45 protein-coding genes and 1 pseudogene (1 of these 46 running past the window's edge) are annotated in these 57671 nt (G+C 71.8%); 20 read left to right on the forward strand and 26 right to left on the reverse strand.

The features are described 5' to 3' along the window. Window positions 1-85: 85 nt before the first annotated feature. The 3 genes from AB0435_RS17040 to AB0435_RS17050 all read right to left on the reverse strand — a co-directional run bounded on the left by AB0435_RS17040 (window position 86) and on the right by AB0435_RS17050 (window position 4058). Complete coding sequence (locus AB0435_RS17040; RefSeq protein WP_366004040.1) at window positions 86-802, reverse strand: GNAT family N-acetyltransferase; 717 nt, start codon at window positions 800-802, stop codon at window positions 86-88. Window positions 803-880: 78 nt separating this feature from the next. Further along, window positions 881-2791 carry an IucA/IucC family protein gene (locus tag AB0435_RS17045; protein WP_366004041.1) on the reverse strand — a complete coding sequence of 637 codons (1911 nt, stop codon included), beginning with the start codon at window positions 2789-2791 and terminating at the stop codon, window positions 881-883. Between the two features lie 25 nt (window positions 2792-2816). Then, a complete protein-coding gene (locus AB0435_RS17050; protein WP_366427319.1) occupies window positions 2817-4058 on the reverse strand; it encodes an aminotransferase class III-fold pyridoxal phosphate-dependent enzyme in 1242 nt (413 codons plus the stop codon). 257 nt (window positions 4059-4315) lie between these two features. Between AB0435_RS17050 and AB0435_RS17055 the strand changes: the two genes are divergently transcribed. Continuing rightward, the gene (locus AB0435_RS17055) at window positions 4316-5503 is read left to right on the forward strand and encodes a hypothetical protein (RefSeq protein WP_366427320.1); all 1188 of its coding nucleotides are present in this window, start codon (window positions 4316-4318) and stop codon (window positions 5501-5503) included. A gap of 67 nt (window positions 5504-5570) precedes the next feature. On the opposite strand, the gene hflX is transcribed toward AB0435_RS17055, so the two are convergent. The 6 genes from hflX to miaA form a co-directional block, all read right to left on the reverse strand. Continuing rightward, window positions 5571-7064 carry a GTPase HflX gene (gene hflX, locus AB0435_RS17060; RefSeq protein WP_366004044.1) on the reverse strand — a complete coding sequence of 498 codons (1494 nt, stop codon included), beginning with the start codon at window positions 7062-7064 and terminating at the stop codon, window positions 5571-5573. A 135-nt stretch (window positions 7065-7199) separates the two neighbouring features. Beyond that, a complete protein-coding gene (locus tag AB0435_RS17065; RefSeq protein ID WP_366004045.1) occupies window positions 7200-8678 on the reverse strand; it encodes a M1 family metallopeptidase in 1479 nt (492 codons plus the stop codon). 182 nt (window positions 8679-8860) lie between these two features. Beyond that, on the reverse strand, window positions 8861-10990 hold the full coding sequence (locus tag AB0435_RS17070) for an HD domain-containing protein (RefSeq protein ID WP_366004046.1): 2130 nt from the start codon (window positions 10988-10990) through the stop codon (window positions 8861-8863). A 181-nt stretch (window positions 10991-11171) separates the two neighbouring features. Next, window positions 11172-12053, reverse strand: coding sequence for a diaminopimelate epimerase (gene dapF, locus AB0435_RS17075; protein WP_366004047.1), 882 nt, complete (start codon window positions 12051-12053; stop codon window positions 11172-11174). A 185-nt stretch (window positions 12054-12238) separates the two neighbouring features. After that, window positions 12239-12694 (reverse strand): hypothetical protein, encoded by a 456-nt coding sequence (locus AB0435_RS17080; protein ID WP_366427333.1) that lies wholly within the window; start codon window positions 12692-12694, stop codon window positions 12239-12241. A 108-nt stretch (window positions 12695-12802) separates the two neighbouring features. After that, entirely contained in the window at window positions 12803-13741 is a 939-nt protein-coding gene (gene miaA, locus AB0435_RS17085; protein WP_366427321.1) for a tRNA (adenosine(37)-N6)-dimethylallyltransferase MiaA, read from the reverse strand. Window positions 13742-13936: 195 nt separating this feature from the next. Here miaA and AB0435_RS17090 point away from each other — a divergent pair, with 195 nt between their 5' ends. Beyond that, window positions 13937-14179: a gliding motility protein gene (locus AB0435_RS17090; protein ID WP_366004049.1), complete on the forward strand. Its 243-nt coding sequence runs from the start codon at window positions 13937-13939 to the stop codon at window positions 14177-14179. Window positions 14180-14210: 31 nt separating this feature from the next. Next, on the forward strand, window positions 14211-14456 hold the full coding sequence (locus AB0435_RS17095; protein WP_366004050.1) for an antitoxin: 246 nt from the start codon (window positions 14211-14213) through the stop codon (window positions 14454-14456). A gap of 176 nt (window positions 14457-14632) precedes the next feature. Here the strand turns inward: AB0435_RS17095 and AB0435_RS17100 are convergent, their stop codons facing one another. The 5 genes from AB0435_RS17100 to AB0435_RS17120 form a co-directional block, all read right to left on the reverse strand. Next, window positions 14633-15343 carry a class III extradiol dioxygenase subunit B-like domain-containing protein gene (locus AB0435_RS17100; protein WP_366004051.1) on the reverse strand — a complete coding sequence of 237 codons (711 nt, stop codon included), beginning with the start codon at window positions 15341-15343 and terminating at the stop codon, window positions 14633-14635. Window positions 15344-15372: 29 nt separating this feature from the next. Next, complete coding sequence (locus tag AB0435_RS17105; RefSeq protein ID WP_366427322.1) at window positions 15373-15807, reverse strand: hypothetical protein; 435 nt, start codon at window positions 15805-15807, stop codon at window positions 15373-15375. A 20-nt stretch (window positions 15808-15827) separates the two neighbouring features. Further along, on the reverse strand, window positions 15828-17363 hold the full coding sequence (gene miaB / locus AB0435_RS17110) for a tRNA (N6-isopentenyl adenosine(37)-C2)-methylthiotransferase MiaB (protein ID WP_366004053.1): 1536 nt from the start codon (window positions 17361-17363) through the stop codon (window positions 15828-15830). Between the two features lie 299 nt (window positions 17364-17662). Next, a complete protein-coding gene (locus AB0435_RS17115) occupies window positions 17663-18163 on the reverse strand; it encodes a hypothetical protein (RefSeq protein WP_366427323.1) in 501 nt (166 codons plus the stop codon). Between the two features lie 268 nt (window positions 18164-18431). Next, the gene (locus AB0435_RS17120; RefSeq protein WP_366004055.1) at window positions 18432-19145 is read right to left on the reverse strand and encodes a hypothetical protein; all 714 of its coding nucleotides are present in this window, start codon (window positions 19143-19145) and stop codon (window positions 18432-18434) included. 449 nt (window positions 19146-19594) lie between these two features. On the opposite strand from AB0435_RS17120, the gene AB0435_RS17125 reads away from it, so the two are divergent. Genes AB0435_RS17125 through AB0435_RS17140 form a run of 4 tightly spaced genes read left to right on the forward strand, consistent with a single transcriptional unit; the run spans window position 19595 to window position 31599 of the window. After that, window positions 19595-24292 carry a YncE family protein gene (locus tag AB0435_RS17125; protein ID WP_366427334.1) on the forward strand — a complete coding sequence of 1566 codons (4698 nt, stop codon included), beginning with the start codon at window positions 19595-19597 and terminating at the stop codon, window positions 24290-24292. Further along, complete coding sequence (locus AB0435_RS17130; RefSeq protein ID WP_366004056.1) at window positions 24289-26637, forward strand: hypothetical protein; 2349 nt, start codon at window positions 24289-24291, stop codon at window positions 26635-26637. The genes AB0435_RS17125 and AB0435_RS17130 overlap by 4 nt, the downstream gene beginning before the upstream one ends. Beyond that, on the forward strand, window positions 26630-30262 hold the full coding sequence (locus AB0435_RS17135) for a hypothetical protein (protein WP_366004057.1): 3633 nt from the start codon (window positions 26630-26632) through the stop codon (window positions 30260-30262). The genes AB0435_RS17130 and AB0435_RS17135 overlap by 8 nt, the downstream gene beginning before the upstream one ends. 29 nt (window positions 30263-30291) lie before the next feature. Further along, window positions 30292-31599 carry a hypothetical protein gene (locus tag AB0435_RS17140; RefSeq protein ID WP_366427324.1) on the forward strand — a complete coding sequence of 436 codons (1308 nt, stop codon included), beginning with the start codon at window positions 30292-30294 and terminating at the stop codon, window positions 31597-31599. Between the two features lie 31 nt (window positions 31600-31630). Here the strand turns inward: AB0435_RS17140 and AB0435_RS17145 are convergent, their stop codons facing one another. After that, window positions 31631-31921 (reverse strand): hypothetical protein, encoded by a 291-nt coding sequence (locus AB0435_RS17145; RefSeq protein ID WP_366004059.1) that lies wholly within the window; start codon window positions 31919-31921, stop codon window positions 31631-31633. 18 nt (window positions 31922-31939) lie between these two features. Here AB0435_RS17145 and AB0435_RS17150 point away from each other — a divergent pair, with 18 nt between their 5' ends. Then, the gene (locus tag AB0435_RS17150) at window positions 31940-32131 is read left to right on the forward strand and encodes a hypothetical protein (protein ID WP_366427325.1); all 192 of its coding nucleotides are present in this window, start codon (window positions 31940-31942) and stop codon (window positions 32129-32131) included. Between the two features lie 207 nt (window positions 32132-32338). On the opposite strand, the gene AB0435_RS17155 is transcribed toward AB0435_RS17150, so the two are convergent. From AB0435_RS17155 to AB0435_RS17175, 5 genes are all read right to left on the reverse strand, one after another. After that, complete coding sequence (locus AB0435_RS17155) at window positions 32339-33583, reverse strand: TIGR02679 family protein (RefSeq protein WP_366427326.1); 1245 nt, start codon at window positions 33581-33583, stop codon at window positions 32339-32341. After that, window positions 33574-37647, reverse strand: a complete 4074-nt coding sequence (locus AB0435_RS17160) for a TIGR02680 family protein (RefSeq protein ID WP_366427327.1) — start codon at window positions 37645-37647, stop codon at window positions 33574-33576. Before AB0435_RS17160 ends, AB0435_RS17155 begins: the two co-directional genes overlap by 10 nt. Further along, window positions 37644-38888, reverse strand: a complete 1245-nt coding sequence (locus AB0435_RS17165) for a TIGR02678 family protein (protein ID WP_366427328.1) — start codon at window positions 38886-38888, stop codon at window positions 37644-37646. Before AB0435_RS17165 ends, AB0435_RS17160 begins: the two co-directional genes overlap by 4 nt. Then, window positions 38885-40450 carry a TIGR02677 family protein gene (locus AB0435_RS17170; protein ID WP_366427329.1) on the reverse strand — a complete coding sequence of 522 codons (1566 nt, stop codon included), beginning with the start codon at window positions 40448-40450 and terminating at the stop codon, window positions 38885-38887. The genes AB0435_RS17165 and AB0435_RS17170 overlap by 4 nt, the downstream gene beginning before the upstream one ends. A 240-nt stretch (window positions 40451-40690) precedes the next feature. Beyond that, window positions 40691-41095 (reverse strand): DUF5997 family protein, encoded by a 405-nt coding sequence (locus tag AB0435_RS17175; protein ID WP_366004066.1) that lies wholly within the window; start codon window positions 41093-41095, stop codon window positions 40691-40693. 58 nt (window positions 41096-41153) lie between these two features. Here AB0435_RS17175 and AB0435_RS17180 point away from each other — a divergent pair, with 58 nt between their 5' ends. Both AB0435_RS17180 and AB0435_RS17185 read left to right on the forward strand, forming a co-directional pair. Next, window positions 41154-41945: a LysR substrate-binding domain-containing protein gene (locus AB0435_RS17180; RefSeq protein WP_366004067.1), complete on the forward strand. Its 792-nt coding sequence runs from the start codon at window positions 41154-41156 to the stop codon at window positions 41943-41945. Window positions 41946-42023: 78 nt separating this feature from the next. Next, complete coding sequence (locus AB0435_RS17185; protein WP_366004068.1) at window positions 42024-43022, forward strand: TAXI family TRAP transporter solute-binding subunit; 999 nt, start codon at window positions 42024-42026, stop codon at window positions 43020-43022. A gap of 298 nt (window positions 43023-43320) precedes the next feature. On the opposite strand, the pseudogene AB0435_RS17190 reads toward AB0435_RS17185, so the two are convergent. Both AB0435_RS17190 and AB0435_RS17195 read right to left on the reverse strand, forming a co-directional pair. After that, window positions 43321-44709 (reverse strand): annotated as a pseudogene (locus AB0435_RS17190) (HAMP domain-containing sensor histidine kinase); the annotation flags it as partial. Between the two features lie 15 nt (window positions 44710-44724). Beyond that, on the reverse strand, window positions 44725-45432 hold the full coding sequence (locus AB0435_RS17195) for a response regulator transcription factor (protein ID WP_366004070.1): 708 nt from the start codon (window positions 45430-45432) through the stop codon (window positions 44725-44727). Between the two features lie 270 nt (window positions 45433-45702). Here AB0435_RS17195 and AB0435_RS17200 point away from each other — a divergent pair, with 270 nt between their 5' ends. From AB0435_RS17200 to AB0435_RS17235, 8 genes are all read left to right on the forward strand, one after another. After that, complete coding sequence (locus tag AB0435_RS17200) at window positions 45703-46488, forward strand: amino acid ABC transporter ATP-binding protein (protein ID WP_366004071.1); 786 nt, start codon at window positions 45703-45705, stop codon at window positions 46486-46488. Between the two features lie 137 nt (window positions 46489-46625). Next, complete coding sequence (locus tag AB0435_RS17205; protein ID WP_366427330.1) at window positions 46626-47528, forward strand: glutamate ABC transporter substrate-binding protein; 903 nt, start codon at window positions 46626-46628, stop codon at window positions 47526-47528. A gap of 24 nt (window positions 47529-47552) precedes the next feature. Beyond that, complete coding sequence (locus AB0435_RS17210) at window positions 47553-48203, forward strand: amino acid ABC transporter permease (RefSeq protein ID WP_366427331.1); 651 nt, start codon at window positions 47553-47555, stop codon at window positions 48201-48203. After that, a complete protein-coding gene (locus AB0435_RS17215) occupies window positions 48200-49120 on the forward strand; it encodes an amino acid ABC transporter permease (protein ID WP_366004074.1) in 921 nt (306 codons plus the stop codon). Before AB0435_RS17210 ends, AB0435_RS17215 begins: the two co-directional genes overlap by 4 nt. A gap of 239 nt (window positions 49121-49359) precedes the next feature. Continuing rightward, a complete protein-coding gene (locus AB0435_RS17220) occupies window positions 49360-51111 on the forward strand; it encodes an FAD-dependent monooxygenase (RefSeq protein ID WP_366004075.1) in 1752 nt (583 codons plus the stop codon). 47 nt (window positions 51112-51158) lie between these two features. After that, window positions 51159-51230, forward strand: a complete 72-nt coding sequence (locus AB0435_RS17225; protein WP_311775615.1) for a putative leader peptide — start codon at window positions 51159-51161, stop codon at window positions 51228-51230. Window positions 51231-51326: 96 nt separating this feature from the next. Next, on the forward strand, window positions 51327-51872 hold the full coding sequence (locus tag AB0435_RS17230; RefSeq protein WP_366004097.1) for a cysteine dioxygenase: 546 nt from the start codon (window positions 51327-51329) through the stop codon (window positions 51870-51872). Beyond that, window positions 51869-52243, forward strand: coding sequence for a rhodanese-like domain-containing protein (locus AB0435_RS17235; protein ID WP_366004076.1), 375 nt, complete (start codon window positions 51869-51871; stop codon window positions 52241-52243). Before AB0435_RS17230 ends, AB0435_RS17235 begins: the two co-directional genes overlap by 4 nt. A gap of 309 nt (window positions 52244-52552) precedes the next feature. Here the strand turns inward: AB0435_RS17235 and recX are convergent, their stop codons facing one another. From recX to AB0435_RS17255, 4 genes are all read right to left on the reverse strand, one after another. Continuing rightward, on the reverse strand, window positions 52553-53134 hold the full coding sequence (recX, locus tag AB0435_RS17240; RefSeq protein WP_366004098.1) for a recombination regulator RecX: 582 nt from the start codon (window positions 53132-53134) through the stop codon (window positions 52553-52555). 46 nt (window positions 53135-53180) lie between these two features. Continuing rightward, window positions 53181-54299, reverse strand: a complete 1119-nt coding sequence (gene recA / locus AB0435_RS17245) for a recombinase RecA (protein WP_366004077.1) — start codon at window positions 54297-54299, stop codon at window positions 53181-53183. A gap of 176 nt (window positions 54300-54475) precedes the next feature. Then, window positions 54476-55654 (reverse strand): AI-2E family transporter, encoded by a 1179-nt coding sequence (locus tag AB0435_RS17250; RefSeq protein ID WP_366004078.1) that lies wholly within the window; start codon window positions 55652-55654, stop codon window positions 54476-54478. A 39-nt stretch (window positions 55655-55693) separates the two neighbouring features. Continuing rightward, complete coding sequence (locus tag AB0435_RS17255) at window positions 55694-55888, reverse strand: DUF3046 domain-containing protein (protein ID WP_095578978.1); 195 nt, start codon at window positions 55886-55888, stop codon at window positions 55694-55696. A gap of 79 nt (window positions 55889-55967) precedes the next feature. Between AB0435_RS17255 and AB0435_RS17260 the strand changes: the two genes are divergently transcribed. Further along, on the forward strand, window positions 55968-56888 hold the full coding sequence (locus AB0435_RS17260; protein WP_366004079.1) for a hypothetical protein: 921 nt from the start codon (window positions 55968-55970) through the stop codon (window positions 56886-56888). Window positions 56889-56973: 85 nt separating this feature from the next. Then, on the forward strand, window positions 56974-57671 hold the start of the coding sequence (locus AB0435_RS17265; RefSeq protein WP_366004080.1) for an ATP-dependent helicase. Its footprint extends 4051 nt past the window's final position; 698 of the gene's 4749 nt are visible here — the first part of the coding sequence; its start codon is at window positions 56974-56976; the stop codon falls past the right edge of the window.

Below are 57671 nucleotides of genomic sequence, written 5' to 3' on the forward strand. Positions count from 1 at the left end.
GACGGCTTGGCCGGCGAGACTCGGATCGCTGCGCAGGGCGGCGGACTGGTCAGGGCGATCGCCGAGTTGGGTCGCCGCGGGGCGTTCAGAGGACCCGGCGCAGCGTGCGGTCGCGGATCATCAGGGCCGCGTGCTTGTCCGGCAGGCGGATCTCCGCTGTCAGCCGGAAGCCCGCGCTGAGGAACGCCGAGACCGAGGGGATGTTACGGAGGTCGGGTTCGGCGACGACCCGGCCGCAGGAGGGACGGCGGTCCAGGACGAGGTCGGCGACGGAGCGCAGCAAGCGGGTGCCGATACCGCGGCCACGGTAGGAGACCTTTCCGATGAGGAGGTGGAGCCCGGTGTCGTGCGGCCGGGCCGGGTAGTGGCGGGCGACGGGGTCGAGGTCGGCGCGGTAGACCTCCCAGTAGCTCATCGGCACGCCGGCGAGGACTCCCAGGCAGGGCACGCTGCGGCCGTCGCCGTCGAGCTGGGCGCGGAGGTGGGCCTCGGCGACGGTCCCGGGTCCGTCGAGCTCCCAGAACGCGGCGACCGCCGGATCGTTCATCCAGCGGGTGACGGTCGGCAGGTCGCGCTCGACGCGGACGGGCACGAGCCGGAAGGGCCCCATCCCGGTCTCGACGGGCCCCCAGTCCGCGAGGGAGTCGAGGAGGTCCGGGCCCCGGCGCCAGGGCGTGCCGGCGCTCTCGGGGGCGGGCGGCTCCGGCTGGTCGTGGGCGATGAACTCGACGAGTTCCTCGGACAGCCGCAGGTCAAGGGTGTCGTCGGTGCTGGAACTCACACTGGGGTCGGTGGGCGACACGACGGCACTCTCCTCTCGGTGCGTCCCCCGGTGTTCGACAGCGCCCGGCCGGACGCCACTCGTCCGGGCTGCCACCGGTCATCCGGCCGGTGTGACAAGGGGGTTGGCGATGGTGACGTAGACGGACTGGGTGTCGACCGGGCCGACGAGCTCGTCGAGCCCGTGCAGCCTGGTCAGCAGATTCGCCTTGCAACGGAGCGTGGGCGACCCGAGGAGGCGTGCGGGCAGGGACGAGCCACCGGTGCCCGGCGCGGAGGCGGCGTCCTGCAGGAAGCGCCGGAAAGCGGCCAGCAGCAGCCTCTCGTCCGCCAGCCGCTGGGCACCGAACGCGCCGATCAGACCGAGCACGTTGTTGATGCCGAGGTAATAGGCGAAGCGCTCGTCGGCCACCTCGTCGGAGACGAACGTGTCGCTCTCCGCGCCGATTCCGGGGAGCCTGCTGTCGAGGGCCTCACGGTGGGACTCGCGGAAGTAGTAGCCCTGGTTGTCGCGGAAGCGGCCACCGGCGGGCCAGCCCTCCCGGTCCAGGAGGACCAGCGTGTTCTGCTGGTGGGCCTCCAGTGCGATGCCCGCCTCGCCGTCGAGCCACAGCACGGGCCGGACGACCGCTTCCAGGTATCGCAGGAACCACTCCGCCGAGACGGCACCCGCGGGTCGCCCGGTGCGGTGCGCCAGCCGGGCCACGAGGCAGGCGAGGCGGGAGGACATGCGGGGCCGTCCGGGGTGGCCGTCGGTGGCCGGCCAAGGGCGTGGCGAGACGATCCCGGCGAGGCACGCGGCGTCGTCCCCGGGGCCGAAGGGGTTGTGCCGGATGACGGCGTCCAGGCCTTTCAGCGGTGTGCCGTCCGGGTCGTCGACGGCGAGCCAGGCGGGATCGCGGACGATGTCGAAACCGAGGCCGCCGGAGCACGTCGCGCGCCACCTCTCGGCGAGGCCGCTGCGCAGCAACCGGTGCACCTCGACGCCGCGCCGCAGCTCCTTGCGGAGGTTCTCCCGGCGCGAGTTGGTGATGCGCAGCCCCAGGGAGAGCTTCAGCATCGCGGGCGCGCCGGGGCGGTGCAGGGTGCGTACGGACGAGGTGGGGTACCACGGCTCACCGTGCGCGCCGAGGTCGTGGAGCAGCCCGGCTTCGAGGAGGCGGGCGACGGCCGGGCGGCCGCGCAGCTCACGTGCCTGCCAGGGGTGCGCCGGCAGGGCCACGGTGTCCGGCGGCAGGTGCAGTCCGGGGCCGGCGAGCCGGGCGGCGAGCGTGACGGCGTCGATCGCCCGGCCACGCTCGGTCCACGCCGATTCGCCGGCGAGCAGGGAGCGGTGGACGGCCAGCCAGTGCAGCGGGAAGGAGCCGCGCGTCTCGGGTGAGTAGGCGCGGGATTCGGCTCCGGAGAGGCCCTCACGGCTCTTGGGCACGGGGTGGAGGGGGTGTCCGAGCAGCAGGGACTGTTCCGCGTAGAGGAAGAGGTTGTCGCCGTCCGGGTCGGCGGGCCGGGCGCGTCGGTCCGCGAGGAAATCGGCCGTACGGCGGGCCGAGTCCGCGACCCGGCCCACGAGTTCGGCTGCCGAGCGACCGGCCGGTGTCTCCTGGTGCGCGATCTCCCGGCCGAGGAGGGCGGCCAGGGTGACGGCGTCGACGGGCGGGGCGTCGACGGGACCGTCCATCAGACTGGGCGACCCGAAGCGGTGCCAGCCGGTGGCGGACCAGTAGTGCACAGGGACGCGCAGGGCGGCACCGCTCGCGGTGAGGGGCAGGTGCAGCGCGCTGCCGTCCGGGCGGGCGATGTCGTTCTCGCGGACCCAGCAGCGCAGCAGGCCCTCCACGGTGGCCGCGTCCGCGGCGGCCCCGGGGTCGGGGTGCTCCAGCGGGTCGGGAGCGGCCGGCGTCCGCGAGTCGGGGCCCGCGCCCTGACCCGGCACCACGGACGCCTTGGGCTGACCGGCGGGGCGGTGGTCCCGGTGGACGGCGGGTGCCTCGGTCCCGGTGGATGCGTTCATACGGTGCGGCACACGTGCCCCGGCGTCAGGCCGGGGTCGCGGGGCCTGCCTCCTTCAGCGTGCTCGGAGTGGCTGCGCGGCGGTGGGTCCGGTCGACTGCGGCGAGGGCGTCCGCCAGCCGGTCGAGGACGGCTTCCGTCTGCTCGTCGGTGATCGTGAGGGGAGGCAGGAGGCGCAGGACGGAGGAGTGCGGGCCGCCCAGTTCGACGATGAGCCCCCGGCGCAGGCACTCGCGCTGCACGGCGGCGGCCGGTCCGGGCGCGCACTCGATGCCGATCATGAGGCCGATCCCCCGCACCTCGCCGACGCACGCGTGGTCGAGTGTCCGGAGCCGCCGGAGGATGTGTGCGCCGAGTGCCGCCGCACGCCCGGCGAGGCCGTTCTCCCGTACGTACCGCAGGGTCGCCGCGCCCGCCGCCATGGCCAGTTGGTTGCCCCGGCAGGCGTCCGCGCGGGCGGCGGGCGGGCAGCCGCCGAGGTCGGCGTGGTGGACGACGGCGGCGAGGGGGAGGCTGCCGCCGATGGCGTGGGACAGCACCATCACATCGGGCACGATGCCGCTGTGCTCCACGGCCCAGAAGGCTCCGGTGCGCCCCACGCCGGTCGCCGACTCGTCCACGACGAGGGGGATCGCGCGGGCGGCGGTGATGTCACGTGCGCGCCGCAGCAGGCCGTCCGGTGCCGGGAGCACGGCGCCCTCGCCCGCCACGGGCTCGACGACCACCGCGGCCGGTGCGCGCCCGCCGCTCCCCAGGGCCGCGAGGAACATGTCGGACGGCCCGGACAGGGCGAGAGAGGTCTCGGCTGGCGCGCCGGAAAGGGTGAGCAGTTCCGTTCGGCCGGTCGCGCCCCGTACGAGTGCGGCGGCCTCCCGCAGCGCGTCGGCGGCCGTCGGGCCGCAGAACCGGATCCGCGCCCTGTCGGCCAGGCCGCGCGGCAACGTGGCCAACAGCTCGTTGGTGAACGCTTCCTGTACGGGTGTGGCGAGGTCCGGCGCATGCAGTGGGGCGCCCGAGTCAAGCACGGCGCGGATCGCTTCGAGCACGACCGGGTGATTGTGGCCGAGCGCCAACGCGCCCGCTCCCGAGAGGCAGTCGAGATAGCGGCGGCCGTCGGCACCCTCGACCGTCAGCCCCCGGGCACGCACCGGCACGACCGGCAGCGAGCGGGCGTACGTACGGGCCGCCGCTTCCCGGGCCGGCTGCCGCCGGAGGACACCGTCACGGATCCCCGGCGGTGAGGTCGGTTGCAGCCGGGTCAAGGTCACGACTCTGGGACCTCCTGGTGCTGAACTCCGATCGGTTCTCCCCTGTACGTACCAACGACGCCGCGAGCGGCGGAACACGGCCGACCGTCAAGAACCTTCGGCCCGGAACCGGGGACCCGGCCGCGCCCGTCTCCCACCGCACCGGCATAGTGGGGGTCCTGCCACCCCGCTGGGGCGGTACATGACAAATTTATAGGCGCCCGCGCACAGCGCGGGCGCCGCTGCGTCAAGAGATCGATTCAGGGGGAACCCACTCCATGCCATCCATCCGCCGGCCCGCGCTGGCAGCGGCCGCTCTGACCGCCGCGCTGGCCCTGACAGCCACCGCGTGCGGTCCTTCCGACGACAAGGCGTCCGGTAGCGACAAGCCCAGTGCCTCCGCCGCCCAGACGGGCGACGACGGCATCCAGCTGCCCAAGAACCTGCCCTCGTCGCTCAAGGACCTGGACAAGTGGAAGAACGGCGCCTGGAAGAACTGGGACAAGGACCAGTGGCTCCGTGAGGCCCGTGACTTCATCAACCCCATCATCAAGGGGCATTGGAAGCCCGACACCATGAAGGACGCCCGCTCCAGCGACAAGACGCTGTCGAGCAAGGGCGCCCCGGGCGCCGCTCCCGGCGCGTCCGGCGACCAGGGTGTCACCGACCCCGAGCCGAAGGCGGTGACGGCCAAGTCGGTCGACCTGCCGTACCACAACAACGCCGCCCCGGTCGGCAAGGTCTTCTTCGACAGCCCCGAGGGCCACATGGTCTGTTCGGCGACGGTCGTCAAGGACCCGGCACACCCCGGCAAGTCCAACATGGTGTGGACCGCAGGTCACTGTGTGCACTCGGGCAAGAGCGGCGGCTGGTACCGCAACATCGCCTTCGTGCCGTCCTACAACGACAAGGGCCTGCCCGGCTCGCAGGTCAACACCGCGCCGGTGCAGGACGTCGCCCCGTACGGCGTGTGGTGGGCGGACTGGGCGCAGACGTCCTCGCAGTGGATCACGCAGGGCGCCGAGACCGGTGGCGCCGGTGCTCCCTATGACTTCTCCGTGCTGCACGTGAAGCCGGAGACCGCTTCCGGCAAGTCCCTCGAGGAGACCGTCGGCAACGCCCTCACCGTGGACTTCGACGCCCCGCAGGTGAAGTCCATCCAGTCGATGGGCGCTTGGGGCTACCCGGCCGCACCGCCCTTCGACGGGCAGAAGATGTACGACTGCGTCGACAAGCCGGGCCGGCTGACGATCGACCCGTCGCAGCCGACGATGTACCGCATCGGCTGCACGATGACCGGCGGTTCATCCGGCGGCGGCTGGTTCGCCCAGCGCGACGGCAAGGTGGTGCTGGTCTCCAACACCTCCATCGGCCCGGCCAACAGCACCTGGCTCGCAGGCCCGCACCTGGGCCCGGAGGCCAAGGGCGTCTATGACGGCATCAGCCGGAAGTTCGCCAACCAGTAAGCGGTGAAGCCCGAAGGCCCGCCCCCGGACGGGGGCGGGCCTTCGTGTGCGTACGGACGGCAGGCGGTCAGCCGCGGGCTGCCGGGACGTAGCGCTGGAGCTCCGCGGCCAGTTCCTCGTGGACCCGTGCCTTGAGGAGCGTGCCCTCCGGGGTGTGCTCCTCGGAGATCACCTCACCGTCGGCGTGCGTCCGCGCGACGAGACCGCCCCGGGTGTAGGGCACGAGCGCCTCGATCTCGACGGAGGGCCGGGGCAGCTCGGTGTCGATCAGCTCGAGCAGCTCCGCGATGCCCTCACCGGTGCGCGCGGAGACGGCCAGCGAGTGCTTCTCGATGCGCAGCAGGCGCTGGAGCACGAGCGGGTCGGCCGCGTCCGCCTTGTTGATCACGACGATCTCCGGCACGTCGACCGCGCCGACCTCGCGGATCACCTCGCGCACGGCGGCCAGCTGCTCCTCCGGCGCCGGGTGCGAGCCGTCCACCACGTGCAGGATCAGGTCGGAGTCCCCGACCTCCTCCATGGTGGAGCGGAACGCCTCGACCAGGTGGTGCGGCAGGTGCCGTACGAAGCCGACGGTGTCGGCCAGGGTGTAGAGCCGTCCGCTGGGCGTCTCGGCCCGGCGCACGGTCGGGTCGAGGGTGGCGAACAGGGAGTTCTCCACCAGCACACCGGCTCCCGTGAGCCGGTTGAGCAGCGAGGACTTGCCCGCGTTGGTGTATCCGGCGATGGCGACCGAGGGCACCTTGTTGCGCCGGCGCTCCTGGCGCTTGATGTCGCGGCCGGTCTTCATCTCCGCGATCTCCCGGCGCATCTTCGCCATCTTCTCGCGGATCCGCCGACGGTCCGTCTCGATCTTGGTCTCACCGGGACCACGTGTGGCCATGCCGCCGCCGGACGAACCGGAGCCGCCGCCGCCCATCTGCCGGGAGAGCGACTGACCCCAGCCGCGCAGCCTCGGCAGCATGTACTGCATCTGGGCCAGGGAGACCTGGGCCTTGCCCTCTCGGGACTTGGCGTGCTGGGCGAAGATGTCGAGGATCAGGGCGGTCCGGTCGACCACCTTGACCTTGACGACGTCCTCGAGATGGATGAGCTGGCCGGGGCTGAGCTCACCGTCGCAGACCACGGTGTCGGCGCCGGACTCCAGGACGATGTCCCGCAGCTCCAGCGCCTTGCCCGAGCCGATGTACGTGGCCGGGTCCGGCTTGTCGCGGCGCTGCACGACGCCGTCGAGCACGAGGGCGCCCGCCGTCTCGGCGAGGGCGGCCAGCTCCGCGAGGGAGTTCTCCGCGTCCTGCACGGTGCCCGACGTCCACACACCCACCAGCACCACGCGCTCCAGGCGCAGCTGCCGGTACTCGACCTCGGTGACGTCCTCCAGCTCGGTGGAGAGTCCCGCCACACGGCGCAGTGCCGCACGCTCGGAGCGGTCGTACTGCTCGCCGTCGCGCTTCCCGTCGATCTCGTGGCTCCAGGCGACGTCCTCTTCCATCAGGGCGTCGGCCCGAAGGCTCTCCGGGAGGCTCTGCCGGTCCTGGGGAAGGGAAGAAGAGGAGGTCATTTGATCCTTACGTCGTTGGGAAGTGGCGGCCCCCGGCGGGGGACCACACCGTCGACAACGTGCTGTGGCCCCCGGAGATTCCCGGGGCCGGCCCGCGCGCCGACGTGTCGATGTTCCCACGCCGCCACCGGGCCGTCACGCGGGTTTCCGGGTGGGCTTCCAGTCGGGGTGGCCCGGCATGGGCGGAGTGGTGGGCCCGAAAAGCCAGCCCTGCAGGAACTGCGTCAGGTCCTGGTGCGAGATCCGCGAGGCGAGGGCGGCGAAGTCGGCCGTGGTGGCGGTCGAGTCGCGGTGGCGGGCGACCCACTGGCGCTCCAGGCTCTCGAAGGCCGCGGTCCCGATCTTCTCGCGCAGCGCGTAGAGCACCACCGCGCTGCCGTCGTAGACGACCGGCCGGAAGATGCTGATCTTCTTCCCGGGCGCGGGCCCCCTGGGGGCGGCGGGCGGGCCCCCGTCGGCGCGCATGGCGTCGGAGAACTCGTACGCCATGCGCATCCGGTCGGCGAACTTCGTGCCGCCCCGCTCCTCCGCGTACAGCGCCTCGTACCAGGTGGCGTGGCCTTCGTTGAGCCAGAGGTCCGACCACATCCGGGGGCTGACACTGTCGCCGAACCACTGGTGGGCGAGCTCGTGCACCATGATCGATTCGAGGTACCAGTCGGGGATGTCGGTCCGGGTGAACAGGGCGCGCTCGAAGAGGGACAGCGTCTGCGTCTCCAGCTCGAAGCCGGTGGACGCATCCGCCATCAGCACTCCGTAGGTCTCGAAGGGGAAGGCTCCGACCCGCTTCTCCATCCAGGCGAGCTGGTCGGGGGTCCTCGCTGTCCACTTCTCCAGCCGCTGCTGTTCGGCAGCCGGTACGACGTCACGGACGGGCAGCCCGTGGGGGCCGTTGCGGCGGGGGACGGCGGACCGGCCGATGGCGACCTGCGCGAGCTCGGTGGCCATGGGATGCGCGGTCCGGTACGTCCAGGTGGTCTCCGCGCCGTGGGTGACCCGGCCCAGGGGCAGGCCGTTGGCGACCACGGTCAGGTCCTTGGGCGCGGTGACGTGGAAGGTGAAGCGGGCCTTGTTCGAGGGATGGTCACTGCCCGGGAAGATCCGGTGGGCGGCGTCGGCCTGATTGGCCATGACCAGCCCGTCGGTCGTGCGGACCCAGCCGCCGTCCCCCGCGCCGCGCGGGTCGCTGGTGTGGTGCACCTTGACCGTGAAGCGGCCGTGGGGCGGCAGGGCCCTCGCGGGAGTGACGACAAGGTCCTCCTTGACGGGCGTGAACTCCGCGCGCGCTCCGTTGACCTCGATCGAGTGGACGGTGCCCTGGGTGAAGTCCAGATTGAAGTGGTCCAGCCGGGAGGTCGCCTCGGCCCTGATGGTGGTCACGGCGTCGAGCGGACGGTCGTTGCCGTGGTAGTCGAGGGCGATGTCGTAGTCGGCCACGTAGAAGCCCGGGTTGCCCAGGTACGGGAAGAGCCGGTCACCGATCCCCTCCGCGGTGGGGGCGGGCGGGGCGGCGGCGCCCACGAGAAGTGCCGTGGCTGCGGCCGTGGAGAAGGCGGCCCGGCGGCGTACGGACCGGCGGCGGTTCGGGGAGCGCGTCCCGGGAGAGTGCGGCATGCGTCCACCGCTATCAGCGCGGAAGGCACCGCCGTCGGCGGCACGACGCCGCCCCACCCGTATGAGCGTTTCGGAAGGCTGTACGAGCGTCACACCGGTGGACGTTTTCCGTGCGAAGCCCGCACACGGTCACACGCTCGGGAAGCTTCCCCGCGTCGTCCGCGGGTCACCTCTCCGAACGACTAGAGCCGCGCTCCGGCGAAGGCCCGTCCCGCCCTTTCGACGTCATAGACCCCCGGGACGCGCCGCATGGCCCGGATCAGCTCGGGCAGCTGGGCGGCGTCGGCCAGTTGGAGGGTGTAGGTGTGCCGCACGCGCTGCTCGTGCGGTGGTTCGACAGCAGCGGAGATGACCGCGGCCCCCTCCCCCGCGATGGCCTCGGTGAGGTCGGCCAGCAGATGCGGCCTGCTGAACGATTCGGCGAGGAGCGTGACCCTGTAGTCGAAAGCCCCCGCGCTCTCGGGGCTACTCCAACGCACTTCCACCGGATGGCGTCCCGAGGTGACCATCCGGCCCACCGCGGGACAGTGCGCGCGGTGCACGGTCACCGCGCCGCCCCGCACGGCGAAGCCGGTGACCTCGTCGGGCGGTACGGGCGTACAGCAGCCTGCGAGCCGCACGCTGGTGGCCGCCAGATCGGTGCCGTCGGCGGTGACCACCACGGGCCACCGGGGGGCCTGGGCGGTGGCGCGGGGCGGCGGACAGGGGCGGTCCGGTGCCAGGAGTGCGGGCGGGGCGACGGGGTCCGGCGCCGGATGGGTGGCCAGCCAGCGCTCGATGGCGATGCGCGCCGCGGGCGTACGGGCGTGCTCCAGCCAGTCCGGGGACGGCCCGGAGGCGGTGTCGCGGGACATCAGCAGCTGGAGGGTGTCGCCGTCGCGCAGGACCGTGCTGAGCGTCGCCAGACGGCCGTTGACCCGTGCGCCGATGCAGCTGTGCGCGCCGTCGCCGTACTGTGTGTACGCCGCGTCGACACAGCTCGATCCGGCCGGGAGGCCGATCGTGCCTCCGTCGGCACGGAAGACGGTGACCTCGCGGTCCTGGGCCAGCTCGTCCCGCAGGGAGGTCCAGAAGGTGTCGGGGTCGGGCGTGGCACGCTGCCACTCCAGGAGCCGGGAGAGCCAGCCGGGCCGGGTGGGGTCGACGCGCTCGCCGTCCGCCGCGTCGGGCGTCTCGGGGGTCGCGTACGGGTTCCCCAGGGCGACGACACCGGCCTCGGCGACGCGGTGCATCTGGTGCGTGCGGATGAGCACCTGCGCGGCCTCGCCGCTCGGGCCGGCCACGGCGGTGTGCAACGACTGGTAGAGGTTGAACTTCGGCACCGCGATGAAGTCCTTGAACTCCGAGACGAACGGCGTGAAGCACGTGTGGAGTTCACCGAGGACCGCGTAGCAGTCGGCGTCCTCCGCGACGAGCACCAGGAGCCGCCCCAGGTCCGACCCGGTCACCCTGCCGCGCTTGAGCCGCACCCGGTGGACGGAGACGAAGTGCCGGGAGCGGACGAGGACGTCGGCCGCGATGCCCGCTTCACGCATCACGGCGCGCACCCGCTCGGCCGTCTCCACCAGTGGATCGGGACGGTCCGCGTGGGCGAGGACGAGGTCGCGGGTGCGGGCGTACTCCTCGGGGTGGAGGATCGCGAAGACCAGGTCCTCCAGCTCGGTCTTGAGCGCCTGGACGCCCAGCCGTTCCGCGAGCGGGATCAGTACGTCGCGGGTGACCTTGGCGATGCGCGCCTGCTTCTCGGGGCGCATCACACCCAGCGTGCGCATGTTGTGCAGCCGGTCGGCGAGTTTGATGGACATCACGCGGACGTCGTTGCCGGTGGCGACCAGCATCTTGCGGAAGGTCTCGGGCTCGGCCGCCGCACCGTAGTCGACCTTCTCCAGCTTGGTGACACCGTCGACCAGGAAGCGGACCTCCTCGCCGAACTGGCAGCGCACCTGATCCAGCGTCACCTCGGTGTCCTCGACCGTGTCGTGCAGCAGGGAGGCGGTCAAGGTGGTGGTCTCGGCGCCCAGTTCGGCGAGGATCAGGGTCACCGCGAGCGGGTGGGTGATGTACGGTTCGCCGCTCTTGCGTGTCTGCCCGCGGTGGGAGGACTCGGCGAGGAGATAAGCCCTGCACAGGATGTCGAGGTCCGCGCCGGGGTGGTGGGCCCGGTGGACCTTGGCGACGTGGTCGATGGCGTCCGGGAGGCGGCCGCGCGACCCGGAGCCGCTGAGCGCCGCGCGCCCGAGCCGCCTCAGGTCGATACGGGCGCGGCCGCGCCTGCGGCCGAGAGCACCTTCGTTCGGGGCCTCTGCGCTCATGGGCACCTCCGGCAGCGTCGACCGGTGGCCGGCCCGTCGCCTCCAGACCCCGGTGCTTGATGTTACCGAGCCCATCACGCGCCGCTCACCCGCTCTCGCCCAGAGTGAAACGGATCACCCATTCGAGCGAGCCACGCAGCCAGGAGTTCGGCAGTCGCGCGGAATCGCGGTAGTGCGGGGGTCAGGCGAGCGCCGTGGCCAGCCAGGAGGTGTCGAACGCGCCCTCCGCGACGATCACCGCGGGGCCGGTCATCTCCACCGTCCCGTCCGGGAACTCACCAATCACCAGACGGCCGCCCGGGACGTCCACGGTGTAGCTGACCGGAACGCCGGTGCGCGTCGGGTCGGCGCCGTCCCGGCGGGCCGTCGCGACCATCACCGCACAGGCTCCGGTGCCGCAGGAACGGGTCTCGCCGGAACCGCGCTCGTGCACCCGCATGGCGACGTGGCGCGGGCCGCGGTCGACGACGAACTCGACGTTGGTGCCGTCCGGGTAGGCGGCGGCGGGCGTGACCACGGGCGCGTCGAAGAGGTTCCCCGCGTCCGCGAGGTCCTCGGTGAACAGGACGGCGTGCGGATTGCCCATGTTGACGTTGCGGGCGGGCCAGCTGCGGTCCCCGACCGTGACGGTGACGTCCCCGTCGATCAGCAGCGCCTTGCCCATCGAGACGGTGACGTCGCCGCCCTCGCTCTCCTTGGCGATGCGCGCCCGGCGGATGCCCGCGCGGGTCGCGATCGCGAGGTCACCGGCGCCCGCGAGGCCGGCGCGCTGGAGGTACCGGGCGAAGACGCGGACGCCATTGCCGCACATCTCGCCGATGGAGCCGTCGCTGTTGCGGTAGTCCATGAACCACTCGGCCTCGGCGGCCATGGCGCGCGCCTCGGGGTCGGCGGCGGACCGCACGACCCGCAGGACGCCGTCGGCCCCCAGGCCCGCCCGGCGGTCGCACAGCCGGGCGACGGCGGCCGGTGACAGCTCGATCCGGCCGTCGTGGTCGGGGATGATCACGAAGTCGTTCTCGGTGCCGTGACCCTTGAGGAAGGCGATCTGCGCGGTGCTCACGCTTCGATGGTACGGGGCACTCGGGAGACGGCCTCCTGGGCGGGCCCTCACGGTCGGCTGCGGGAGGCGTCGTCCGCAGCCGCAGCAGCGTCCTGGAGGCCGGACCGACGCAGGCGCGCATCCAGCCCCTCCGGTGACCGAGGACGCCTCCCGCCGGGCCCCGGGCAAGGATCCGCCGTCGGCGGCTAACGCAGGCGCGCCACGCGCCACACGGCCAGGATGACCACCACCGCAACGACGGCGACGTACGCCGCCACGTACCGCCAGTCCGGGCGGTCCCCGGAGCCTCTCGGCGGCAGCCCGGGCCAGGTGTAGCCGACGCGGCGGGCCGCCATGACGGCCCAGCCCGCGGCGCAGCAGCTGATGAGCAGCCCGAGCATCGCGACGACCGGCCCGCCGTCCCCGAACTCGAAGGCGAGCGGGAAGGCGAACATCAGCGAGCCGGTGGCGGCCAGCGCCACGATGGGAGCGATCTGCCAGACGCGCAGCCTGCGCTGGGGGCGCAGCTCGCGGAACGAGGCGGGCGCCGGAACGGTGACGCCGGTCACCGAACCTTCGGTCTCCTCGGGGCCATCCGGAGTGAGTGCTTCCGGTTCACCCTGCGGCGGTTGTTGCGGTCTGTCACGAGGGCCGGCCTCCATCGCCACGCGCCCTCCCCACTCGGACTTCACCGCTCGATCGACCGCTTGATGATGGCACGCTCACGCAGGCCGGAAGGGCTTGCATAGCGTCCCGATGCCATCACGTGATCAGGCTGTGACCGCCCGTTCGAGCAACGTCAGGGCCTGCCCGGGAAGTTCCGCCCTGCGGTCCGCGGCGGCGCTCAGCCAGTGCACGCGGCCGTCCCGGCGGAACCACGAGTCCTGCCGCCGGGCGAACCGCTTCGTGGCCCGTACGGTCTCCGTGCGCGCCTCCTCCTCGGTGCACTCCCCCGCGAGGAACGCGAGCACCTGCTGATAGCCGAGCGCGCGCGAGGCGGTGCGCCCCTCGCGCAGGCCCTCGCGCTCCAGGGCCCGCACCTCGTCGACGAGTCCGGCCTCCCACATGCGGTCGACGCGGACGGTGATCCGCTCGTCCAACTCTGGGCGTTCGACGTCGACGCCGATCTGCAACGCGTCGTACACGGGCTCTTCACCGGGCAGGTTGGCCGTGAACGGCTTGCCGGTGAGCTCGATGACCTCCAGGGCACGCACGATGCGCCGGCCGTTGCCCGGCAGGATCGCGCGGGCGGCGGCGGGGTCGGCGGCGGCGAGCCGCGCGTGCAGCGCGCCGGGGCCCTGCTCCTCCAGTTCGCCCTCCAGGCGGGCGCGTACGGCCGGATCCGTGCCGGGGAATTCGAGGGCGTCGATCGTGCCCTTGATGTAGAGCCCGGACCCCCCGACGAGCACGGGGGTTCGGCCCTCCGCGAGCAGCCGGTCGATCTCGGCGCGGGCGAGCCGCTGGTACTCGGCGACGCTGGCGGCCTCCGTGACGTCCCAGATGTCGAGCAGGTGGTGCGGTACGCCCTGCCGCTCCTCGAGCGTCAGTTTGGCGGTGCCGATGTCCATGCCCCGGTAGAGCTGCATGGAGTCCGCGTTGACCACCTCACCGCCCAGGTGCTGGGCGAGGGCGACGCCGAGATCGGACTTGCCGGCCGCCGTGGAGCCGACGACGGCGATGACCCGCGGGGCGGGACGTGCGTTTTTCACCGGGTTTTTCACCGCATCAGTCTCGCAAACCTTTGGCGCGCCCCTCGAACGAGCGACGTGACGCGACGCTGTCGGTTTCGTTGCCTGTTGCGAGGTTCCGAGAGTCGGTTCACGGACCGCTGTCCGGAAGCGGCGCAATGGAACGCTCCGGGCGACGCGGGGCTTCTCTCACACCAGTAAGGTAATGGAGTAGATATGGGCGTGTTTTCAAGGTTTCGCCGCAAGAAGGCCGAGGCGTCAACCGAAGAGGCGGCGGCAGCCACTCTGACGGCGGAATCGGCCGACGAGGCGGCGACTGCCGAGACCGCCGAGGCGGAGCCGGAGAAGTCCGGCGAGGCCGAGGCGGAGGCCGCACCGGCCGAGGGAGTCGAGATTCCCAAGCAGCAGTCCGCGGAGAAGGCGGCGGACAGCGAGGCCGGTGAGGGCGCCCGTAAGTAGCTTCCGACCAGGAAAGACGAGGGAAGGCGCCATGGGTCTGTTGGATAATCTCAAGGCCAAGCTCGGTCCCGTGAAGGACAAGGTCGGCGACCTCGCGCAGCAGCACGGGGACAAGATCGAGCAGGGGTTGGAGAAGGCGGCCAAGGTCGTCGACGAGAAGACCAAGGGCAAGTACAGCAGCCAGATCGAGACAGGCACCGGCAAGGCCAAGGACGCCCTCGACCACCTCGCCAAGAAGGATGGCAAGGAGGACGGGCCGGGCTCCACCGCCTCCTGAGACCTCGTCGACGACGGGCCGCGGAGCATCCGCTCCGCGGCCCGTCGTCGTTGCTTCTCCTATGGGGGCGCAGCCGCTCTGTGTGCCGCTCTCCCGGCCTTACGGGCATCGGGAGGCAGCGGAACCCGTCCGGACGGTTCCACGCCGTCTGGGCGCCGCTCAGGGCGGAGCCGTCGCTAGGACCAGGTGGCGACGAAGTAACCCACTCCGTAGGGGGCGTCGTCGTGGAGCAGTTCACCCTTCAGACCCGCGCCCTCGCCCGCGCCCGCCAGGACCTGCCAAGGCGCCCGTCCGGCGGCCTTCAGCTCGTGGGCCAGCTCCGCGTCGAGCGCGGCCAGCGCGGTGATGTCGGCCGAGCCCAGCGCCCGCGCGGCGCCGGAGTCGAAGCCTTCGGCCCGGTCGTCGAGATAGCCGGGGGCCTTGAGCGTCCGGCAGGCACTGCCGTCGCCCATGACCAGCAGCGCGACCCTCTCGTCCCCCGCGGCCAGTTCACGGCCGGCCTCCAGGCAGCGCGCGGCCTCCAGCGTCGCGCCGACACCCAGCCCCTCGACGGGTGCGGCGGCCCAGCCCGTACGCCCGAGCAGCCAGCCCGCGACGGCCAGGGACTGCGGCAGTTCCCGGTCTCCCGCGGGGCCGCCCTGTCCGAGCCTGACGTCGGCCTCCACGCCGAAGGCCCGGAATGATCCGGCCGCGCCCTCGGGGTACGCGCCCTGTCCCGCGGAACCGGCCGGGCCGAGGACCACGAGCCGGTCGGGGCGCGCCGCGGCCAGCACCGCCACGGCGTCCAGGCACGCGGCCCGCAGGCCGTCGAGCTCGGGCGAGGCCCCGGAGGCGACCTCGGGCACCAGCAGTGGCGGGCAGGGGCAGACAGCGGCGGCGACGAGCATGTCGGCACCCTAACAAGCGCTGTACGGCGTCAGGGGAGGTCGGCGCGGCCCAGCCAGGACGGCTTGACGGGCACGCCGTCCGCGTCGTACCTCGGAGCCTCCGCCACGGAAGACCGTGGCTCAACGGGCTCAACGGGCACCTCAGGGGTTTCCTCAGGCGCCTCCTCAGGGAGCGGGGGAGGCGGGGGCGCGTCGCTGTCGCGCAGCAGCTCGGCCACGGTGAAGCGGGTGAGGAAGGTGTCCCAGACCCCGTCCACGACCAGGTCGAATCCGTCCGTCGTGCGGAACAGCCGACTGCGCCGGGCGCTCATCGGGTGCTGCGGCGTGAAGTGCCGGGCGCGCGCCTCCAGCTCCCGCAAGGCATCGTCACGGGAGCCCTCGAAGTGGGCCATGACCGAACCAGAGGTGTGCTTGCGGTCGCCGGTCCCCACGGTCGTCTCGACGATCAGACCCCAGGTCGTCAACGGATCCCCCCCTTCGTCCGTCAGTCGCAGCCGCAGCCGGCGGCGGCCGGGGCCGGCGTCGGGGCGGGGGCGCCGATGGCCGGGATGCCCAGCATCACGCCGGCCGGCTTCTCGGCGGGCGCGGCGTTGCGCTTCTCCCAGGCGTCACCGGCGCGCGTGCGGCGGACGGCGATCGCGGGGCCCTCGGCGAGCAGGTGGTGCGGGGCGGCGTAGGTGATCTCGACGGTCACCACGTCGCCGGGGCGCACCGGCTCCTCGGGCTTGCTGAAGTGGACCAGGCGGTTGTCGGGGGCGCGGCCGGACAGGCGGCGGGTCGCGTCGTCCTTGCGGCCCTCGCCCTCGGCCACGAGGATCTCGAGGGTCCGGCCGACCTGCTTCTTGTTCTCCTCCCAGGAGATCTCCTCCTGGAGGGCGACCAGGCGCTCGTAGCGGGCCTGCACGACCGCCTTGGGGATCTGCCCCTCCATATCGGCGGCCGGGGTGCCCGGGCGCTTGGAGTACTGGAAGGTGAACGCCTGCGCGAAGCGCGCCTCGCGCACGACGTGCATGGTCTGCTCGAAGTCCTCCTCGGTCTCGCCGGGGAAGCCCACGATGATGTCGGTCGAGATCGCCGCGTCGGGCATGGCGGCACGGACCTTGTCGATGATCCCCAGGAAGCGCTCCTGGCGGTACGAGCGGCGCATCGCCTTGAGCACCGTGTCCGAACCGGACTGGAGCGGCATGTGCAGCTGCGGCATCACGTTGGGCGTCTCGGCCATCGCGGCGATGACGTCGTCGGTGAAGTCCCGGGGGTGCGGGGAGGTGAAGCGGACGCGCTCCAGGCCCTCGATCGCGCCGCACGCGCGCAGCAGCTTGGAGAACGCCTCACGGTCGCCCATGTCGGAGCCGTAGGCGTTGACGTTCTGTCCGAGGAGGGTGATCTCGGTGACGCCCTCGGCGACGAGCGCCTCGACCTCGGCGAGGATGTCGCCGGGGCGACGGTCCTTCTCCTTGCCGCGCAGCGCCGGGACGATGCAGAAGGTGCAGGTGTTGTTGCACCCGACGGAGATGGAGACCCAGGCCGCGTACGCGCTCTCGCGCCGCGTGGGCAGCGTCGAGGGGAACGCCTCCAGGGACTCGGCGATCTCGACCTGAGCCTCTTCCTGGACGCGTGCGCGCTCCAGCAGCACCGGGAGGGAGCCGATGTTGTGCGTGCCGAAGACCACGTCCACCCAGGGGGCCCGCTTGACGATGGTGTCGCGGTCCTTCTGGGCGAGGCAGCCGCCGACGGCGATCCGCATCCCGGGCCGCTTCGTCTTCATGGGAGCCAGCCGGCCGAGGTTGCCGTACAGCTTGTTGTCGGCGTTCTCCCGCACCGCGCAGGTGTTGAAGACGACGACGTCGGCGTCGCCCTCGTCGGTGCCCTCGGGCGAACGGACGTAGCCCGCGTCCTCCAGCAGACCGGAGAGCCGCTCGGAGTCGTGGACGTTCATCTGGCACCCGTAGGTGCGGATCTCGTAGCTTCGAGTAACGCCCACTTCGTCCACTGCTCCGGTCCGGTCACTGCTGCTGGTCATTGCTCCAGGGTAAGGGGAGGCCGGAGGAGGCTCCCTCCCGAGGGCCGTCACAGCCGGCCTGGAGCGGGCATCCCGTGCACCACACATCCTTGCGTGAGCATGACGAAGCCTCCGCCACCTCACGGAGGTGGCGGAGGCTCGAACCCATCCCCGCTATGCGGCTTCGGCCGGGGACTCCGTTGTCGCCGCCGCCGACGAAGGCGCTCACACCGATGCGGCTGACCGGGCGTGACCAATGGGCACTGCTACCCAACCCGTTGGCCAATGCGCTGAGATGACGGGGCTTTCCGGCGGCTTTTTCAGCCGGCCGGTTCCAGTGGGGCCGGGGTCGGGCGTTCCGCTCCGAAGACCTCGTCGAAGGGCGTGGAGCATGCCACGGGGATCAAGTAGTAGGCAGCCCCGGATCCGAGGGGGGAGTGGGGGCCGCGCCGGCCGCGCAGCAGGATGTCCATGGGGGTGAGCACCCCGAGGTCGTCGAAGACGTAGATCACGGGAAGCCGCGTCCAGGCCGTCAGCTGGAGGTGGGCCATGACGGCATTCCGTTCGACGGAGTGCCAGCCCGTGGAGCGGCTTGTCGTCCCGCCCTTGCAGTCGACCAGGGCGATGCGCTCGCCCCGGGCCGCGATCAGGTCCGGTGTCCAGCGCGACAAGCTGTCCGTGCCGCGCAGGGCACGGCCCACCGCGTCGGTCCGTACCGCCTGGCCCCACGAGGCAACGTCCCACCCCCGTGCGGTCAGCTCCTGCGCGACCCGGAGCTCGTGGGCGTCTCCTACGGCTTTCCTGTCGTGAAAGCTCGGCATACGGGCAAGTGTCGCGGACCCGTTGCGGGTCGAAACGATCAGCGACTCCGTACCGGCCGGCGGCGAGCGGGACTGCCGGAGACACGTGGTGTCAGCTGATGTCCGGGACGTCTCCCCGTGTCCCACGGTGTCTCACCGCACTCGCGGGGAAATGTCCGGATCCTGAGGGCGACCCCACGGCCCTGTACCGGCCTCCGGCAACACGCTTACGCGGACCGTGTCCGGTCCTTTGGCCACGGTGCCGTCGGCGATCCACGGCACCCGGTCGTCATCCGGTCCGGTCGACGATGAGGTTGGCCGGGACGTCGCAGATCAGGTACGGGATGCGGGCTTCGCAGGGGTCGCAGGAGTGGGCGGTCCAGGAGTTCGTGGCGCCGTGCCCGTGCCAGGCCCGCATGACGTCGGCGTCCGTGGCGTCGGCGCCGACGTAGACCATCTCGCTCATGCGCAGGTAGTCGACGCTCTTCCAGTCGAGGTGCTTCTTGCCCAGACCGAGCAGGAGTTTGACGGCGGAGCACCCCTTGGTGACGTGCGCGATGCCGGTGCCCAGGTCCACCTCCTCGCCGCGGACGGTCAGCCATCCCTTGTTGTTCTTGGGAAGGTCCGGGTTCACCTGTGCCCACTTCCCCGGGTGGTAGGTGATGCCGTCGAGGTGTTTGGCGGTGATCCACGGTTCCGCAGTGCGCCCACTGGAGGCGACGAGGAAGTATTCGTGCCCGCTGATCTTCGCCTCGAGCACGCCCATCATGAAGAAGGCCTTCTGATCACCGACGAGGCTCTTGTCCTTCCGCAGATTGTCGCCGATCTGTCCGACGACGCTGCGCAACTTCTCGCTGTCGGTCACTTCCGGAATGCCGTGGAGCAGCTTTCCCTTGTCTTTCTTGTTCCTGGCGTGGTGGCACCTCGGGCAGGTGTCCGAGGCACGGCCGCCGTGCCGGAGATTGATGTCCCCATCCGTATCGCGGCGCTTGGTGTCCGGCATGCTCGGCCTTCCGTCAATTGTCCGTGGCGCGGGAAAAGTAGCACGTGAGAGCCCTGATACCGGCCTCTTACCGGGAGTCATCGGCGAGTTCTGGACGACATGGCGTCACATCGCGTCGGGGGTCGCCACTCTATGGAATCCGCTGTCCGGCCCGTTTTCGCCCCTCTCGGTCCCGGACTTACCGCAGTTCACGGACGGTTCGAGGGGGATGATTGCGGCGGAGTCTTCGGTGTTCCAGCAAAACGGTCAAAAGTCGGATTCTGGCACGGAAGCCGACGAAAGCGCCGCGCCCCCCCGCTCCATCACCTGGCTTGATCATCGTCGGGAGGGCCCCGCCGCTGATAGCGTGCGCCCGCATTTCATGTCCACATTTCCACATTCACGTCCACACACTTACGACGGACCGTGCCCGGCGCGGCCAATCGGTCAGAAGGGAATGCGCTGTGGCAATGACCGTCGGCGGACTCAAGGAATGGCTGACGAGCCTCTCCGGAACGAAGGAGCTGGCTCTTCCCGATGGGCTCCCCGGCGAACTGGCGGACCTCAAGAACGCGGTGAACCCGGGCGCCCTTTCGAAATGGTTCACCATGGGCGCCTCCCTCACCGCGATCGTTCCCGATCCGGGTGATCTTCGCGTCGCCGGAAGCATCGCCACCGAAACGCCGCAACTCTCCCTCCGGTTCTTCGGTGATGACGAGGAGAACCCCGATGACGCCACCATCACCGGCGTCGAGCTCGGCCTGTCGCTCAAGGACCACCCCGTGATGTCCGTCCTCAGCGCCATCGGGCTGCAGGACGTCCTCTTGGCGTACGAAATCCGGATGCTCGACGGCGCCGCTGTCCGTGAGCTGTCCGCTCAGGCCACGATCGCCTGCAACGGCGGCGATCCCCTCCTCATCACCTGCGCGCTCGACTTCGAGGCGGAGCAGACCAGTTATGAGTTCGTCGTGGAGCCCGAGGCCGGAAAGGGGTGGTACGTCGCCGAGGCATTCTTCGGGCTGTTCGGTGTCGCTCCTCCGCCCGTCCTGAAGGACATCGCCCTCGAGCGCCTCAGACTGGCGTACGACCGGGGCGCCGGCTCCACCGGTTTCCGCGTCGAGGTGGACGCCGAGTTCCCGCTGGGCGACGTCACCGCTGACCTCGGCGTCAAGGCCACGCTGTCCAAGTCCGGTGACAGCCAGACGTACGAGCAGGAGTACGAGGGCCGTCTGGTCCTGACCGTGCCCGCGCGGGGCGGCGGTGACGAGGGCGTCCGTACGCTGGCCTTCGACGTCAAGGACGCCCAGCACGCCGAGTTCAGCGCGACCTGCGAGGACTCCAAGGGCGTGTCGTTCGCGGAACTCGCCGGACTGCTGGGGCTGACGGACGCCTCGGCCGCCGAGGTGCTGGCCGAGCTGGGCACGATCATGGGGCTCACGGTCGGCTACGCGTCCGCACGCAAGTCCATCGTGTTCGCCGCGAAGGAGAAGGCCGGCGGCTCGCTCGTTGTCGTGTCGGACCAGCCGACGGGCGGCACGCGTGCATGGGCCGTGCGCGTGGGCGTCGGGCTGGACGCCAAGTTGTCCGACGTACCGCTACTGCAAGGGCAGATACCCGAGGAGCAGGACCTCGGCGTGAGCGGGTTGGGCATCCTGCTCACCTCCGAGGAGCTCAGGCCCGACCGCGTCACCGAGCTCAACAAGGCTCTCGCGGCGAGCGACGCAACGCTGCCACTGCTGCCCGCCGACGGCCTGGGCAAGGGCATGGCCTTCACCGTCGCCCTCCAGCTGCCCGGCCACTCGGAGACGACCTCGGTCGTCGTCCGGGGCGACAGCCGCAAGTCCAAGGCGTCCGTCCCCGCGCAGCAGCCACGCACGATCACGCAGGACGGCACACCCGTCCTCGGCGACGTCCCGGAGGCCCCCACCGCCACCCCCTCCGGCCTCCCGCTCGTCGCCTGGCTCAAGATCCAGCGCAAGGTCGGCCCGCTGAACCTCAGCCGCGTGGGCGTGGGCTTCGCCGACGGCACCGTCTGGGTGCTGTTCGACGCCTCCCTGGGCATGGCCGGGCTCACCGTCGGGGTCGACGGGCTGGGGCTGGGCATCGAGCTGTCCGACCCCACGAAGCCGAAGTTCCGACTGGACGGTCTGAGCGTCGGCTACTCCCGCCCTCCGCTGGCGATCAAGGGTGCCCTCGTCAACCGGCCTCCGGACGACACCTACAGCACTCTGATCGAAGGGGCTCTGGCCGTCACGGCCGAGGAGTTCGGCCTGACGGCGCTCGGCGCGTACGCACAAACCACCGCGCACCCCGACCAGCCGTCGCTGTTCCTCTTCGGCAAGGTGGAGGGCGAGTTCGGCGGTCCGCCGCCTGTGCAGGTCACCGGCATCATGGCCGGCTTCGGACTCAACACCGACCTGCGGCTGCCCGAGGGCGACCAGGTGCTGGACTTCCCGTTCCTGAAGAACATGTCTTCCCAGGAGACCGACCCTCTCACGGTCCTGGACACCCTGATGGGTGGCCGGAACGCCTGGGTGCGGCCCGCGTCCGGGCAACTGTGGTTCGCGGCGGGACTCGAGTTCAAGGTCTTCGAGTTCCTCGACGGCCAGGCATTGCTGGTACTGGAGGTCGGCGACGATTTCGCGGTCGCGGTGCTCGGCACGGCGGAGGCCCGGTTCCCGAAGGACCAGTCCCTGACCCCGTACGCCCGGGTGCGGCTGGGCCTGTCCGCCAAGTACCGGGCCAGCGAAGGCGTACTGAAGCTGACCGCGCAGCTCGCGCCCGGCTCGTTCCTCCTGTCGGAGGCGTGCGTCCTGACCGGCGGGTTCGCGCTCTACACCTGGTTCGAGGGCGAGAACGCCGGTGACTTCGTCCTCACACTGGGCGGCTACTACCCCGGCTATCCGGTACCGTCGCACTACCCGCAGGTGCCGCGACTGGGCTTCAACTGGCCGGTCACTTCCGAGCTGACCATCAGCGGTGGCTCGTACTTCGCCCTCACTCCCGGCGCAATCATGGCCGGTGGCGCGCTGGACGTGAACTTCCGCTCCGGCGACCTGCACGCGTGGCTGACCGCGCACGCCAACATCCTCATCGAGTGGGCCCCCTTCCACTTCGACGCCGAGATCGACGTGAGCATCGGCGTGAGCTTCGTCCTCGACCTGTGGCTGGTCCGCGAGACGATCAGCGTCGAGGTCGGCGCGTCCCTGCACCTGTGGGGCCCGCCGACGGGCGGCGAGGTCACCGTCCACCTCTGGTTCATCTCCTTCACCATCGGCTTCGGTGACGGCAGCGCGAGCGGGGACAAGGCCGCCCCCTGGTCGGATGTGGTCAAGCAGCTACCGGAGAAGAACCCCGTCCGGCTGGTGCCCATGGACGGGCTGATGCCGGTGCAGTCCACGGTCGAGCCCGGCCTGTGGACCGTCGGCACCGGCACCTTCTCCTTCGCCGTGCGCACGGCCGTCCCCGTCGGCGCGCTGTACCTCGGCGAGGGCAAGCAGCACAAGCTCGACGGCGCAGAAGTCGGCATCCGCCCGCTGCGCGACGGCGGCGAGAAACTGGAGTCGACGCTCACGGTCACGCTCACCAAGGAATCCGTCGCCCAGGACCTGAGCACCTGGACCGCCACGCGGAACCTGGAGAGCCTGCCCGCCGCTCTGTGGGGGCCGTACGACGGCAAGCTGACCACCGGCAGCAAGCAGCGCGTGGACGGACAACTGACGGGCGTCGACCTACGCGTTCCGGCACCCACGCAGGGAGCCACGCCCGGGCCGATCAAGGCCGGGACGATCGCGCACGACGACCGCAAGCCGGACGGTGTGCTGCCGCTGAAGCAGCCCACCACCGTACGGACGGCCGTCACGCGGGCCGAGTCCGCCAAGGCCGGAGCCGCCCCGTCTGCCCCGTCCGCCGCCATGGAGCCCGTCGTCGAAATCGCCCTCGAGCCCCGCCCGACCCTGGGTGCCCTCACTGCCGGCACGACCGGCGCGGCGGTCGACCAGTCCCGCGACCGGCTCTTCGCCGCCATGGACTACCTCGGCGTGAGCCCCGGGACCAACGAGCGGCTCACCGCCACCGACGCGCTGGTGGCGGGTGACGTCACGGCGCAGCCCGCGCCCCCGGCCCCCGGCCCCCCGGCCGCGAGCGAGCGGCTGTACGTCCTGGACGCGGGGGCGACCGTCACGCCGGTCGACGCGCAGAGCTTGACGGCGTACGAGTCCATCGCCCTGCAGAATGCGGGCGCGGCCTATCTCGCCGTCAGCCCCGACGGCAGCCGTCTGTGCGCCGCCGCCCCGACCTCACAGCACGTCGACGCCTTCGACATCACCGCCAACCCACCCGGCAAGGCCGTCGACCTCAACGGCGACTTGCCCACCTGGCTGCCGCAGAACGCGAAGGGCATATCGTTCTCACCCGACCACGCCTGGGCGTACATCACTTACGCGCAGCCGGACCAGATGGCGATCATCGGCTTCCAGAACGGCGTTCCGGCGGTGCGTCACACGTACGGCACGCTGGCGGCGGACCAGTCGACGTCCGAGCCGGCCGACGTGGTGCCCGCCGCGCCCTGGGACAAGACGGTCTACATCGCGCTGCCGCACGACAACAGTGTGGTGCGGGTGGACGTCGGTAACCTGGACAACCCCACTGCCCGGACGTACTTCACCGGTATCCCCGCTCCCACGCGCCTGGCCGTCGACCCCAAGGGCCGCTGGGTGTACGCGCTCAACACGGGGAAGTCCACCGTGACCGTCATCGACGTCGTGGCCAAGAAGATCGCCGCCACCCTGCGCACCGGCACCGGCCCGAGCGCCTTGGCCGCCTCCGCCGACGGCACCCGGCTGTACGTGGCGAACGCCGTGACCGGCACCGTCTCGGCCTTCGACACCAGCGGAACCCTGCCGCAGGAGACGGCCGAGCCCGTGTGGGTGGGCGCACAGCCGACCGCGCTCGCGGTGTCCGCCGCGGGCGACCGGCTCTACGTCATCCGGTCGGGGGCCAAGGAGGTCCGGGTCGTGGACACCGCGTCCGCCCAGCCGGTCCTGCTCCCCGTCCGCGTCACCCTCAAGGACGATCCCGTGGCGCTCGCCGTCACCGTACCGCCGGCAGTCACCGACACCCCGGCGGCTCCCAGCGTCCCCCGAATCACCGAAGGCGGTGCGGCATGAGCCACCCCGAGTACGCCCCGGACCCCGACCCGTCGCTGAACGTGCAGTTCGCCGACTCGCTGGTGCCCAAGCTCACCGCGGGGCGGTACGTCCTCACCGCGCACCAATCCCTCACCAAGGACGGCACCCGGGTCGACACGGACCACTACCTGGACACCCCGGTGACCCAGCAGGTGGAGGTCCGCGCGCCGCGCTTCACACTTCAGCCGGAGTGGATTCACGGCGCGTACCCGACGCCGGGCGCCACAGGCCTCTACGACGACGTGCTGCCACATGTCACGCTCGACCGGGCGACCCTGCCGTGGGAGCGGGTGGAGGAGAAGAGCACGCAGCTGCCCTGGCTGGCTCTCCTCGTCTTCGGCGAGGGCGAGCTGCCCGAGACCGACCCGCACTGCCTCGGCCAGACCGAGGCGAAGACCGTGGGTGAGCTGCTCGGCCCCGAGAGCGGCGTCGTCCTGCCGCACTTCGACCAGGCCGCGGACCCCGTCACCGAGGACGACAAGAAGACGACGTGCCGCACCGTCCTGGTGCCCGCCGCCGTCTTCCACTCCGTGGCCCCGGCCGAGGCGGAACTGCCCTTCCTCACCCACGTCCGCCGGGTCAACGAGCAGCACCAGGGCGTGACGCTCACCGACGACCTGATCCAGGTCGGCGACTACGCCGTCGTCGTCGGCAACCGCCTGCCCCGCGCGGCGGGCGGCCGGTACGTGGCCCATCTGGTCTCCCTGGAGGGCTGGGATTCGCGCCTGCCCGACGGCACCGAGACGTACCACGGGCCCGACGAGAAGCTGCGGCTGATCTCGCTGTGGTCGTGGTCGTTCGAGACGATCCCCGACCACGCGCCCGGATTCGCCGCGCTGACCGAGCACTTCGTCGAGGACGCGGGCAAGGACGGCTCCCCGCTCCTGCTGCGCGTACCGCTGCCCACCGACCGTGCGCTGTCCGGATCCGACCGGCAGGAGGTCGCCGGCCGACTCGGCGAGGGCTACCTGCCGATCTCGTGCCGCACCGAGTCCGGACGCTCCACCTTCGGCTGGTACCGGGGCCCGCTCGTTCCCCGGCCGCCCGAGCCGCAGACCGAGCGCGAACGCCGCCGTTGCGCCGCCGAGGCCCTGATCCACCTCCAGCAGTACGGCGTCTTCGACGTCAGCCTCGCGACCGCGTTCACCGCCGGCCGGGGCGTCGCCCTGGCCGACCACCAGTTCGGCGCGGCGTTGCTGCGGCTGCGCGGCAAGGTGCAGTGGGCAGCGGAGAAAAGGAGCCGTACGGCGACAGCCGGGGCGCGGGCGCGCGTCGAGCACCTGGCGGTGAACGGTCTGGCCGGCCACCTCGGCGAGGCCCTGACCGCCGCCCCGGCCCGCGTTCAGGCCGACGCCGCCCCCGTGGGACGCCCTGCCGTCACCCCGGTGCCGGCCGCGACCGAGCTGCCGGCCACCGCAGGGCTCACCGTGGAGCGGCTGCACGCCGACGCGGACCTGCACGCGAGGCTCACCTCCGGCGACGAACCGCTCGTGGACCCGAAGGACGACGACCTCGCCCTCGTCCGCGAACGGCTGCTCGGTCTGCGCAACCTGGCGGGCGTGCCGTTCGCCCACCTCGTCCCCGACGCCCGGATGCTGCCCGCGGAGAGCCTGCGCTTCTTCTACGTGGACCCCGACTGGACCGCCTCGCTGCTCGACGGCGCGCTGAGCGTGGGGCTCGCGCACTCCTTCGACCTCACCTCGGACGCGTTGATGTTCGGCCCCACGGGCCAGGCCCCGCTTCCGCCGTTCACCGCACCGGTCACCGGACTGCTGCTGCGCTCGCAGCTCGTCAGCGGCTGGCCCGCGCTGGAAGTCCGCCCGTACGCGAACACCACTGCCACCGACGGTGAAACGACCCTGCGGGTCCTGCGCCGTGATGCGCTCGCCGACGACGTGCTGCTCGTCCTCGTCGAGGGTGTTCCCGGCCGGGTCGAACTCGCCGAACCGCAGCAGGGCGTGCACTTCGGCATCGACGAGCCGGACAAGGACAGCAGGACCGACCCGCTCGACGACGGCATCATCCGGCTGCGCGAGATCGACCCGCGGAGCAGCACGCCGCTCGGGCAGGAGACCGGCGGGCAGTTCCCGGCGCAGCCGGGGCTCCGCTCCTTCCTGCGCGACACCGGCACGGGCAACCCCGACACCGTACTGAGCATCACGCGCCTGGCCGACGGGCTGAAGGGCGCGCTGGGCCTGAGGGACCGGCCACTGACCCCGAGCGAGTTCGCCATCCAGATGATCAACGCCGCGCAGCGCCGTACCTTCACCACCGCTGCCGCACAGCACACCCCCACCACGACAGGAGACCACCCCAATGGCTGACCGCGACGACACCCTCATCGTCCCGGTGAACGTGGACGCCCTGGTGGTCAACGAAAAACTGCGCGAGCGCGACAGCCAGGGCTTCCGGCGCTGGCGGCCGAACTTCGACCTGCTGCGCCACAGCCTCAGCCCCGAGGTGCCCCCGTTCACCAACGAGGACCAGTGGAACGCCACCCATGACGGCGAGACCGACGACGCCTACAAGCAGTACGACGGCGTCTACGTCCGCTGGGAGCTGCCCGAGGCACTGCGCCAGGGCGGTGCGCGCGCCACGGGCGGGCGCACGGAGTTCCCGCTCGTCCCCAACCGCTGGCTCGTCGTCCGACAGGTGCAGGACAAGCCGGAGCTGACCACCGGCTGGGTGGTGGAAAGCGACTACCTGGACCCCGAGGACGGCACGTCGCGCTTCATGCACCCCGTCAGGCCCGACGCCGGGGATCCGGCGGTCACTCCGTACCGTTCGACGATCGTCACGACGCAGATCGGCAGGAAGCAGCCCATCGGTGCCGACGGCACCGCGTGGACCGAACCCACCGACCCCTCGCGCAAGGAGCTGTTCCTCACCGCGGTCGGTCCCGGCATCATGACCTTCCACGTCTACCAGCCGTACCACGAGAACGTCTTCTCGCTGCACGACGACCTGATGGGCGTCGACAGTGCGACGGTGAACTACCAGGTCGTGGGCTGGCATTCGGACCCGGCCCAGGAGGAGCTGCGCCGGCGTCTCGGCGCGGCGGGTGCGACGGTCGGCTCCGTGCTGGGCGGGCTCGGCTGGACGGTCGCCGACCTGCCCGAGGGCTGGACACCCGGCAGCACGACGTACTGCGGCCGCGCCCTTCAGGTGCAGTGGGACCGCGTCGGCGCCGCCCCGGATTCGGACCGCCCGCAGAAGGCGGACGTATGGGACCGGATCGCCGTCGGGAGCAGCGCGGACGAGGCGTACGCCGCGCTGACGGCCAAGGCCCGCGCGGCCCTCCCCGCCGACTCCGCGAACGCCATCGACCACACCACCGACCCCGCCCTCCTGCACGCCCTCGGCAAGGGCCTGCTCGACACCCTCGACGGGCCCGACGGTGAGGTCCGCACGGCCCAGGCGCTGCACAAGGGCTGGTTCCAGCAGCTGCCGGGCGGCTACGTGTGGCGGCTCGCCAACACCTCGGACAAGGGCAACGCCTCCGGTGACCCGAAGTCGGTCACCTGGTCCGGTGTGGCGCCCGAGCACGAGGCATGGCTGGCCGAGCTCAACGGCTACCAGAGCGCGTACGACGCGGCCGAGCGTGAACTCGTCGCGTTGCAGAAGCGGTTGTACGCACTGTGGTGGATGCACAGCCTGCCGCTCATTCCGCCGCAGTACAGCCGCGACCGGCTGGGCGCCGAGCTCGACCCGTCGGACGAGGACGGGCTCGCGGGTCAGGTGGCCGCCGCGCAGCGCGACCTCCGGGAGCAGAAGCAGAAGGACGTCACCGACTGCGTCAACAGCCACCCGCTGCCCAAGGACTATGAGCTCCGCAAGGAAGCGCTGCCGCCCTTCCACCAGGTCACCGACCCGACGGTGGTGCTGGCCGGTGCGAAGAGCCACACCGCGCACAAGGCGCTGCCGGGCGGCGACGGGGCCCTGCCCTGCCGCATGCCGTCGCAGATCGTCGACGACGGGCGCGCGAACCCCTTCACCGCGCTCCGGACGAGCGGGCTGCCGCCGGTCGTGCCGGCCCTGCTGGTCGAGTTCGCGTGCGTGCTCGACCCGAAGACCGCGGGGAAGTACCCGCCCGACATCGCCCCGGCCCCCTGGCGGCAGCCGTGGAAGCCGCTGCTGTTCCAGTGGCGGATCGACCACTGGCCGGTGCCCTACGGCGACCTGAACGACCCGAACTGGACGTTCGACGGCAGCCGCTACACGTGGCAGAAGGGTGACCCCGCCCCCGCGATCGAGGTGACCGGCCGCCGCTTCCTCGTACCGCTGCCGCAGCACACGCTGAGCGGCGGGCTCGAACAGCACGCCGCCGACCACCCCGACGCGGCGACAGCCGAAGCACTCACCGCGGCGGCAGCGCAGATCAAGGACCTGGACCTGCTCTCGCAGCGGCTGGACGGGCTCACCGACGCCTTCGCCCTGCGCGACCCCGCACCCGGCGTCAGCCCGCCCGGCGACATCGGCAAGCTCATCGGTGACGCCTTCAGCCACCTGCCCAACCCGGGCAAGCTGCCGGAGCCGTTCAAGGACTGGCAGGATTCCGGCTTCACCCAGATCCGCGCCGGGCAGTTCGAGCTGCGCCGTCTGAGCATTGTCGACGAATTCGGCCAGAACCTCGACGTCCTGCTGCCCGGCGACGCGGACAACTTCATTCCGAAGGTCGCCGACAGCCTGCACACCAACGGGAGGTCCGCCCAGCGCACGAACCCGGAGCGGTTCGTCCAGCTTCCGCCGCGCCTGCTCCAGCCCGCCCGGCTGCGGTTCGACTTCGTCGCCGAGCACGACGACGACCAGCTCGTCGACCTGACCGCGAACACCACGCCGGTGGGCGCGTGGATCGTCCCCAACTACGTCGACCGCTCGCTGCTGTGCTACGCACCGACCGGCGACCCGCTGGGCGAGCTGCGCCTCGAGCTCCGGGCAGCCGCCGGCGGTTCCGGCGGCGACGTGACGACCGTGGTCGCCTGGGGCCCCCTGCCGGACTCCCGGGTGCGCACGATCGACGACCTGCGGGACGCGCGTCCCCAGCTGTACGCGTTCGCCCGTGAGCTGGCCGCGAAGGGCCCGGACGCCTTCGCCGACCTGCTCGCCACCGTCGACCACGCGCTCGCCGGCATCGACCCCGGCAGCCCGTACGGCGACGAGGTGCTCGGCGCCCTGCTCGGGCGGCCCCTCGCCTTGGTCCGCACCCGGCTCGGCTTCGAGCTGGACGGCCTTCCCGTCGCGGACGCGGGCTGGCGGTACGCGCTGGACTGGAAGACCCAGGCCGCGTGGGGCACGCGCCCGGACGGGGAGCCCGTGCCCCCGGAGATGGCCCACCTCGACTACCGGTGGCCGGTCCGCCTCGGCAACGCCGGACAGAAGGGCGACGGCCTGATCGGCTACTTCTCCGAAGACGACTACGGGACGTTCTACGCCGTGGCCAAGCCGACCACGGGCACCGACTACGTGGCCGGGATCTCCGGCACCAACTGGCCCTCCCTGCACGCGGATTCCACGCAGCGGACGCACCTCACCCTGCTGCTCGACCCGATGGCCACCGTCCATGCGACGACGGACGTCCTCCCCGTCACGGAGCTCCGGCTGCCGTCCCGCTTCACGCGGACGGCGATGGCCGCGATGCAGGTGGCGCTGCGGCTCAGCCCGGTGCTGACCACGACACGGAAGGTTCCGGCCAAGGACGTGGGCACGAGCCGGGGTGACGCGCCGGCCGGCTTCGTCAACGCCCTGGCCATGCCGCACCCCACGTCCCCGCAGGGCACATGGGACTGGGCCGAACTGGTCGTACCCGACGTGCCCGCCGGAGCCGACGCCGCAGCCGAGTGGGTCCACGAGCCGATCGTGCAGATCGATCAGACAGCACGGCTGGACGAGGACGGACCGACCGTGCGCACCGGCTTCCTGCGCCTGTCCGGCGGCTTCGACACCAAGTGACACCCCCGATCCTGAAAGGACCCGCCTCCATGAGTGAGCCGGACAACGGCCAGTCCCTGCTGGACTACGCCGTCATCAGCGAACCGTTCCCGCTGTACGCGACGACCGGGACCGACGACCCCGCCACGGCCCTGCACATCGTGGTCTCCAACGGTGGTGGCGACACCGTCCACTGCCGGGAGATCGTGTTCTCCCTGCCGGAGGGTGATCTCGCCCAGAGCCTGGTCCGGGAGGACGCGGGCGACGGACAGGCTCCGGACTGGGACGTGGTGCGCCTCCAGCCCGGCACGCAGACCGTGGTGCCGCCGGGCGGCTACGCCAGCTTCCAGGCCACGCCCAAGGGGGATGCCAAGAAGACCGGCGTGCGCGTCGACGCCGAGGGCCTCGTCATCACCCTGGAGAACCTGAAGATCAGCGCGCGCCCCGGAACGGCCCGGATCGAGATCCGCGAGGTCGCCACCACGGACACGGACAAGTGGCCCGACAGCCCGCGCTTCACCAAGCTCGCGATGACGAAGTTCCCGGCGCCGGAGATCCCCGTCCAGGCGATCTCCGACTTCACGGCCGACAACCTCGAGGTGGAAGCCGGTGGCTCGGTCCGCCTCACCTGGAACGGTCCGACGACCCTCGCCTACAAGGTCTCTTACGGCGGCAGGACATATGCGGCCGACAAGCGCGAGTACAGCACGACGATCGACCGCGACACGACCTTCCAGCTCTCGTACGTCACCGGCGGCACCACGCACTACCTGACGACCACGGTCACGGTGAAGAACCCGAAGCTCACGGGGCTGAAGGTGGACGGCGATGTCACGGTCACCGGTGCCACGGGTGTGCAGGGGCTGACGGTGGGCGAGGACCTCACGGCGAAGGGCAACGTCACTGCCGTCGCCGACGGGAAGATCTTCCGGATCCGGGAGCTGCGCGGTCCCTTGGGTGAGAACCTCAACGTCAACAGCACGATCAGCGTGCTGAAGGACAACTCCGTCACGATCGCGGGTGGGATGACGGTGAACGGGGATCTGACAGCGAAGGGCAATGTCACTGCTGTCGACAGCGGGATGATCTTCCGGATTCGGGATCTCCGCGGACCGTACGGGGAAAGCCTCGGAATCGACAGCACTGTCAACATCAAGCCCGGTAACAACCTCCGCCGTGGAGGTTACGAAGCCATCTGCGAGAACGACTCCATCGGCCTTCGCAACAGCTTCTACTCCGACGATTATGGGCGTTGGCTGTACGCAAGCTCACTGGTCCGTGACAATCGGCGAGAGACAGCCGTTTGGGATAGGGACCAGCGCGTAGGCGGCTCCAGCTGGAGGGTGGTGCGGGACTAAGCCGATCGGCAATCCCGCAGGGGAGCGCGGGCTACGCCTGGCAGTTGGTGACCGTGCCGCCGTCGCGGTTGTCCGTGCGGCAGAGGCTGTCGCCTCGCCCGCCGTCGACGGTCCCGTACGGGCCGACGGCGACTGCCGTGCCGCCCGGTCCCTGGATGACGTCATCGTCGTCGTCTCCGGAGACCGTGGCCTCCCTGCCTCGGCCGTGCCCTACCGCTTCGGTGAGGAGATCGCGTTCTCCCTCGCCGGGTTCGCGGTGACGGTGCGTACCGACTTCAAGAAGATCCGCTGAGGCCGGTCCGTCCACCGGCCTGCACAGCACGGCTCCTGGGCTTGGCGGGTGTCGACCAGGAATCCGCAGACGGTGACCCTGCCGGCCCGCTCCTGGCGGGCGATCAGGACCTGGGCGAAACCGGCGGCCTCGGAGACCGAGGAGCTGTTCACGCGTGATCGGGCGGCCCGCCGCCGGGCCGAAGCCGACCTGGCCTGGCTGGCCTCGGCGTGGAACATTCCCCGTACGGTACGGAGATGAGCCCGGGGCCGGATCCGGGGCGGTACGGCTTCGGCTCATGGGCCTTCGGCGGACCGCGCGGGCGGCGGACTCGCCACCGGCGACCCGCGCCCCGCCGCGCCTCGCACAGCTTTCCGCCCCGGCCACCCGGGAGCTCGACCCGGGGCGCTGCCCCGGGCCCCCTTCCTGGGGCCCGGAGGGCCCACGGTCACCCACGACAACGCGCGATCAGGCGAGATCCCCGAGGAGGAGGGCCAAGGCCACCTCTTCCTCCACGCGTACCCCGAGCTCGGCCATGGCCGGTGCCAGGGCGTGGTCCCAGGAGGCTTCGGCCGGCGTCCCCGTCAAGGGCGGCAGCCCCTGAGCGGTGGCGGCGATGGAGCGGTAATCGGCGGCCGTGTAACGCCAGGGGCGCCACGGTACGCGGCGCAGCAGCCCGCTCGCGATCCGAAGACCGCCCCAGTCGAAGTCGCCGTGGTAGTGCAGCGCCGCGCCGGACTCGTGAAGGTGGCGCAGGAGGGTGAGCGCGGCGGCGGACGGCTGACCCTGGAGACAGATCAAGGGCGGGCAGTCGGCGCCGTGGGCATCGGCGGCGGCCGCCAGGACGGCGGGGTTCTCGCAGATCCACACGCGTGACGGTGCCAACGCCGGAGGTGTGCGGATGAGTTGGCGCAAGGTCAGGACGCAGGGCTCTCCCGCGGCCGCCATCCATTCCAGGGCGGGTGTGCCGCGCAGATTCAAGGTGAGGACGGTCGAGGACACATCGTCGCGCAGCAGTCCCGCGGACGCCCATGCCTCCCGCCGCCATTCGGTACCGCTGCCGTCGGGAAATCCGGTGAGAGCTCGGATGCCGGACAGGGTGAGCGTGGCCAGAGGCTTGCCATCGTCCAGAGCGTGCGGGCTGCCGAGCACGCGGGCCGCGAAGGCGGGCAGGGACATGGCGGGGCCGGCGGGAAGCGCGCGGAGGGCTCTCACGGTAGCGGCGAGCAGAGGACCTGTGGCGTCGGGGGTCCGGGCGAGGCGCCGCACCATGCCCTCGGTGCGCAGCCGGACGGTCCAGTCGGCGAGGCGCGGCAGGTCGCGGGCGAGGGCGTCGAGCGGGGCATACGCCTTCTGCCAGGCGCGGGTCTCGTCGTGGCGGACCTGGCTGAGGGGGGTGACGGGCCCGGTGAGCGCGGTCACGGCCGCGGCGAGGCCGTCGGGGCTGATGCCGGAGCGGCGCAGGACGGCGTCCACGGCATCGAGCCGCACGGTCAATGACCGGCCGACGCGCGGCGCGCGGCCCAGCAGGCGTTCTACGGCCGCGCGCTGGGCTTCGGTGGGGGCGGGCAGCGACACGGGCCCGGTGAGGGGCTGCTCGCGTTCGAGACGCCGCCGTATGCGCTCGACCAGCCAGGCGAGTTCGGGGCCGCCGAGCAGACGGCGCAGCCGCTCGGTGTCGACCGGGCCGGGTGGCACGGCTGCTACGTCCACAGCGGGTCCCGGCCGTCCGCCTCCGCCATGGACCGGTCCGCCTCGTACTCCAGGTCCTCCCGGCGCAGGCGCGCGCTGCCGTTCCACTCCCAGCGGGTGACCAGGACGGCCGCGACCTCGTCGGTCCTTGAGAGCTGTGCGATGGCGATGCCGGGCACCTGCGGGTAGCAGGCCCATTCCCGTTCACTGGTCATCACCACGTCCAGGTCGAAGGCGTGCAGCAGGCCCAGGCACTTGGCACGCGAGTCGTCGTCGACCCCCGCGAACGCCTCGTCGAGGGTGACCAGGCGCGGCGCGTGCGGATTGCCCGCGCTCGCGTAGTGCGAGGACGCGGCGGCGAACAGGGGTACGGACACGGCGAGGACGCGTTCGCCGCCCGAGGCGGGGCCGGTGGCCGGGACCCACCGGCCCTGCTGGTGACGCTCGACGCCGAATTCGTGCCAGGTGCGGTAGTCGAGTGCGGCGGTGAGGTGTTCGAGCCAGCTGCCGGCGGCGTCACCGGTCTGCTGCTGGGCGATCTGCGCCTGCAGGAACTCACCGACCGACGCCCGGTCCTCCGCGGACCAGGCGTCGGCGGACTGGCGCAGGCGTTCCCGCACCTGCGCCAGACCTGCCGGGGCCTTGCGCGAGGCCCGCCACACCAGGCGCAGCTTCATGCCGGTGGAGGTGGGGCGTTCCTCCAGTTCCGCGTTCATGGCCCGTACCTGCCGTTCGGCCGTGCCGATCAGTTCCTGCAGGGTGCCCGCCACCTCGGTGATGAGGTGGGTTTCGAGGATCTCCCGCTCATGGGCGGACAGGATGCGGGTGAGCTCGCCGACCTCGGCGGCGAGCGCCTCGGCGAGTTCGGGCACGGCACGTTCGCGGCCCTGGTAGACGATGTCGACGACCATGCCGTCCTCGACCATGCGGGCGGACGCGGTGTGCCCGTGCCGGGACAAGGCGTCCTGCAGGGTTTTGAGCTCTTCGCTGAGACGGCGCTGGACGCGCTCCCAGGCACCGTCGGAGTCGTCCGTCCTGGACAGTTCGGTCTCGATGGAGCGGGCCAGGGCGATGGCGGGGGTGGCCGCCCAGGGGCCTTCCCGGGCCGGCGGTACGGCGAGATCGGGCAGGGCCACCGCGATCAGTCCGGTGCCGGCGAACCGCTGGAGACCCGCGACCGCTTCGGCGCGCGCGGAAGCCGCCTCGCCGATCCCCTGTTCCAGTTGCTCGATGCGGCCTTCGGCACGGCTGGCCCGCCGGTCCGCCTCCGTGTGCCGCTCACGGGAGCGGCGCTGCTCGGCGCCGCACTCACGCAGGGAGTCGGCGGTCTCGGCGAGACGCCGTTCCAGCTCGGCGACGGCCGCGCCGACCGTGGAACGCAACGTGGTGTGGCGCTCGTCCGCGACCGCGGCCTCGCGGGCCGCTTCCTCGGCGCGCAGCGCGTGCTCCGCGGTCCTTTGCCCCGCCTGTTCGGCTTCGTCGCGCTCCTCCTCCACCTGACGGGCCGTCTCGGCGCTTTCGCGCAGGGCCGGCCACAGGTCGGCAAGAACGAGGGCGAGGCCGGTGAGCGCCTGACGCACGGCCGCGAGCCCGTCCCGCCCGGTGGGCAGACCCAAGTCGGCTGCGGTGCCGCCGAGTTCGGCCATGGCCTGCTCGGCCGCCCGGGCGGCGACGGTGAGCCCGTCGGCCCGCTCGTCGCGCCGGGCGCGGTCCCGTCGCGCGGTGCCGGCAGCCGCCGCTACGCGGGCGTACGCCTGCCGGAGCGGCGCGTCGTCGGGCACGGACGCCAACTCGGCGTCGAGGGTACGGCGCCGGGCCGCGACGGCCTCCGCCTGGACGGCCGTGGCCGCCAGCTCCTCCTGGAGCGAGGCCAGTTCATCACGCAGGGCCGCGATGCGGGCCCTGCGCGCTTCCTCACGGGCCCCCTCGCCGACATATTCGGCGGCGGGCTTGGCCCACCGGCCGGTGAGCGCACCGATACGGAAACGCCCGTCAGCCGCAGCCCAGGTGGTCGCGCCGTCCTCCTCGCCCAGCCCGATCGCCGCGAGCAACCGCGCCACCGTCTCCTCACCGATCGCCGCGGCCCGCGCGTCGCCGTGGTCCACGGCCGGGCACAGTACGTCGACCAGCGACGGTCCGGACACCGGACCGGCTTGGGGGGCGAGCAGCACATCGTGCCCGTCCGCGCCGAGGGCGGAACCATCAGGGGACACCCAGGCATCCAGCAGGCCGGAGGCTTCAAGTGCCGCCTCCAGACCGGCACGTTGGGCGTCACCGAGCCCGTCCCGGAAGTCGACCAGCCGCCACAGGGGGGCACCGGCCATGCGCTCGCGCAGGTCCGGGGTACGGGTGTGCGGGGCGTCGGGGCCGCACTGGCCGCCGGCTTCGAGCTCGGCCAGTCGCTGTTCCATGTCCCGCTGCCGCGACCGGAGTTCCGTCGCGCGGTGCGTCAGGCCGGCTGCGCGATCGGCGAACTCCGCCGACGCCTGGCCGTGGGCGCGCGAGGCGTGCGTACGTGCCGGGCAGGGACCGTCGAGGTGCCGTGTCCACTCCTGGAGCTCGTCGAGCAGGCCCACCGCGTCGGGGTACGCCAACACCTCGCAGGCGCCGGCGTGTTCGCGCACGGCGTCCAGGAGTTCCCGGCCGGCCGTTGCCGCGGCTTCCTCCGCCCGGTGCTGTGCCTCGGCCGCGAGCGCGAGGTCGGACTCCGCCTCGTCGAGCCGCCGGGAGGCCGCGCGGCTCTCGCTCGTCGCCCGTCCGGCCTCGTCCGCGAGGCGCTCCACCAATACCAGACCGCGCCGCCTGCGCTCCGTCGCCTCCTCGGCCAGGGCCGGGGACAGCTCCTCCGGCAGGGCGACGCCGGCTTCCCCGGCCGCCTCCCGGGCGCGCAGGAGGCTCGCCTCGGCCCGGCGTTCCGCCGAGGCCAGCCGGTTCTCGGCCGCGCCGAGCCGCTCCAGCGCCCGCTTGTGGAGCCCCAGGGTCTGCTCACGGTCGGCTTCGGCGCGTTCCCTCGCCCGCGCCGTGCGGGCCGCCCCCGAAGCCGCCTGCTCCAGTTCGCGGGCGCTGCGCATCTCGGGGCCCTCGCGCAGGGCGGCGTCCTGGGCCCGCAGCCGGGTCCCGGTCTCCTCCAGAGCGGCGATCCGTTCCTCGGCCACCGCCCGGTCCTGCTCCGCGCCGGCCTTGTGCCCCTGTTCCTCGGCGAGGTCCCGTTGAAGGTGCTCGTAGCGGGAGTGCTCGCTGCGCGGGAGGCGGGCCCGGCGACGGGAAGCGACGCGGGCGTAGCGCCGGTAGTGATCCAGGAACGCCGAGGCGGCGCGTTCGGCCTCGGCGGCGGCCCGCAGCTCTTCCTTCTCCTCGTCCAGGGAGCGGAACGCCTCCGCCGCGTCACCGATGACCGCCTGGTCCATGGGCGGCAGCGCCTCGGTCAGGGCCCTGGAAAGGGCGGCCTCGTTGGGGCGCTTGGACAGCTGGGGCTGGCGCAACTGGATGAGCAGGTCCACCAGCGCGGCGTACCGCTGCTCACCGAGCCCGAACAGCGCCTCGTCGACAGCCCTTCGGTAGGCCCTGGCCTGGTCGTACACCATCCCGTGCCCGGCGATCGCCTCCGCGAGCCGGTCGCGGGTCAGGGCGGTACCGGTGGGGTCGAGCAGGCTGAGCCCCTGGCCGATGCGCTGGTCGGTGACGGCATACCAGTGGCGTGCGATGCCGCGCCCGGTGACGGCCTTGAGGCCGCAGGCGAGCGTACGGAACTGCTCCTCGCCGCTCGTCCCGTCCCGGCGGCCGAACTCGATCCAGGTGTATCCGAGCCGTTCGGGGTTCGGGTGATCGCCGCCCAGGAGCAGGTTCCATTCCATGCGCTTGCCCGGGTCGCCGTCGGGCTCGACACGGCGCGGGCTGAGGTCGCCGTCCAGCAGAAAGGGCAGGGTCAGGGCGAGCACCTTGGACTTCCCGGTGCCGTTGTTGCCGCGCAGCAGCAGTCGCCCGTCGCGGAAGTGGAACTCCTCCACGTCGTAGTGGAAGAGGTCGACGAGCCCGATGCGCATCGGCTGCCAGCGCGTGCGCGTGGGGACGGGAAGGGCGGTCACTGCGGGTTCGCCTTTCGCTGCTGGGGCATGCGCGTGGTGCCGGGGGTTCGGGAGTCGATGACGACGGTCTCGCCGACGGCGTACCGGGCGAGGGCCGGGCGCGGCACGGCCTCGTCGCCTCGGCGGGCGACGAGTCCCAGGGCGGAGAGCTTGGCGAGCGCCTGCTCGACCAGCTCTCCCTCCGATCCTGGTTCCTTGGCGGACTTGGCCCAGAACCCTCCGTGCTCGGCGGCGAGTTCGCGGACCTTCTGCCGGAGACCAGCCGCGGCGACGGGCCCGTGCACCGCCGCGAGGTGTTCGGCGAGCAGCAGGGTGATGTGGCCGTGGGTGCCCTGTTCGGGCATGCGGACATCGGTGAGGTCGTCGTCGGGGTCGACCATGGCGATGCCCTCGGCCCGTACTTCGGCCACAAGGCCGGTCAGTTCGGTGATGCGGGCGGTGATGAAGCCTCGCTGCCTGGTGAGGTAGGCGAGCTCGGCGTCGTTCAGCTCGTCGTAGTACAGCACCGGATCATCCAGCAGGCGGCGCGTCAGCGAACGGCGCATCGCGCGGAACCGCAGGTCGTCGCTGTCCAAGGCGGTTTCGGCGACCAGTTCGGCAAGGCGCTCGTCAAGACCGTCGGCGCGTACGGTGGAGGGGCCCCGTCGGGTGGCGAGCAGCCCTGCCAGCACGCGCCGCTCGACGTCGTACAGCACATCGCCCGCCCCGCTGACGTACGCCTCCTCGTCACCGGCCACTCTCCGCAGAACGCCGAGCTTCAGCAGGAGCCGTACGACGGCGGCGAGATCGAGACGCTCGTCGCGGCGGTCCAGGGTGAAGTGGATTCCGGCGGCCGCCAGTCGGGGGTCGGCCGCGTCCAGGACGACTTGGTCGGCGAGGCGGCCGAGCGCGATCTGCGCCTCGCCCCGCTCAAGGGCGGCGAGGGCGAGGCAGAGCAGCACATAGCGACGACGGGTGAAGGGGGCTCCGGTCCGGCTGACGTCACGGGCAGGGTGCGTCGGGCCGGTGAGGGCGCCGGGGATCTTCCGCAGCCGGGCGGCCTCGGCGTCCACCTGGAGGGACCAGCCGGTGTTGCGGTCGAACCACTCGCGCAGTTCCGAGGCGTGCCGGCGGACGAGCCGGAAGTCGTCGGCGTGCGGGCCGTGTGCGAGCAGCAGAGGCTCCTTGAGGAGGGCCCGGGCCGCCTTGCGCAGCTCGGCGGGGTGCTGCCCGTCCAGCACCGCGGCGGGCGGAGTGCTCATGGCCTGCTGTCCCTTTCCGTCAGGTCGATGATCTCGACGGTGTGGTCGGGGCCCCGGAAGACACCACCGGGGGTGGTGATCTCGGCGGTCGTGCCGTCGCCGAGCGCCGACAGGCGGATCTCCATGGAACCGTCGTTGCTGGTGGCGGTGGTGTGCGTCATGCCGGGCCGCCAGGTGGCGAGGGCGTCACCGAGGAGCTGGAGGAAGAGGCCGAAGGCGAGTGGGTCGAGCTCGCCGAGCGCGGAGAGGCGGGTGGTGCCGTCGGTGGCGAGCCGCGCGCGTGCGGCGGCGATCTCGGCGGCCTGCTTGGCGGCGATCTCGGCGAGATGGCGGCGCGCCGCGGAGCGGTCCTCGACCTTGCGGGGCTTGCCACGCCGCTCATAGCTGCCGGTGCGGCGCAGCTGCGGGCTGATGCGGAGCGGTTCGGCCTCGGCCCATGGGGTGGCGGCGGGGACCGGACGGGCCCCGCGGGCGGCGAGGGTGTCGGCGTCGACGGTGAGATGACGGGCGGGGTTGAGCCCGAAAGCGGTGCGCCACAGGCGGTGCCGGGCGTCGTCGTCGGGTGCCTCGGCGAACCAGCGGGCGAGCGTACGGAAGTCGGCGGACCGGTCGGAGCGACCCGCTCGCCGCTCGTTCAGCGACCGCACGACCGCCAGGAGCTGGGGAATCGCCCCGAGAGCCCGGCCGCGCAGCAGCCGGGCCTGCGACTCGTGCCCGTCCCTGCTGATGAACCAGGCGGCAAGCCCGTCCCATCGCCCCGTCCACCGGGCACACGCCTCCCGCTCGGCGTGCTCCGCCTCCTCCGGTGCGGCATCGGCGGCCTCGCGTGCGGCGGCGGTCCGAAGCAGCGGTGCGATCACCCCGCCGTCCTCCAGTTCCAGGATCAGCTGGGCGATGCGTCCGCCGAGAGTGATCAGGTCCTGGATGAACCGCTCCAGATACTGGATGAGCCGGTCCTTGTAGGCGAGGAAGACCTCCTCCTCGACGTCGTGCAGGTCGATGGTGCGCTGGAGGGAGCCCATGAAGGCCCGGGCGTTCTCGGCCAGGGCCGCGAACCGGCTGCTCAGCGCGTCGAGTGCCAGATACGTCTTGGCCGGGTCGGGTCCTGGCTCTTCGGGCCCCGCTCCCAGGACGAGCAGGGCGCGCAGCTGTGTGACGATGTCGTGCAAGGCCACCGCCTGCAGCGCACCGCGCCTGCCGAGCGCCTCGTCGTAGGCGGCAAGCGCTTCCTCCGCCGCTTCTCCCGCCTGGGTGAGCTGATAGACGAACCGCTTGCGGTAGAAGTCCTCGACGGCGGTGACCCGGGCGGTGTCCGGGTCGGCGCGCAGATTCCCCCACTCGACAAGGCTGTCGAGCGCCTTGACCACGGTGTCGAGCTCGGCCGGACGCTCAGCGGCAGGCAGAGCCGCGTGCACGTCCTCGGGGCGCAAATGCACCGCGAACCGCTCCTTCGCGAGGAGGAACGTCCGCATCGTCCGCCGGTAGAGGGCGGAGTTGGGCGCGGTGAGATGCGCGAAAGGGGAGTATCCGGTGGGAACCGGAATGCTGGTCGTCAGGTCCATCGCCCTGCCATTCTGTCCGATGATTCCCGGCCCTGACAGACAAAGGCGGGAACCTCTACAGATCACAACCGGCCGGACGACCACTGGCTCCAGCGTCAGCGGCTGTGCGCGCGTTTGTGAAAGCTACGACCCGTAGGTGCGCACCTCGTATGTTCCCTTGACGTCCACTGCCTGGCTCCGGTCACCGCTGCTGGTCATTCCTCAAGGGTAAGGGGGCCCCGGAGAAGCTCCTGCCAAAGGTCAGGAACGCGGCTGACGGGACTGGTCGGCGCGTTCCGCGTTCTTCTCCTTGACGCGCACCGCTTCCTTGCGGACCTCGGCCTGGGTGGCGCGCTCGCGCTGCAGCCACTCGGGGCTGTCGTTCTTCAGCGCGTCGATCTGCTCGGTGGTGAGGGCCTCGGTGACTCCGCCGCGCGCGAGGCCCGAGATGGAGACGCCCAGCTTCGCCGCGACCACCGGACGGGGGTGCGGGCCGTTGCGGCGCAGTTCCACCAGCCACTGGGGCGGCTCGGTCTGCAGTGCGTTCAGTTCGGCGCGCGTGACGACACCCTCCTGGAACTCGGCGGGGGTGGCCTCGAGGTACACACCCAGCTTCTTCGCCGCGGTGGCGGGCTTCATCGTCTGGGTGGTCTGGTGCGACTTCATGGTTCAAGGGTATCGAGCATGTGCGCTACCTCCGACCACGAGCGGCTAACCTTGCGGAGTGACAGGCTCGGATGTATCCCCTTCGTTCCGGCTCGCCTACGTTCCGGGGGTGACGCCCACGAAGTGGGTGCGGATCTGGAACGAGCGGCTGCCCGAAATCCCACTCACTCTGGTCGCGGTGCCCGCGGCCGAAGCGTGCGAGCTGCTGCGCGGCCGCGGCGCCGACGCGGGTTTCGTACGGCTGCCGGTCGACCGGGACGACCTCAGCGCGATCCCCCTGTACACCGAGACGACGGTCGTGGTCATCCCCAAGGACCACGTCGTGGCGGCGGTGGAGGAGGTGTCCACCGAGGAGCTGGCCGACGAGGTCGTGCTGCACCCCCTCGACGACACCCTCGGCTGGGAACGGCTTCCGGGGCGGCCCGCGATCGAGCGCCCCGCCACGACGGCGGACGCCGTCGAGCTGGTGGCGGCCGGGGTGGGCGTGCTCGTCGTCCCGCAGTCGCTCGCCCGCCTGCACCACCGCAAGGACCTTACGTACCGGCCGGTCACGGACGCCCCCGAGTCGCGCGTCGCGCTGTCCTGGCCGCAGGAGGAGACCACCGACCTGGTGGATCACTTCATCGGGATCGTGCGCGGGCGGACCGTCAACAGCACACGGGGCCGTCCCCTGGCCTCCGCGCAGCCGAAGCAGAAGCGTCCGGCCGCGGGCGGGGCGCAGCGCAAGCCCGCGGCCGCCAAGTCGGCCGGGAAGAGCACGCGTGGCGGTTCCGGCGGCGCCAAGGGCGGCAAGAACCCGCGTGGCGGTTCGGGCGCTCCCAAGCGTGGCAAGCCCCGTCGGCGGTCGTAGCCCGTCGGCTCACCGGGGCGCGGTACCGACTCCGTCCGCCCTCTGCCGAAGCCCTGCCGGGCCTGGCAGGATCCGCCCATGACTCTCCGGCTCCCGCGCCCCGGCCGCCGCCGCGCCCTGCAGACGGGCGTGGCGGCCACCGCCGTGCTCGCCCTGCTGGCGTGGTGGCTGGTGTCGCTGCACGGCTCGTCGTCGCCGAGCGGCCGGATGTCGTTCGCGACCGGGGTGCCGACCGGGGTGTACGCGAAGTACGGCGACCTCCTGAAGGAGGATCTCGGGCGGGACATGCCCGCCCTGGAGGTGCGGCTGCGGCGCAGCCAGGGGTCGCTGGACAACCTCAGGCAGCTCACATCGGGCAAGGCCGACTTCACCCTGGCCGCCGCCGACGCCGTCGCCACCTACCGGGACCGGCGGGAGCCCGGCTGGGCGGGACTGCGGGCCTGCGCGCGGCTGTACGACGACTACATCCAGCTGGTGGTCCAGAAGGATTCACGGGTGCAGTCGGCGCGGGACCTCAAGGGGATGCGGATCGGCGTCGGCACGGACGAGTCCGGCGTGCAGCTGATCACCAGGAGACTGCTCAAGGCCGCGGGACTCGATTTCGACAGGGACATCGCGCCCGTCCGCGTGGGGATCGACCGGATGCCGGCGCTGCTGGAGCAGGGGCGGATCGACGCGTTCTTCTGGTCGGGCGGACTGCCCACCAACGCCGTGCAGAGCCTCGGCCGCCGCCTGTCGATCCGGCTCGTCCAGCTGGGCGACCTCATAGAGCCACTGCACGCGCTCGGTCCGGAGACGCGTTACTACAGAGCGGCCGTCATGCCGGCGGACGCGTATCCGGAACTGCACGCCGGCCAGGCGGTGAAGACGATCGCGGTCGCGAATCTCCTCATCACGATGGACCACGCGGACACCGGTCTCGCGGAGAGCGTCACCCGGTCCGTCATGAATAGTCGCGACCGCATAGGACAGAAGGTGCACGCGGCGCAGAAAGTGGACCTCCGTACGGCGATTTACACCGACCCCCTGGATCTGCACACGGGCGCCCGGCGGTACTACCTTTCGGTCAAGCCTTAGGCCTCCGGCGGATCTTTGCCAGTCTGCGGGCCCGTTGCCTCCCCCAGCTACCTCCCCCGGACTCCGTCCGGGGGTGCCCCCAGAGGTGCCCCCAACGGGCTGAATTGCGCGTCCACATCAACCACATCCAGCCCGTCCGGCGCTTGAGGACACCGCCGCGCAGCGGTGGTGCGCAGACGACGTCACCCGCAGCACCGACCACAAGATCCGCCGGACAGGCCCTAGCCGCTCTCCCCCGGCCGCCGATCGTTCGCCGGAGCGAATCACCGGCCCTTGCCGCCCCGTCGGCGGCACGGTCGCGCGGCACGCGGATCACCGCCCGCAGGCCGTGCGGGGTGTTCGGGGCGTACGAGAGCGTGGCACCGCCCGCGGCGAGGAGGGCGCGGGAGATGGACAGGCCGAGGCCGGACCCGTCGACGTTCTGATGGCGGTTGCTGCGCCAGAACCGGTCACCGATCCGGGTCAGTTCCTCCTCGGTCAGCCCGGGACCGCCGTCGGCGACGGTGATGGCCACGGTGTCGCCGTCGACCGCGACACCGACGTCCACGGCGGCGCCGGCCGGGGTGAACTTCAGGGCGTTGTCCACCACGGCGTCGAGCGCGCTGGAGAGTGCCACCGGGTCGGCCCAGCCGGTCGTGGCGGACGGCCCGCTGTACGCGAGGGCGACCCGCTCACGGTCGGCCACCGGCGACCAGGCGCCCACCCGGTCGGTGACGATCTCGGCGATGTCGGCCAGTTGGAGGTCCGCCGAGGCGTGCTCGGCCAGCGCGAGGCCCAGCAGGTCGTCGAGGACCCGGGCCAGCCGCCCGCCCTCGGCCCGCACGGAGGCGACCTCCTCATGCCCTTCGGGCAGGTCGAGCGCGAGCAGGTCGATGCGCAGCAGCAGGGCCGAGAGCGGGTTGCGCAGCTGGTGCGAGGCGTCGGCGACGAAGGCGCGCTGCTGCTCCAGGATCTCTTCGACGTGGTCGGCCATCTCGTTGAACGAACGGGCCAGCCGCCGCAGTTCGGGCGGTCCGCTGTCCACCGCCACGCGGGAGTTCATCCGCCCCGTGGCTATGCCGTGCGTGGCGGTGTCGAGGGTCCGTACGGGCCGCAGCACCCAGCCGGTGAGCCGGAAGGCGGCCGCGACGGCGAGCAGCATGGCCGCGGTCTCGCCCGCCCCGAGCAGCAGCCACGAGTGCAGGATGCGGGACCGCAGCCGACCGGTGGGCGAGTCCGTGACGACCACGGCGATGACGTCACCGTCACGGATGACGGGTGAGGCAACGGTCAGCCGGCGGCGCTGGAAGGGCCACACCTGCCCGGGGTCGTGGCTGCGCCGCCCGGCCAGTGCCTCCTGGAACGCCCGCTGCCCCTCGCCCTGGTCGGGTACGGGCCAGTCGGCGGGAGCGACGGCCATGGCCCGGCGGTCACGGTAGAAGATGCCGACGCGGATGCCGTACAGGCCCTCGTACCGGACCAGTTCGGTGCGCAGGGTGCCGAGCCGTTCGTCGTTGCCGGCCTCCGGGTCGAACGGGCGGGCGGTGACGTACTGCGCGAGGGAGGCGAAGCGCGCGGTGTCGTCGATGCGGTCGACGACCAGCCGCTGCTGCTCGGCGGCGGCGATGCTCGCGGCGAGCGGGAAGCCCAGCGCCAGCAGCACTCCGGCCAGCAGGACGATGAGCAGCGGGAGGAGTCGGGTGCGCACGGTCTCGTACGGCCGTCACGCGGCCGGGACGACGATTTTGTAGCCGACGCCGCGGACCGTCTCGATGAGGGCGGGCATGCCGAGCTTGGAGCGGAGCGAGGCGATGTGCACCTCAAGGGTGCGTCCGGTGCCCTCCCAACTGGTGCGCCACACCTCGCTGATGATCTGCTCGCGGCGGAAGACGACACCGGGGCGCTGGGCGAGCAGCGCCAGCAGGTCGAATTCCTTGCGGGTGAGCGGGACGGGGGTGCCGCTGACGGACACCTCCCGGTTGGGGAGCTCGACGGTCAGGGCGCCCAGGTGCAGCGCCCGCGGACCGTCGGGGTCGCGGGTGTCCTCGGCGCCGTCCTCGGCGGGCGGGGTGCGCCGGGCGACGGCGTGGATGCGCGCGAGGAGTTCGCCGGTGTCGTAGGGCTTCACCACATAGTCGTCGGCACCGAGGTTGAGACCGTGGATCTTGGAGCGGGTGTCGGCGCGGGCGGTGACCATGATGACGGGGGTGGCGGTGCGCTTGCGGATCCTGCCGCAGACCTCGAAGCCGTCCTGGTCGGGCAGGCCGAGGTCGAGCAGGACGACGGCGAAGGGCACGCCCCCGGCGGGCAGCAGCGCCTGGAGGGCCTCTTCGCCGCTGCGGGCGTGGGTGACGTCAAATCCGTGCCGGGCCAGCACCGCGGACAGGGCAGCGGCGACATGGTCGTCGTCCTCCACGAGCAGCAGTCTCAATCCGCGCCCTCCGTCCGGCCGTGGTGTCGCAACACCGCATCCACGCTGATGGACGCCCACCCCGTCAAGAGGGTTGCGGGGGTGAAGGAGCTTCCGTTACCCACCCGGTACGCCCGCACTCCCCCGCGTGCGCTCCCCGCGCCCCCTTCACGCGGAGTGTCCCTTTGCCGCCGGATCGTTATGCTCAATTTCAGCTCAGATGTAATGACGCTGGTCGTTCCCGCTGATTAGGGTCCTCCCCAACCGAGGAGGATGGAGCGAGGAACGCCGATGAGCGAAGTATCGGTGACCGATGCCGCGGCGGCCGCTGCGGCTCCCCCGGACGCACTGGTCGTCCTGAACAGCGTCAACAAGCACTTCGGCGCCCTGCATGTCCTCCAGGACATCGATCTGTCCGTCGCACGCGGTGAAGTCGTCGTCGTCATCGGGCCGTCGGGGTCCGGGAAGTCCACCCTGTGCCGCACGATCAACCGGCTGGAGACGACCGACTCCGGCTCGATCACCATCGACGGCCGGCCGCTGCCCCAGGAGGGCAAGGAGCTGGCGCGGCTGCGCGCCGACGTCGGCATGGTCTTCCAGTCCTTCAACCTCTTCGCCCACAAGACGGTGCTGGAGAATGTGACGCTGGGCCAGGTCAAGGTCCGCCGGACGGACCGGAGGACGGCCGAGAAGAAGGCGCGCGGCCTGCTCGACCGCGTGGGCGTGGGCGCCCAGGCCGACAAGTACCCCGCGCAGCTCTCCGGCGGCCAGCAGCAGCGCGTGGCGATCGCCCGCGCGCTCGCCATGGAACCGAAGCTGATGCTCTTCGACGAGCCGACGTCGGCGCTCGACCCGGAGATGATCAACGAGGTGCTGGAGGTCATGCAGCAGCTCGCACGGGACGGCATGACCATGATCGTCGTCACCCACGAGATGGGCTTCGCGCGATCGGCGGCCAACCGCGTGGTCTTCATGGCGGACGGCCGGATCGTCGAGGAGGCCCGGCCGGACCAGTTCTTCAGCAATCCGCGGAGCGACCGGGCGAAGGACTTCCTGTCGAAGATCCTCCACCACTGATCCGCACCCGCCCCGTGCGCCTGACGTCCGCTCACCGCACGCCCCATCGCATCGGCCGCTGCGGCCTTCCCCCGCGGTGACCACGTCGGCGCCGCACTCCCTCACGACAACGCCCGCAGACGCAAAGGATGTTCACCATGAAGCTCCGCAAAACCGCCGCAGCGGCCACCGTGGTGCTGGCGCTCGCCGCGTCCGCCTGCGGCAAATCCGGCAGCCCGGACGACAAGGGCGGCGGGCAGTCGGCGCCCGCCGCCCCGACCTACAAGGTGAACACCGCGGCGGACGTGAAGGGTTCGCCCGTCTTCGAGAAGATCAAGGGCAAGAAGATCACCATCGGCACCAAGGCCGACCAGCCCGGTCTCGGATTCGAGAACCCCAGCACCAAGAAGCGTTCCGGTTTCGACGTGGAGATAGCCCGGATGATCGCGGCGGACCTCGGCTTCGACGAGGACCACATCTCCTTCAAGACCATCCCCTCCGAGGCCCGTGAGACACAGATCGCCACGGGAGGCGTCGATCTGTACGTCGGCACGTACACGATCAACGACGAGCGCAAGAAGCAGGTCGGCTTCGGCGGCCCGTACTACGTCGCCGGCCAGGACCTGCTGGTGAAGGCCGACAGCAGCATCAAGGGGCCGGACGACCTCAAGGGCAAGAAGGTCTGCTCCGCGGCGGGTTCCACACCGCTCAAGCGCATCAAGGAGGCCAAGTACGGCGTGGCCGAGGCGATGTCGCAGCAGGGCTACCAGCTGTGCGTGCAACAGCTCGTGGGCGGCTCGGTGGACGCCGTCACCACGGACGACGCCATCCTCAAGGGCTACGCGGCGGAGAACAAGGGCGCGCTGAAGGTCGTCGGCAATCCGTTCTCCAAGGAGCCGTACGGCGTCGGCCTGAAGAAGGACGACAAGGCGCTGCGTGACGCCGTGGACGACGCCATCGAGGCCCATGAGAAGAACGGCGACTGGAAGAAGGCGTACGACGCCACGCTCGGCCTCTCCGGCATCCCGGCCTCCTCCCCGCCCTCGGTCGACCGCTACTGACCGGCGGCGGATCGGAGAGTTGACGTGAACGTTCTGTCGGACAACTTCGCGATGTTCCGCGAAGGCTTCGTCGGCACCGTGGAGCTGACCGCGCTCAGCGCGCTGCTCGCCCTGGTGGTGGGCGTGCTGATCGCGGCGTTCCGCGTCTCGCCCGTCCCCGCCCTGCGCATATTCGGCGGCACCTGGGTGACCCTGCTGCTCAACACGCCCCTGGTGCTGCTCTTCCTCGCCGTCACCCTGGGCCTGCCCGCACTGGGCCTCAAGGGGTGGGACTCCTTCTGGCTCGCCGTCATGGCCCTGGGCGGCTACACCTCCGCGTTCGTCTGCGAGGCCGTCAGGTCGGGCATCAACGCCGTACCGGTGGGCCAGGCGGAGGCCGCCCGGTCCGTCGGGATGACCTTCACCCAGACCCTCGGCCAGATCGTGCTGCCGCAGGCCACCCGGACGGCCGTCCCGCCACTCGGCAGCCTGATGATCGCTCTCGCCAAGAACACCGCGATCGCGTCGAGCTTCAACGTGACGGAGCTGGGCTCCGTGCAGAAGACCCTCAACGCGGACTCGGGCTACAACATCTTCGTCATCTTCCTCTGGATCGGCATCTGTTACGTCATCATCACCTTCGCGATCAGCGGCCTGTTCCGGCTGCTGGAGAACCGGCTGGCGGTGTCCCGATGAGCGCGAGTGTCCTCTTCGACGTCCCCGGTCCCAAGGCGCGGGCCCGCAACCGGATCTACGGCATCCTCTCCACGGTCGCCGTCCTCGCGCTGATCGCCTTCGTCGTCTACCGGCTGAACGACACCGGGCAGTTCCAGGGCGACCTGTGGAACATCTACGAATACACCAGCACCCAGCGGCAGATCCTCGACGGCCTGCGGACGACCGTCGAGACCTTCGCGATCGCCGCGGCCCTGTCGGTCGTCCTCGGCGTGGTGCTGACGGCCGCCCGGCTGTCCGAGCACAAGGCGGTGCGCTGGGCGGGCGTCGTGGCCGTCGAGGCGTTCCGCGCCATGCCGCTGCTCATCATGATCTTCCTGCTGTGGGCGGCCGTCTTCACCTCGGACCCGATGTGGGCGCTGGTCATAGGGCTGACGCTCTACAACGGTTCGGTGCAGTCGGAGATCTTCCGCTCCGGGATCAACGCGCTGCCCAAGGGGCAGGGCGAGGCGGCGTACGCACTGGGTCTGCGCAAGACGCAGGTGATGACGAACGTGCTCGTCCCTCAAGCAGTCCGCACCATGCTGCCGTCGATCATCAGCCAGCTCGTGGTCACCCTCAAGGACACCTCGCTCGGCTACATCATCGTCTACGAGGAGCTGCTGTTCGTCGGCAAGCGGTTCGCGGAGCAGCGGCCGCCCGTGAACGGCGTCTACGCCTTCATCCCGATGGTGATCGTGTTCGGTTCGATCTACATCCTGCTGTGTCTGGCGCTGTCCTCCGTCGCGACGTGGGTCGAACGGCGCACGAAGCGCTCGCGCAAGGGCACCCCGCCCCCGATGGCCGCGCCCGGCGCCGCCGTCATGGCCGGTCCCGGCCTCGGCGCGACGGGCGCCACCGGCGCGCCCGGCACGGACGGGCCCAAGACCGGCCCATGACGGCGTGGGTGACGCCCCGTCGGCCGCGGTCGGCGGCGGGGCGCGCCCGCACCGGCGCGCCGTGACAAGAGCCCTGATCACTTGACGCAAGCACCCGCAATGGGTTGCATACGTTCTGTGATCGAGCACCGTGTTCCCCCCGCCGGCCTCCGTGCGCACCGAGCGGTGCGCACGGCCGTGACGCACCGAGGAGCCCCCGGCACGGCCGCGGGCCGCCGCGGGACGCAGGGAGCGGTGCCGTGGATCCGGTGATCGTCGTCGGGGCGGGGCCGGTCGGTCTCGCACTCGCGCTCACCCTGGCCCGCCGCGAGGTCCGTGTCGTCGTCCTCGACGAGACCCTCGCCGACGGAGGGGGCGAGGAGGAGCGGCGCCCGGCCCGCACGGCCGTACTGCGCCCGGACACCGTCGAGATGCTGGAGCGCCTGGGGTGTTCCCTGGTGGACGGCACCCGGTGGACCGGCTGGCGGACCCTGCGCCGCCGCGCCCTGGTCGCCCAGGTGCCCTTCGCACAGCCGTGCCGGACCCCGGGGCCCGACGGCTCCGAGGAGGCCGCGGAAGAGGGCACGACGGCTCCGGAGGAGGCCCGTGAGCCCGCTCCGCTGCACATGCCGCAGCACGCGTTGACGCGGGAGCTGCGGGCGGCACTCGCCCGTGAGAGCGGCGTACGGATCGTCCCCGGCGGCCACCTGGACACCCTGCGGCAGGACTCCGCCGGAATCACGGCGCACACCCGGGGCGGCAACGGCGGCCACTGGCGCGGAAGTTATCTCGTCGGCTGCGACGGCGCCCGCTCGACCGTACGCAAATTGCTGGGCGCCCGTTTCCCGGGGCGTACGGCCGTCGAGCGGCACGCCGTCGCCGCTCTCCGCGCCGAACTGCCCTGGCCGGGAGAGGCGGTGCTGCACCGGTCGCCACCGCGTGGCGGTGAAGTGACGGCCCGTCCGCTGCCGGACGGCGTCTGGCGGCTCGACTGGCTGCTGCCGCCGGGCGGTGACCTGGTCACGCCCGACACCCTGCTCACACTGATCCGCGACTCGCTGTCCACGTGGTGCGGCGAGGTGCCGCCGTACGAGCTCCTGGACACCGGCGTGCACGCCGTGCACCACCGGCTCACACGCCGCATGCGCACGGGGCGGGCCTTCCTCGCCGGCGACGCGGCCCATCTGCTCGGGGCACTCGGCACCCAGGGACTCGACGAGGGCCTGCGGGACGCCGAGAACCTCGCCTGGAAGCTCGCCCTCGCCTGGCACCAGGGCGCCTCGGAGGCCCTGCTCGACAGCTACCAGGCGGAACGCCGCGGGGCGATCGTGGCCCGGCTGCGCGCCGCCGACCGGGCCCTGGCGGCGGTACGGAGCGCGGGGGGGTGGCGCACAGCGCGGCGCGCGCTGATGCCGGGCGCTGTGCGCGGCCACGACGAGTTGCTCACCGACGGCCATCTCGGGCGCGGCGCGCTCGCCGCGCCCCCGGTCTACGACCGCACTCCCCTGGCACCGGCCGGCCCGCCCGCGGGCTCCGTCACAGTGACCACCGCTCCCGGCGATCCGGTCGAGGATGTTCCGGTCACCGCACCGGACGGTTCGGCCGTCGGGCTCCGGGACCGGCTGGGCGGCGACCTGCTGGTGGTCCTCGTCGCGCCCGGCACGGGCGTATGGGAGCGGCGGCACTGGCTGGGGGCCGGACTCATGCCGGGGCTCGCGGCGGCGATCGGTGCGCTGCCCATGCCGGCGGAGCTGCTGGTGGCCGAGGCGTATCCGGGGGCGGCCGCGCACACCGTGCTGATGGTGCGTCCGGACGGACACCTGGTCGCCGCGATGGCGGGGGTGCGACCCGCCGAGCTGTACGCCTGCGCGGACGCCGTACGGGGCGGTTCGCCGACAGCGCGCGGACAGGCCCCGGGGAGCGCGGAGCCGGAAGGAGCCACCGCCGAGCGAGACGGCGGGCGCGCCGGTGAGCCCGACGGAACGCCCAGTGAGGCCACGGCCAACCGTTGACCCGTCCCTGCGGCCGTGATTGACTACGGAACGTGACTGACAGTGGCGTGCGTTTCTGGCGGAGGGTCCATCTCGACCTCGTCCGCTACGCGGGCTGCGTCTGTCGTCCGTCCTGCTGATCCGCTTCCTCTTCGCGTGGCCACGCCGAGTGCTGCCGCGCGCTCCTTCGCGATCACTCAGGACGGTCTTCTGTGTTTCTTCCGCTGCCCGTACCCGTGCCGTCGGCCCGGCACACGTCAGCCGTCGCCTCCCCCGCGGACACGTCCGCGGCGCCCTCCGGGGCCGAACTCCTCGACTTCGCCCGCAGCACGGCCGCCGACACCGCGCTGGTCGCCTCGCTCCCGCTCGATCCCGAGGGCCGCACCTGGATGCGGCTGCCGGGGCCGGGCGGCAGCGAGGCATGGCTCATCGGCTGGCCGCCGGGAGCCGGGACCGGCTGGCACGACCACGGCGGTTCGCACGGCGCCTTCGCGACGGCCGCGGGCGGACTGACCGAGCAGTCGCTCGCCGCCCAACTGCCCGCGGAGGGCTGGAAAGTGCTGGAACTGTCCGACGGCGTCGACCGCGAACGACAACTCTCCGAGGGGCAGGGCCGGGCCTTCGGCCCGCACCATGTGCACCAGGTGTTCAACACCTCGCGGACCGGGCACGCAATCTCCGTGCACGCCTACCACCCGCCGCTGCCGATGATGCGGCGCTACAGCCGTACCGGACCGGTGCTGCGGCTGGAGCAGGTCGAGTGGCCGCAGGAGTGGGCATGAGGGTCGAGGAGCTGCTGGCCGCCGCCCGTGCGGGCCTGGACCGGCTCGGGCCCGTGGAGGCGGCTGCAGTCCAGGCCGATGGCGGGCTGCTGGTCGACATCCGCTACGCGGCGCTGCGGCAGCGTGACGGGACCGTCCCCGGGGCGCTGGTCGTGGAGCGCAATGAACTGGAGTGGCGGCTCGACCCGTTGAGCGAACACCGGGCGGCCGAGGCCACGGGGCACGATCTCCGCGTGGTCGTGATCTGCGACGAGGGCTATGCCTCCAGCCTCGCCGCGGCATCCCTGCGCCTGCTGGGCCTCCACCACGCCACGGACCTGGCCGGAGGCTTCCAGGCATGGCGGGCAGCGGGACTCCCGGTGCGTCACTGACGGCGCGAGGCGGGCCGGTGCGCCCACCGGGCGCTTCACGCACCGCTGCACGGCACGAAGACGAGCAGGGGCGGATGAGGCCCGCGGCCGCGCGCCCGAGGCCGCGTTCACCGTCACGGCACGAGGCCAGGCCGGAACCGGGGCAACCGGGCCCGGGACGCTTCGTGCACCGCTCACACCACTCGCACCGCGAGGCCGGGCCGGAACCGGATGCCTCGCGTAACCCGCTCACCGCACAAGGCCAAACCGCCGGAGCCGGGCCGGAGATGACCGGACCCGGCGCTTCCGGGCCGCCGGGCTCCACCGGGCTCAGGCGTCCGGCAGATAGTGCTCCAGCAGCTCCGCTTCCTCGCCTTCCTCCTCCAGGGCCCGGCGCACGACGCGCAGGGCCAGGCCCTCCGCGTACCCCTTGCGGGCCAGCATCCCGGCGAGGCGGCGCAGCCGCTTCTCCCGGTCCAGGCCGCGCGTGGCCCGCAGCTTGCGCTCGACGAGCTCACGCGCCGTGCGCTCCTCCTGCTCGGAGTCGAGCTGCCCGACCGCTTCGTCGATCACCGCGGAGTCCACCCCCTTGGTGCGCAGCTCCCGCGCCAGGGCCCGGCGGGCGAGCCCCCGGCCGTGGTGCCGGGACTCCACCCACGCGCCGGCGAACGCCGCGTCGTCGATCAGGCCCACGTCCTCGAACCGGGCCAGCACCTCTTCCGCCACCTCGGCCGGGATCCCGCGCTTGGCGAGCGCGTCCGCGAGCTGCTTGCGGGTGCGCGGGGATCCGGTGAGCAGGCGCAGACAGATCGCCCGCGCCCGCTCCTCCGGCCGTGGTGGTGTCCCTTCCCCGGCCCTCGACGAGGAGGGGGCACCACCACCGGTCCGGTCGTCCGCACCCGGCTCCGGCAGGTCTTCGACCTCCGGCTCCGGATACTCCGATCGCCGTGTCACGGGATCAGCTCTTGGCGGACGTGGCCTTGGCCGCCTTGCCCGTGGACTTCGCCGGGGCCGGGACCGACTTGGCCGGCTCGGCCGTGCCCGCCGCGTCCGCGCCGGGCTCGCCCGCCGGGGCCTCGGGCTTGGGGCCGACGCCCAGCTTCTCCTTGATCTTCTTCTCGATCTCGTTGGCGAGGTCGGGGTTGTCCTTGAGGAAGTTGCGGGCGTTCTCCTTGCCCTGGCCCAGCTGGTCGCCCTCGTACGTGTACCAGGCGCCGGCCTTGCGGACGAAGCCGTGCTCCACGCCCATGTCGATCAGGCCGCCCTCGCGGCTGATGCCCTGGCCGTAGAGGATGTCGAACTCGGCCTGCTTGAAGGGCGGCGCGACCTTGTTCTTGACGACCTTCACGCGGGTGCGGTTGCCGACGGCCTCGGTGCCGTCCTTGAGGGTCTCGATGCGGCGGATGTCCAGGCGCACCGAGGCGTAGAACTTCAGGGCCCGGCCACCGGTCGTCGTCTCCGGCGAGCCGAACATGACGCCGATCTTCTCGCGGAGCTGGTTGATGAAGATCGCGGTGGTCTTCGACTGGTTGAGCGCGCTGGTGATCTTGCGGAGCGCCTGGCTCATCAGTCGCGCCTGGAGGCCGACGTGGGAGTCGCCCATCTCGCCCTCGATCTCCGCGCGCGGCACGAGCGCGGCGACGGAGTCGATGACGATCAGGTCGAGGGCACCGGAGCGGACCAGCATGTCCACGATCTCCAGCGCCTGCTCGCCGGTGTCCGGCTGGGAGAGGATGAGGTTGTCGGTGTCGACGCCCAGCGCCTTGGCGTACTCCGGGTCGAGCGCGTGCTCCGCGTCGACGAAGGCGACGGTGCCACCGGCCTTCTGGGCGTTGGCCACGGCGTGCAGGGTGAGGGTGGTCTTACCGGAGGACTCCGGTCCGTACACCTCCACGACACGGCCGCGGGGCAGCCCGCCGACGCCGAGGGCCACGTCGAGCGCGGTCGACCCGGTGGGGATGACCTCGATGGGGTCGTTCGGCCGGTCGCCGAGGCGCATCACGGCGCCCTTGCCGAATTGCCGTTCAATCTGTGCGAGCGCGGCGTCCAGCGCCTTCTCGCGGTCGGTGCCTGCCATGGGTTCCACCCGGTTTGCTTGAGTCGATCGCTTCACGTCAACGACGCTAACGCCTGCCACTGACAATGGGCCCGGGCGTCCCCCCTGGCCTGTGGATAACTCGCCTCCCAGAAGACCCGGAACACTCATGAGAATGGATGTTCGATTTTGGTGTCAAGCGCACCACGCCGCCCCGGTCACCGCTCACGCAGCGCCCGCAGGAGCCGGGCCAGGACCGAGGAGCGCGGCCCGTCGTCCGCGCGCCGGCCGTGCACCCGCGGGTCGTCGGTGACGTCGTACCGCTTCACGTAGGCCCCCAGGAAACCCTGGAGCGTCGCGGTCGCCGGGATGGCGATCAGCGCGCCCACCGCGCCGAGCAGCGCGGTGCCCGCGATCACCGAGCCGAAGGCGACGGCCGGGTGGATGTCCACGGTCCTGGCGGTGATGCGGGGCTGGAGCACATAGTTCTCGAACTGCTGGTAGACCACGACGAAGCCGAGCACCCAGACCGCGTACCAGGGGTCCACGGTGAAAGCGATCAGCATGGGCAGGGCGCCCGCCAGGTAGGTGCCGATGGTGGGGATGAACTGGGAGACGAAGCCGACCCAGATCGCGAGCGCCGGGGCGTAGGGCACGCCCAGGATCTCCAGCAGCACGTAGTGCGCGACGCCGGAGACCAGAGCCATCAGGGCGCGCGAGTAGAGGTACCCGCCGGTCTTCGCCACCGCGAGCTCCCAGGCGCGCAGCACTTCGGCCTGCCGGTTCGGCGGCAGGACTGAGCACAGGGCACGGCGCAGCCGGGGCCCGTCGGCCGCGAAGTAGAACGAGAACAGCACCACGGTCAGCAGCTGGAACAGCCCGCCGAGGACGGTGGCGGAGACGTCCAGCACACCGCCCGCGCTGTTCTTCACGTACTTCTGGAGCCAGTCCGAGTGCAGCACGCTCCGCTGGATCTCCACCCGGGAGAAGTCGGTGTGGAACGTCCGGTTGACCCAGCCGATCACGGAGTCCACGTAGGCGGGGAAGTTCTCCACCATCGTCGTGATCTGGTCGGCGAGCATCGAGCCGAGCAGGGCGAAGAAGCCCGCGACCGCGACGGCGATCCCGAGGAGGACCAGGCCGGTCGCGAGCCCGCGCCGCATGCCGCGCGCGGACAGCCGCGCCACGGCCGGTTCGACCGCCAGGGCGAGGAAGAACGCGATCAGGATGTTGATCAGCAGGCCGACGAGCTGGTGGAAGGCCCAGCTCGCCAGTTGGAAGCAGGCGATGAGGGCGAGCGCCGCCACCATCGCCCGGGGCAGCCAGCGCGGCATGCGGGCGTCGGCGTCGGGCCTGGGGTGCGGGTCCGCTCCCGGAGCGGTGTCATCTGCTGCCACGGGGCAAGTGTGACCTATGGGGTGAATCGCCCCGGGTGGTCAGCGCCGGTCGTCGGGGATCTCCAGTGCTCTGCACACCCCGCGCCAGACGTCCTTGGCGTTCCAGCCGGCGTCCAGCGCCTCGTGCACGGTCCTCCCGCCGAGTTCGGACATCACATGATCGCGCGCGAAGGAGTCGGCGTACGCCGCGCCGAAATAATCCGCCATCCGCTGCCAGAAGACCGTCAACCGCATGCGACCAGTATCCCGCCCCTGAGAGTGCAGCCGGGCACGAGCCGCTGACCGGCGGCGCATTCCCCCCTACGGTCGGACCATGGCCCGATCCGGAGCATCCCCCGTAGTCCGTGCCGAGCAGTTCGTCTGGCTGACCGCCCGCGTTCTCGAGCAGCGAAGATTCGCGTTCCATTTCCTCGACGGCGGGCCCGACGCCGTCGAAGCCGCCCTCACGGCCTACGTGGGGGACGACGGGGGGTACAGCTACGCCCTGGAGCCCGACCTGCGCGGGCCGGTGAGCCAGCCGCTGCACACCGCGCACGCGCTGCACGTGCTCGACGAGATCGGCCGCTGCGGCGACCGGCGCGTAGAGCGCGTCTGCCGCTATCTGACGGCCGTCTCCACCCCGGACGGCGCCCTGCCCGCCCTGCATCCCTCGCTGCGCGGCTATCCCACGGCGCCGTGGATCCCGGTGGTGGACGACCCTCCGAGCGACCTGCTCGCGACCGGCCCTGTCGTGGGGCTGCTGCACCGCAACGAGGTGTGGCACGCGTGGCTGTTCCGGGCCACCGACTTCTGCTGGGCCTCGGTCGAGACCCTGTGCGCCGGCGCGAAGACGCACCCGTACGAGGTCGAGGCGGCCGTGGCCTTCCTGGACGGCGCCCCCGACCGTCCGCGCGCCGAGGCGGCGGCGGAGCGGCTGGGCAAGGTGGTCCGGGAACAGGGGCTCGCGCTCCTGGACCCCGCGCGGGCGGCGGAGGCCGCCGTCCCGGACGGCTACGCCCCGGGCGAGCACCACTTCGCGTACGACTTCGCCCGGACCCCGGGCTCGCTGGCCCGCCGCTGGTTCTCCGACAGCGAGCTGGACCGGTCGCTGGACTTCCTCGCCGCTTCCCAGGAGGAGGACGGCGGCTGGCCGATCCGGTGGCGGGAGTGGGCGCCGAGCACGAGGCTGGAGTCCCGGCCGATGGTGACCATCTCCGCGCTGCTGACCCTGCGCGCCTACGGCCGGACGTTGTGACCCAGCACTCGCTCCCACTTCGCTCCTGACAGCACTGACCTGCGGATCCGGGCCGTTGTCAGTGGTGCGGTGCACGATGGTGGGCATGGCGGACGACAGTGCGGCCGGCCGAGCGGCCGAAGCGGTGGGCGACCCGGCGGGGGCCCTCGCGGGGTTCTCCCCCGCGACACGTGCCTGGTTCACGGGGGCGTTCACGGCGCCCACGACGGCACAGAGCGGTGCCTGGCGGGCGATCGGCGAGGGCTCCGACGTGCTCGTGGTGGCCCCGACGGGCTCCGGCAAGACGCTGGCCGCCTTCCTCGCCTCCCTCGACCGGCTGGCGAGCACACCGCCGCCCGCGGAGGCGAAGAAACGCTGCCGGGTGCTCTATGTGTCCCCGCTCAAGGCCCTCGCCGTCGACGTCGAGCGGAATCTGCGCAGTCCGCTCACGGGGATCCGGCAGGAGTCCGTCCGGCTGGGGGTGCCCGAGCCGGAGATCCGGGTGGGCATCCGCTCCGGTGACACCCCGGCCACCGAGCGGCGGGCGATGATCAACAGGCCGCCGGACATCCTGATCACCACTCCCGAATCGCTGTTCCTGATGCTCACGTCCGCCGCGCGGGACGCCCTCGCCGGGGTGGAGACGGTCATCCTGGACGAGGTGCACGCGGTCGCGGGCACCAAGCGCGGCGCGCACCTGGCCCTGTCCCTGGAGCGCCTCGACACCCTCCTTCCCCGTCCCGCCCGGCGCATCGGCCTGTCCGCGACCGTCCGGCCGGTCGACGAGGTGGCCCGCTATCTCTC

This window comes from Streptomyces sp. NPDC051173, assembly GCF_040689515.1.
In the GTDB taxonomy this organism is placed as follows: domain Bacteria; phylum Actinomycetota; class Actinomycetes; order Streptomycetales; family Streptomycetaceae; genus Streptomyces.

Bases quoted from the DNA above. Each gene is read 5' to 3' on its own strand.
- AB0435_RS17045 (WP_366004041.1), bottom strand. From the start codon at position 2,791: ATGAACGCATCCACCGGGACCGAGGCACCCGCCGTCCACCGGGACCAC.
- AB0435_RS17055 (WP_366427320.1), top strand. From the start codon at position 4,316: ATGCCATCCATCCGCCGGCCCGCGCTGGCAGCGGCCGCTCTGACCGCC.
- hflX (WP_366004044.1), bottom strand. From the start codon at position 7,064: ATGACCTCCTCTTCTTCCCTTCCCCAGGACCGGCAGAGCCTCCCGGAG.
- AB0435_RS17065 (WP_366004045.1), bottom strand. From the start codon at position 8,678: ATGCCGCACTCTCCCGGGACGCGCTCCCCGAACCGCCGCCGGTCCGTA.
- AB0435_RS17070 (WP_366004046.1), bottom strand. From the start codon at position 10,990: ATGAGCGCAGAGGCCCCGAACGAAGGTGCTCTCGGCCGCAGGCGCGGC.
- AB0435_RS17080 (WP_366427333.1), bottom strand. From the start codon at position 12,694: ATGGAGGCCGGCCCTCGTGACAGACCGCAACAACCGCCGCAGGGTGAA.
- AB0435_RS17090 (WP_366004049.1), top strand. From the start codon at position 13,937: ATGGGCGTGTTTTCAAGGTTTCGCCGCAAGAAGGCCGAGGCGTCAACC.
- AB0435_RS17095 (WP_366004050.1), top strand. From the start codon at position 14,211: ATGGGTCTGTTGGATAATCTCAAGGCCAAGCTCGGTCCCGTGAAGGAC.
- AB0435_RS17100 (WP_366004051.1), bottom strand. From the start codon at position 15,343: ATGCTCGTCGCCGCCGCTGTCTGCCCCTGCCCGCCACTGCTGGTGCCC.
- miaB (WP_366004053.1), bottom strand. From the start codon at position 17,363: ATGACCAGCAGCAGTGACCGGACCGGAGCAGTGGACGAAGTGGGCGTT.
- AB0435_RS17115 (WP_366427323.1), bottom strand. From the start codon at position 18,163: ATGCCGAGCTTTCACGACAGGAAAGCCGTAGGAGACGCCCACGAGCTC.
- AB0435_RS17120 (WP_366004055.1), bottom strand. From the start codon at position 19,145: ATGCCGGACACCAAGCGCCGCGATACGGATGGGGACATCAATCTCCGG.
- AB0435_RS17125 (WP_366427334.1), top strand. From the start codon at position 19,595: ATGACCGTCGGCGGACTCAAGGAATGGCTGACGAGCCTCTCCGGAACG.
- AB0435_RS17130 (WP_366004056.1), top strand. From the start codon at position 24,289: ATGAGCCACCCCGAGTACGCCCCGGACCCCGACCCGTCGCTGAACGTG.
- AB0435_RS17135 (WP_366004057.1), top strand. From the start codon at position 26,630: ATGGCTGACCGCGACGACACCCTCATCGTCCCGGTGAACGTGGACGCC.
- AB0435_RS17140 (WP_366427324.1), top strand. From the start codon at position 30,292: ATGAGTGAGCCGGACAACGGCCAGTCCCTGCTGGACTACGCCGTCATC.
- AB0435_RS17165 (WP_366427328.1), bottom strand. From the start codon at position 38,888: ATGAGCACTCCGCCCGCCGCGGTGCTGGACGGGCAGCACCCCGCCGAG.
- AB0435_RS17170 (WP_366427329.1), bottom strand. From the start codon at position 40,450: ATGGACCTGACGACCAGCATTCCGGTTCCCACCGGATACTCCCCTTTC.
- AB0435_RS17175 (WP_366004066.1), bottom strand. From the start codon at position 41,095: ATGAAGTCGCACCAGACCACCCAGACGATGAAGCCCGCCACCGCGGCG.
- AB0435_RS17185 (WP_366004068.1), top strand. From the start codon at position 42,024: ATGACTCTCCGGCTCCCGCGCCCCGGCCGCCGCCGCGCCCTGCAGACG.
- AB0435_RS17200 (WP_366004071.1), top strand. From the start codon at position 45,703: ATGAGCGAAGTATCGGTGACCGATGCCGCGGCGGCCGCTGCGGCTCCC.
- AB0435_RS17205 (WP_366427330.1), top strand. From the start codon at position 46,626: ATGAAGCTCCGCAAAACCGCCGCAGCGGCCACCGTGGTGCTGGCGCTC.
- AB0435_RS17215 (WP_366004074.1), top strand. From the start codon at position 48,200: ATGAGCGCGAGTGTCCTCTTCGACGTCCCCGGTCCCAAGGCGCGGGCC.
- AB0435_RS17235 (WP_366004076.1), top strand. From the start codon at position 51,869: ATGAGGGTCGAGGAGCTGCTGGCCGCCGCCCGTGCGGGCCTGGACCGG.
- recA (WP_366004077.1), bottom strand. From the start codon at position 54,299: ATGGCAGGCACCGACCGCGAGAAGGCGCTGGACGCCGCGCTCGCACAG.
- AB0435_RS17255 (WP_095578978.1), bottom strand. From the start codon at position 55,888: ATGCGGTTGACGGTCTTCTGGCAGCGGATGGCGGATTATTTCGGCGCG.
- AB0435_RS17260 (WP_366004079.1), top strand. From the start codon at position 55,968: ATGGCCCGATCCGGAGCATCCCCCGTAGTCCGTGCCGAGCAGTTCGTC.